Genomic DNA, 57,671 nt, shown 5'->3' with positions numbered 1-57,671 from the left:
GACTCTAAATAATGCTACCGTAAAAAGTAGTAAATCCGAACGGAAATCATGGACTTTATTATCTTATCTGGCCCGTGTGAATTACCGTTACAATAATAAATATTACCTCACCGCATCTATTCGTGCTGACGGTTCCTCCCGCTTTGGAAAAAATAACCGGTACGGCTATTTTCCCTCAGGATCTATTGCCTGGCGTTTATCACAGGAAGATTTCCTGAAAGATATCAAATGGTTATCAGACATGAAAGTACGTGCCAGCTATGGTATCACAGGTAATAATAATATTGGGGACTATGCAGCCATCGGTATTATGGAAAATGCCAACTACGTATTAGGTACAGGTACAGGTAATATCATTAACGGGGCCGCACAAAAAAGCTTCTCCAATGCGGACCTGACTTGGGAAAAAACACGTCAAACAGACTTGGGAATTGAGATATCTGTCCTGGACAGCCGCCTGTCCTTATCATTAGATTTATATTATCGCAAGACTACAGATTTATTAATGAATGTAGATATACCGACAATTACCGGTTTCAGTAACGCGATGCAGAATATAGGTAAGATGCGCAATAAAGGACTTGAAATTACAGTTACCGGCATACCATTCAAAAAGAAAGATTTCTCATGGGAAGCAACAGGCAATATTTCAGTTAACCGCAACAAAGTCCTGGCATTAGGTCCTACAGGCGATCCTATTTTCAGTGATGGAGGTGCAGGTACTACTCATATTACAATGATTGGCGAACCTATCGGTTCTTTCTATGGATACAAAATGAAAGGTATTTTCAAGACAGAAGAAGAACTGAAAAACTACCCACATTTTGCCGATACGCAAGTCGGAGATGTTATGTTTGAAGATGTAAACGGTGATAAAGTAATAGACGCGGATGATCGTACGATCATTGGCAACAATATGCCGGATTTTACCTGGGGGATGACCCATACTTTCACTTTTAAGCATTTCGATGCCAGTTTTTCATTACAAGGTGTTGTTGGAAATGATGTCCTTCACTTAGGCAGACGTTTCTATACGCAAGGTGAAGGTAATCAGAATCAATTGCGGGAAATGCTCGGCCGCTGGCAGTCAGAAGAGAATCCGGGAACAGGATGGATTCCCAGGGCAAACTCACAACCAACAGGACAAAACAACGCCATATCTTCACGTTGGGTGGAAAGTGGATCTTTCTTGCGTGTCAATAATCTGACAGTCGGCTATACGTTGCCTGATACTTTTTCTAAAAAATGTGGTATGCAACGAGCACGTATCTATGTATCGACACAAAATCTCCTGACTATAAGTAGCTACAGTGGTTACAATCCGGAAACTAGCTTCAAAGAAGACAATGTAACAGCAGCCGGTACAGACTATGGGATGTACCCACTCTATCGTACTTGTACATTTGGCATTAACGTAACTTTTTAAACTGCAGATGAATTATGAAACTAAAATATAATATTATTACAATCGCACTGTTCGGTGTCAGTCTTTCTTCCTGCAACGATTTTCTCAATCAGAACCCTCAAACGGATTTGAGTGAAAATGATTTTTATAAAACTGTTGCAGATTTTACTTCAGCAGTAAACGGAGCCTATTCAGCATTACAGGAATCCAATATATATGGTAACTGGTATGTATTTGCAGAAATACCATCTGATAATACACGTAATCAATTATCCGGCTCGGTAACCAGTCAGGATGAATTCGATAAATTCTACATAGACACACAAAACAGTTATATCAAAGACTTCTGGACCGCCGCCTATCTGACTATAAACAGGACCAATACAGTCTTAGGACGTATTGATGGTATAGATATCGACGCAGAGTTGGCTACCCGTTACAAATTGGAATGTAAATTCATTCGTGCCCTGATGTATTTCAACCTGGTGCGGGTTTATGGTGATGTTCCGTTGGTATTGAAGGAAATAACAATCTCTGAAGCATATGATATCCTACGGGAACCCAAAGAGAATATATATAACCTGATCATATCCGACCTGAAAGAGGCAGCAGCCGGACTACCGGACAGTTACCCGACAACAGAAGACGGACGTGCAACGAAAGGAGCAGCTAAAGCGTTATTAGGAGAGATCTATATGACCCTACATAAATATGCCGAAGCCGAATCTATTTTGGGTGAAATTATAAATAGCAACCGCTATTCTCTGTTAGAAAACACACCGGGAACTCTCAATATAGAAGGGTATAAAGAGGTGTTCAGTCCCGTCAACCATAATAGTAAAGAGGGTATTTTTGAAATCCAGTTCCTTAAAGGAGGTTATGGTGAAGGTTCTAACTTTGCCAACAATTTTGCGCCTGAAAATTCAGGGACCAATGTTGTTACTGTCGGTGGTACCGGTGGAAACAATATCCCGGAAATGGATATCTACAATGCCTATGAAGAAGGTGATCTCCGACGGGATTTTTCCATGTCTCTGGGATATTACGACAATCGAAAAAACGGAGAATGGGTAGAATCACGCTATGTTTGCAAATTCATGGATGTTCCGTATCAAAGCAATGATGCCAGCAACAACTATCCTGTTATCCGTTATGCGGATGTAATCCTTATGTATGCCGAAGCTCTAAACCAGAACGGGAAAACCGCAGAAGCCTGCAAGTACCTGAATATGACACGCCGACGCGGCTTCGGTTATCAGACAACAGAAACAACACCTGTCGATCTCCATACCACGGATAAAGCAACATTTGCCCTAATGGTAGAACAGGAACGTAGGGTTGAGCTGGCATTCGAAAATCATCGATGGTTTGATCTGATTCGTACCGGCCGGGCAGTAGAAGTGTTGAAGAGTAAAGGTTTCTCTTTAAATGAAACAAATCTGATTTGTCCGATTCCTCAGAAGCAGATAGATGTGAATCCAGGTCTGACACAAAACCAATATGTCATCGAACCTAAATAAAAATGCTTAAAAGCGGATGTTTCAACAGTTCTCCTACCGTCTGGTTTACCGATTCTTTCGTATGCCTCTCCTTTGGGAAAACATCAGTCCGTCACTGATGTATGATCCCCCAGAAACGACATCGTACAGGGGTAACTGTTGAAACATCCTAACTTATCTAATGTGTAACCATTTATAATTAACTTTGCAATATCACTCAATAAAGTAATACCATATGAAAGCCTGGAATATATTATTAAGTTCGTTGTGCCTGTTATCTTGCAATCAACAGGAAAAGAGTTTTGAAAAATATGTGAATCCCTTGATAGGTACGGACATCCGTATTGTGCAAGGAAAGGATAAAAGCTCAACGGAAGAACGCGGACAGATCATGCCCGCAGTCGGCGTACCTCATGGTATGACTAATTGGGTAGCCCAAAGCCAGGCAACAGAACAGAAATGTCATCCTCCTTACTACTTTTTTCAGGATGCAATTCAAGGATTCCGCGCCAGTCACTGGATGAATGGTTCCTGTACTCAGGATTATGGCAGTGTAACGATCATGCCTTTGAGTAATAAACTGGAAGTAGACCCGCTAAAGCGAGCTTCGGCTTACGACCATACCGAAGAAATCTCCACCCCTTCCTATTACAGCGTATTATTGAAAGATTATGCCATCCTAGCAGAGATCACCGGCCTATCACGAGCCGGGATCATACGACTAGGTTTCCGGCAAGACGGCGATCATTATATTGTAATCGACCCAAACAGTGATGAAGGAGAAGCCATTATCCGAATTGATCCTGAGAAAAAAGAGATCACAGGATATAACCCCGTTCATCGTATCTATCAGGGATATGGAAAAAGTGCAGGTTTCAGCGGGCATTTTGTTATCCAGCTAAACGATGAATTTTCACACTTCGGTATTGATAGTACGAGTTTGAACCATCCGGTTGCATGGCTCAAACTATCATCCGATAAACCGGGTGATAAGCTGATAAAGATAGGAACATCTTTTACCAGCATAGAGAATGCCCGCAAAAATTTACAGGCAGAAATTCCTTCCTGGAATTTTGAAGCTGTACGCAACCAATCCTCTTCTATCTGGGATGAGACACTCGGACAAATTGCAGTAAAAGGGGGAAATGAAGAAGACAAAGTCAAATTCTATTCAGCCCTGTACAATGCTCATTTCCTTCCACGTACATTCAGTGATATAGACGGGTCATACCCCAAATTTGACGGAGGTGAAAAAACAATGAAGATGGAACAAGGCACATATTACTGTGATTTTTCCCAATGGGATACCTACCGTGCCGTTCACCCTCTTTTTACAATTCTCAATCCGTCACGTAATGGTGATATGGCTCACTCGCTTGTATTAAAAGGATTACAAGGAGGTTGGTTACCCATTTTTCCATCCTGGAACAGTTATACAGCAGCTATGATTGGTGATCACTGTATTGCTATGATCGGTGATGCAATAATAAAAGATATACCCGGATTTGATTATGAGGAAGCATATGCACTAATGCGCAAAAATGCATTTGAAATAAACCCGGATTCCACCAGTTACCGGGATGGAAAAGGACGTCGGGCTATGAAATCTTATTTAAAATATAACTATATTCCTTTAGAAGATCCTGTCATGGATGCATTTCATCGCCAAGAGCAGGTATCTCGTACATTGGAATATGCATACGATGATTTTGTCCTTGCACAAGTTGCTAAAAAGCTGAATAAAACAGACGATTACAATGTTTTGATCAAACGTGCCGGGAATTACCGGAATGTAATCGATCCCGAAACAGGATATGCCCGTGGAAGACATGAAGACGGCAGCTGGATAGAACCGTTTGACCCATATGCCTTCACTCCATCCATTTGCGAAGGAACTCCCTACCATTATACCTGGTATGTTCCTCAGGATGTTGCCGGACTGATAGAACAAATCGGAGGAAAAGAGAAGTTCATTTCACGTTTAGACACCTTTTTCGATGGTGATTATTATTGGCACGGCAACGAACCCGGTCATCATATAGCTTATTTGTATGCTTATGCCGGTGAACCCTGGAAAACGCAAAAATGGGTACATAATATTATCGACCGGGAATATTTTACTTCTCCGGACGGACTTTCCGGAAATGACGATGCCGGACAAATGTCCGCATGGCTGGTATTCAGCATGATTGGTTTTTATCCTGTCTGCCCGGGAATGCCCTATTATGTAATCGGTAGTCCGAGTTTTGAAGAAAGTGTTATCACACTTGAAAATGGTAAAAAATTCCATATTGATGCTAAAGGTGTTTCAAAAGATAATATCTACATCCAGTCGGCTAGCCTTAATGGCAAGCCATACGATAAAAATTATATTTTGCATACTGACATTATGAACGGAGGAAAACTATCCTTTGTAATGGGTAATACTCCTAATAAAAAATGGGCCTCTTCCCCAACTTCACTTCCACCATCGTTAGGCATGTAGAGCTACCGAAACGACACAGTAGTTCTACTCTCCCGGAAACAATAGTGCTACCTATAGCGATACACTAGTCCTATAATTTGTAGCACTATTGTGTTAAATAAATGATCGTATTGTATAAATATTATTATATTTACAACTTATTACGCTCAGGGAGAAATGGAGAATACAACAGACTTAAAAGCGTTCAATCAACTATTTACTGATTACCAAGGCAGATTTATCCGCTTTGCTAATACGTATGTAAGGGATATTGCTGTTGCTGAAGATTTTACCATTGAAGCCTTGATGTATTACTGGGAGAATCGCCATTCGCTGGAAGAAAATTCAAATATACCGGCCTATATCCTTACCACCATCAAAAATAAATGCCTAAACTATTTACAGCACTTGCAGGTAAGAGAAGATGTTAGCGAACAATTACTGAATCATGCCGAATGGGAGTTGAATACCCGCATATCCACCCTGGAGGCTTGCGATCCAGGCGAACTATTCACAGCCGAAGCACAGGAAATTGTCAATAAAACCCTGGCCGGTTTACCTGAACAGACCAGGGTCGTATTTATCATGAGCCGTTACGAAAACAAATCTCATAAAGATATTGCAGAAACATTAGGAATAACCACCAAAGGCGTCGAGTACCATATTTCCAAAGCCTTGAAAAAGCTACATACCAGCCTGAAAGATTATTATCCGGTCTTTCTGTTTCTATTTATGTAAAATTAAAAACACACAACTAATTTGCTTTCTTAAATAATTTATCTGCCGGTATAATCTGCTTAGGAATACCCGGACCTTTATAGAATGCATCGATCCAAAAACCGCCTCCGTTATTAAAGAACTCGACAGTCAGGATATGACGTCCCTCAGTTAACTCTATACTACCTTCTTTTTCTATTACACCATGCCCACCATCGTTATCTACAACTTTTTGACCATCAACATATAATTTACTACCATCATCCGATTGAAGATAAAAACTATATTTCCCAGTCTTATCAATCTGTAAATAAGTCGTATAAACCAAACCAAAAGTAGGACGTTCCCCTGGTATCAACAACTTCTGTATCTGTTCTGTATCTGCCTGTATTTCATCAGTGACCCATTGGCTCACGACTTTTTCATTCTTAAAGATCGGCAAAACACTCCAGTTTTTACCCCGGTAGAAAGAGACGTTAATCCCATTATCCGGATTCCTCTTCAATATACGGAAATAACCATCAGAGATCAGACTTTCATTACCACTGTCACTATACGATTTTGCTCTGACCACTGTCGTTTTGTCCAGATTAAAAGGAGTATCATATAAGATGGATTGTTTTGTTGGCATAGAACCGTCCAATGTATAATACACTTTATCACCGGCATTGTAAGGTTCGATAACAACTTCCACATCCTTATCGATAAATAAACCTCCGGCTTGCGAAAACAGATGTCGTCCCCCATTAATTAACGGTCCATAAGACAGTTTTTTTACTATAACCGGATCCGGCTTACTCTCAAAACCTTCGAAAGCAGTCTTCATCGGACGTCCGGTCCATGCATACGGAGCTTCTAAACCTAATGCAAATACAATTGTCGGTCCCACATCGTACATATATGTTTGTTCTTGTATTTCATATCCTTTCTTGATACCCTTTCCATACAAGATAAAAGGAACAGTCATTTCCTCCCAAGATTGTCCGCCATGTCCATAACCGATACCACCATGGTCAGCTACAACCATGACCACAGATTCATTTTCTATCCCAGCGTCTTTCACTGCCTGCAAGACCATCCCGACACATTTATCGGCATTATGGATGCTTTCCAGGTATTTATCTGTCATATGTCCGTATGCATGCCCATAATGATCCACATCATCCAACTGAGTAAATGTAAACGTAGGTTTCTCTGTTCGGATATACTCAGCTAACGCTTCGGCCGTTTTTATTTCTGTTTCATAAGACGTATCAACAGTTGCAACATTCTTCTCAAACAAACGCCCGAAACCACTCCAATGGTAAATCATTCCAATTTTAGCATCCGGCAGTTGTTTATGGACTACATTTACAACTGTCGGGAAAATACCATACTCGGTTATCCCCACTGGTTTTACTGAATAATTATCAGGCTCCCAATCGTTGGAAGTAACTCCATGAACCTCTACACCGGCACCAGCCAACATAGAAGCCCAGTTTGACGAGCTACTCGAGGGAATTACAGTCCGTACACTACGACAAACTGCTCCATTTTTTATCATATAGTCTATATTCGGAGTATTAGCTTTCTCCAAACCTTGTGAACTCATAGCATCGATACCCACCACAAAAAGATGTTTAATACCTGTTGGTTTTCTATCGGCTCCTTGCTGACAAGCAAACAGAAACAGGCATGCACACAATAATATAACTATTTTATTCAATCTATTTTCCATTTTATTTTTGTTTATTTATTCCACCACACCCTTGTTAATAAATTATCCGCTCCTTGACGACCGACAGCTATCTGATATTGATCAACATTATAAACCTGCTCATTCTGAGGATAAGGAATACGACGAGGCCATTCATTTATATTACTCGAAGAGGGTAATCCATTCGGAGGTATCACAGATATTTCTTTTGGGAAACCGGTCCGTCGCCATTCCGACCAGCCTTCAATACCACATAAATACAAAGCAATCCACTTCTGAACTCCAATCTTTTCCAACTTTTCAGCCTGTGTCCCGGTATAAGCCACTTTTTCCTGTTCATAATAAGCGGGATCAGGAATCACATCGGCAGCTTCGAATACCTCCGTCGGAGGATTTGTCATCGACTTCATCTCTATGAAATTTGCAGGAATTCGGCTTGCCCAATAATCAAAACTAGCAATAATACCATTTTTATAATAGGTACCGGCATCTCCCACTGAGATAATTCCTTTCTCGCGAGCTTCTGCCAAATTGAATTGTACTTCTGCATAAGTTAATAAAATTCCCTGAGCCACTGTTGGCGATGCATATTTTACATCGATTTTCTGTGGAACAAAAATATAGCCTTTGCGGGAATTGTAACTGTCCCCACCATTATAGGCAGACTCGTCCGCATCACGGATACAATTAGGTACAGCTGCATAAATGAATTCACCATTCTCCACACCTTTCACCGTCGGACTGAAATATACTTTCATACGCGGATCATTCATTGCCTTGAAGTGCATTTCCATAGTCGTCGACATAAACTCTGTCCCATCATATTTTTCCTGGGATGCCGTATAAAGAGGCGACCAACTGCTCTGCAGATCATCCGAATAAGAGAATAAGGCATTGTCATCATTATTCACCATCAGCGGATATTTATCCGGCTGGTGCAACATTTCCATGACTTTTGGCGATACGTCCGTCTTACCGGATATACGCATCAGCAAACGAAGCCTCAAACTATTTGCAAATTTGCGCCACTTCAAAATATCTCCTCCGTAAAGATTATCATACGAACCGATATCTTCGACACTATTCTGACTCAACAATTCATTCGCTTTTTCCAGTTGAACCTGCAAATCCGCATAAATATCTTCCTGCGTATCATAACGAGGGGTAAATACCTCATCCGTTTTTCCTTTTAAAGCTTCTGTGTAAGGAAAATCCCCAAAAGCATCCGTCATTTGCTGGAACATGAAAGATTTTATGATAAGTCCCATACCTTGAATATGAGGTTGGTTCTGTTCTTCTGCCAGATTAATCATATCCTGCACATCCCGTCCATCATAATAAAATTCCTTAGTCTGTGTATTATTAAATGCATCATTAAACATACTGACATACTGATCCACATAATAATCGCCCAAAACCGCAGCTGTTCCTCTTGATAAAGCCAGATAAGAAATATTCTTTATTACTCCCCCTAGCAATAACTTCGGTTGATCGATCTTATCCGGTCTATCCGGATTTGTATTGATCTCTTCAAAATTATGGGTACAACCAGTAAAAGTCAAAACGATCAAACCTGCTACCCATATTAATTTATTTATTTTCTTCATACGATTCATAGATTTAAAGGTTAGAAATTAACATTTACCTGAAAACCAAGACTCTTTGATGCTGGTACGGAAAAAGCATCAATACCAAGATTCAAGTTATCCATTCCTCCACTCTCAGGATCCACATGAGGATTTTTTGTCCATAAGAACAAATCACGACCTACAAATGCTACATTGATATTCTGTAGATAAATTTTCCTGGCCCATTTAGCCGGCAAAGAGTAACCGATCCGTAATTCACGAAGTTTCACAAAAGAAGCATCTGTCAACTGCGCCTCGGAAATATGATCATATTTAGTTTTTATGAAGCGCCGTGCATCGTTTCCAACTATACCCTGACTGAATGTTCCATCAAATATCTGCAGATTTTGTTGATATTCGCCGTCAACCATAATAGCTCCTTCCCTGTAATAAAGACCTTCATATTCTTTCCCCGGTTCACGGGCACCGCGTCCCTCCAAAGATTCAATTGTCATACCAGCCCCCACAAACTTATTCAATGTTCTGGATATGAAATAACCGCCCTGACGAATATCGAACAACACATTAATACTGAACCCTTTGAATGATAATCCGGTATGTACACCCGCTGTCCAGTCCGGATTTACATTACCCAGATACACATCACTCTCCGCGACATATTGACCGGAGCTGTTCAGAATTGGTTGTCCTTTCAACGGACCTTCTTCTACTCGTTGATAAGCCGTACCATACAACTGCCCCATTCTTTCACCTACACGGGCAACCACTTTGGCATCTTCCAGATTTTGGTTGGTCAGAATCAACTCTTCCATTCCTTCAGCCAAATAGAGTACATTCGTTCTCGAACGGGAGAAATTGAACCCGATATCCCATTTAAAACTGTTAGCTAACTGAATGGGCGTAGCATTCACCATCAGTTCAAAGCCTTTATTTTCCGTCTTGCCGGAGTTGATCTTTCTACTACCGTAACCGGAAGTCAGAGCATTCTGCAAACTGATGATCTGATCTTTTGTTTTTGTATTATAATAGCTGAAATCTATACTCAACCGATTCTTAAAAAAGTTCAGTTCTGCCCCTATTTCCCAAGTATCGGACATTGCTGGTTTTAATCCACTGTTAAGTAAATCAGGGGAATTCTGCAACATTGGTATCCCATTCCAATAACCACCCAACGAATAGGTATTGAGCAAACTATACGGATCCGTATCATTACCCACAGAAGCATAACTACCTCTTAATTTTGCATAACTGATAACAGATGGTAACTTGAATATTTCACTGAATAAGGCACTTAAAGTTACCGATGGATAAAAATAAGAATTCGTAGATGCAGGTAATGTACTCGACCAGTCATTACGACCGGTAAACTCCGCAAACAGCATACGTTTATAATCTAACAACACACTGCCGAATAAACTATTCACAATTTTTTTACTGGTTGAATTAGTAACCGACGGTTTTTCTTTTGCATTAGCGAAAGAGTAAATATTAGGTACTACCAGGCTGTTCGTCTCACCAGTCATCGCTTTACTGGACTGTTCCATCCGATTTCCACCAAAGTTTGCTGTCAGTCCGAATATCTTTCCTAAATTCGGATTATAGCTTACGAGAAAATCGAAGTTATTTTCCTGATAGTTAGTAGTTCCCTGCCTGAAATAACCGTTTCCTCCGTTCTTATAGTAACTCTCATTACGGGTAGATGTCCCCCAACTATTATCGGAACCACCACGTAGCATGACCGTAACCCCTTCAACTGGCTTTATGTTCACTGCCAGCTTTCCAAAAAAGCGGTTCATATCATCCTGCGTAGTCATCTCATGCATGACAAAATAGAGATTGTTATAGGAAGCCATATTCTGGAACTGACGGGTCCCTTCCAATCCTCCCCTTTGCCAGTATTCTTTCAAACTGTTAATATTATGGCTTAAGGGCATCCAACAAAAAAAGTAAATAGGAGAAATACCTCCATACCCTAGATTAGGGACGTTGGAACGTTTGGTTTTCGTATAATTAGCTACGACATCCACACTAATCCATTTATTCAGATCGATCGAATTGTTCAGATTGAACACGTGCCTGTTTATATCATTATTCGGAGTCAGACCTTCCTGCTTCGTATTCGTATAGGAAACACGAAAATTTAATCCGTTCACACTATTACTCAATGCTACATTATTAATACGTGTACTACCATGATCAAAGAAGTCACGCATATTATCCGGATGCCCAACCCATTCGCTAGGAATAGCTTCACCTCGAATTTCAGGAGGTAGATAAGTATCGCCGGCACGATAACCATTTGTTGTCGGAGAATCGAATTGTACCATTTTCTGCCCCATAAAACGAGGTCCCCAACTCTCATCATAATTATCATTCAACCCTGAAGGATAATAACCACTGGAACTACCGAAATTTCCACCTTCATAAATACCATCTTTACCCTGACCGAATTGATCCTGCAGTTGCGGTAAGATCAGCGGAGTTTCCCTGGAGAATGTGCCACTATAAGAAACTCCCAGTCCATTCGCTTTTTTACCTGTCTTTGTTGTAATAATGATAGCACCGTTAGCTGCTCTTGAACCGTATAAAGCAGAAGCAGCCGCCCCTTTCAAGACGTTCAGACTTTCAATATCGTTCGAACTCAGTTCATTGATTCCTGCACTACCTGTCTGTGAACCGGCTCCTGATCCGATAGGAATACCATCTATCACAAATAACGGAGAAGAAGGTCCCGAGCTCAAAGCCCTGTCACCACGAATAGAGATACGACTACCGGCACCGGCCACAGCTCCCGAGTTAATATTCAAACCAGCGACTTTACCACTCAACATGCTGACCAGGTTACTATTCGGATTTTCTAATGCCTCCGACTTGATCTGTTGTGTCGCGTATCCCAATCCTTTTTTTTCACGGGTAATACCCAAAGCTGTAACCACCACTTCATTCAACGCCTCTGCATTTTCCGACAAAACAACCCTGTAATTCAAATCTTTTCCTATTAAAAGCATCTTATCGGCATAACCTATATAAGAGATTTGTAAAGTAGTGCCCTCCGGGACATCAATAATAAAGTTACCTTCGATATCGGTGATTACCCCTTGGGTAGTTCCTCTTATCACAATGTTAGCACCTGCTATCGGCTCTCCTGTTTCATCCAGAATAACACCGGTTATTCTTTTCACCGGACGTAAAATATCTCCTGTTTTCTTCTGACTGTTGCCACGAATCAATACAACTTGGTTATTTCCTTTTATCTGATAGGAAATAGAGGTATTTTCCAATAAATGATCCAATATGTTTTTCAGGGAAGTATTCGTTACTGACAGATCTTTTTTTACATTCAGATCAGGGAGATCATTTCCAAAAAAGAAGTTATATCCACTTGCTTTTTCCAATTGCGGGATAATCTGCCGGATAGTTTGATTTCTAACAGACAAACTGATTTGTGCCGAAATTGTCCCGTAACAAAACAATACGAATAACACTAATAAGAAGCGTGATATTGTTATTATTTTTTTCATGTTCTTAGTATTAAAATGATACAAAGTTTTCGTAACTTCACGCCCGAATATGAGCCAAGACAATGTTTTACATTATTTCCTGTGCAAAGGATATGTAATATGTCTGGTAAATATTTGAACGATCGACTAAAGTTCATAAAATGGGATGGGGTCTCAAACTTATCCCATTTTTTATTAGCTCTTTCTTTTCTTCTTTTTGATTTTTTCTACTCCATAGGCATACCTTTATAATTAGACTTATTTTTCTATATCACTGAAATATAATACATTATTTTTCATTTCATAATGAACCGGAGCTGTCATTGTAATACATTCCAATACATTAATCAAATTAGTATTACTAATAGCACCACAGAAAGTATATTTTTTGGCAGACTCCGATGCAAATACAACATCTACAGAATAAAGCCTCTCTAGAGTCATCCCTATTTCTTCCAATGATTCACAGTCAAAATATAATTCATTATTTTTCCATAAAGCATATTTTGAAGCATCACAGCTTTTTACCTCCAGAAATGATTTAGACCGGATATTAAATTGTATCTGTTGGTCAGGAGACAAGAGCATTTCTTTTTCATTGCTTCTGACATTTACTTTTCCCTTGAGCAATGTTGTAGTTATCATATTACTGCCGCTATAAGCTTGCACATTAAATTTAGTACCTAAAGCTTCTACTTCAAGCCCATTTACTTCTACTATAAAATTCTTCCTTTCGTTCCGGTTTACTTCAAAATACCCTTCACCTTCCAAATGAACTTTTCTGTTCCAGAAATTATAAGTATTACTGTACATCAATCTTGATCCGGAATTAAGCCAAACTTTTGTCCCATCCGGTAATTCGACGGTCGACTTCATTCCCTCTTCTGCCGAAACAACAAAATTCGTTGTAAACAAACCTTTTCCCATAACAATGAAAAGTGACATTCCAATAACAATGAACAGGCAGGCTACAGCAATATAACGGGAAAGACTACTTAATGTAATACGTTTCGTTTTAATTTCCTGATGTAGGTTGGTTTTATTCCTGATCGATTTGTATATTCTATCCTGAACATCAGACGGGATCATATCCGAAGCATTCTCCCACCGTTCATCATAAGATGCATAAATATCTCTTTGTGATTCTTTCGAACCAAACCAATCGAAAAGTATTGCGTCTTCTGCTTCGGTAGTTTCACTTTTCAGAAAACGATCCAGTAAATCTATATTATTATTCTTTTCCATACTATTGGTTATATCAATAAGTCTTGAGTAGTACTTACAAGCAACAAAAATCTTAACACAGATTAACAACTTCAAGACAGAAAGTCCTGTCTGCAATCTTTTTTAGCAAAGAATCTTTATAAAACACCAGTAATTGATAGAAACAAAAGGAATCCTTTCATTTTTTCCTTTAAGAAAAGCAAAGTCCGGTAAATTTGCGTTTCAACAGTTCTTTCAGATAAAGACAACTTATACGCTATCTCTTTATTAGAATAGCCTTGAATACGGCTCATGATAAAAATTTGTCTACGGACTGCGGGTAATTCTTCTATCAAATCATATATTCTATGCAGCATAAACTTAAAATGAACCGAGTTTTCAATCTCATCTGAATGATCGGAATTCAGTTTCTTCATAAAGTCTAAATAGCGGGCGTCCATAACTTGCCGCTCCGATTCACGGTATACCAGATTTCTGGCTATGGTAAACAAATAAGAAGAAAAGTTTTTTGTGGCATCCAACTCCTTTCTTTTTTCCCAAATCTTAGTAAAACAACTCTGCGTTATATCTTCCGCCAATGATTTATTAAATAGTGCAGAACAGACGAAACTATACACACGAGGACTATAAGCACGATATAATTCCTCAAACGCATCTTCCTTCCCATTTTTCAAACGAGAAAGTAAAAGCTTTTCTTTATCACTATCAATTAACAGATGGTTCATTCATTTTTTATCATTCAAGGATACACAAAAATAAAGTCTTTTTCTCAAAAGACTGTTACATTTCTTGTTTTTAAATAGGAGGATCGGGAACTAACTCTTTTTCCAGTATCAACCGATGTCGGCATTGAACACCGTTTTCCCAGATCGGTTCCGGGTAATTCCGAACGAAATAATCGCGGTCCAACTCTTTCAGATCAAAACCTTCCTGTTGGTACAACATCATAGGACCCGGAGCAGAAGTCCCGGTACAGACTGTCAGAAGAGTGATCCGGTTCGGTCGTGCCCATTCATCAAAGACAAAACGAAGTAGACGGCGCGCAATACCCTTCCGCTGAAAAGATTCATCTACAGCCAGGTTCAATACTTCAGCCTGATTTACAGACTGCTTCTGAACAACAATCACTCCTACCATCCGGTCCTCATAAAAAGCGACAAAACAATCGGATGTTTTCAGATAACTATCCACCAACTCGCGGTTCGGATCCGCCAACAAAAGCAGGTCATAAGGATAATCTGTCGCTTGTTCAATACGTATCTCCATATCAAGCAATTATTTCTACAATATTTCCGTCCGGATCAGCAATGGATCCCTCATAAAAACCATCTCCCGTTGTCCGCGGTTCCCCAAGTACCGTATAACCATTTTCACGGAACAGTTCTATCATACTATTCACCTTTTCCTTTGAACCGACAGAAAAAGCAAAATGAGCAAGACCGATAAAAAGGCCATTCTTCTCTTCTGTTACATCTGTCCGTTGCATAATTTCCAGGGAAGCACCTCCTTCGAAAGTTACAAAATAAGAAGCGAATCCTTTCTTGGGATTTACATACTTCTCATTACTTTTTCCATTAAAATACGTCGTATAAAATTCGCGGGAACGTTCTAATTCATTCGTCCAGATTGCGATATGAGTCAACTGCATATGATAATAAATGATTGGTGAAATACAAAGATAAACAAAAAGCCCGGACAGACATAACATCTATCCGGGCCTTTATAAAGATCAGAATAATATCTTATTTACAGATACGGCAATCGGCACAACGTGCCAGCTCTCCGCGGAAACGTTTTTCAACCAACTTATGCAAGCGGTCTTTCAACGCATCCAGACGTACATGATCGATCACATCCGATGTAAAAGCAACACTCAGCATCATACGTGCCTCACTCAATGGAATACCACGGCTACGCATATAGAACAAAGCATTTTCATCCAACTGCCCGGTTGTCATACCGTGCGAACATTTTACATCATCCGCATAGATTTCCAACTGCGGCTTACTGTACATACGCGCTTCACGTGTAGCACAGAGGTTACGGTTTGTCTGGTAAGCAGCCGTTTTCTGAGCATCCTCTTTCACTAGGATACGCCCGCTGAAAGCTCCGACAGCATGATCGTCCAGCACATTCTTGAATAACTCGTTACTTGTACAATTAGGAACGGCATGTGTAATATGGCTATACGTATCCACTTGTTGTTCACGGTCCATTACAGACATACCGCAAAGTGTCGTTTCTGCATACTCACCGTTCAACTCGATATAATAGTTATTACGTGTAAGACCGTTATTTAATGTAATACCGTTTACCAGAACATTACTGGAAGCCTCCTGTTTTACATGAACAGAGGCAAAACGGGATGTGGAAATACTGCTTTCCTCCAGATCGTAATAATCGAAATAAGCACCTTCAGCTGCAAATATCTCGACGACCTGAGTTGCCAGGAACTTCACATCGTCTATACTATGATCGCAGATCAGTAATTTAGCTTCCGAGCGCGGTTCCATAATAATCAGAATACGGCGGTTAGCCATCGCATCCACATCGCTACGGAATATATTGATCAACTGGATAGGACGTTCCACCGCTATACCTTCCGGTACATAAAGCACAAAACCATCCTGGGCCAGCATCGTATTCAGTGCGATTATACCGTCATGGTTGCTTTTGGCTGCTTTTCCATAATAGCGGGCAGCCACTTCCGGATATTTCTCCGCAAAGTTTTTCAAACCACCGGCATATACACCCTCCGGCAAATGAGCTTTCGGCATCATCTTGTCGTAAAAAGTATCATTCACAACAAAATACAGGGATGTACTCAGATTCGGGACATCGCAACGGAACACGTCATAAGGATTGACCGGAATAGCCAGGCGGTTTATATTCACCCCATAATCAGGAGCAAAAGCCTGCGCCACATCTGTATATTTATAATCTTCACTCTTTACCGAAGGAAAACCCAGGCGATCGAAATCGGCCAAAGCCTCGGCACGCGGAGCATTCATCACCGCAGCACTATGCCGGCACACCAGGTCTTCATATTTGGTAAAAAGGTCGATATATTGTTGTTCGGCTCTCATCTTACTCATCTCCCATCTCTTTCTTGATCCAGTCGTAACCTTTTTCTTCCAGTTCGAGGGCTAGTTCCGGACCGGCTGTTTTTACAATACGTCCTTTGTACAACACATGTACCACATCCGGCTTGATATAATCCAACAAACGTTGGTAGTGAGTGATTACGATCGCTGCATTTTCCGGCGTACGCAATTGGTTCACACCGTTTGCTACGATACGGAGGGCATCGATATCCAGACCGCTGTCCGTTTCATCCAGGATAGCCAGTTTAGGTTCCAGCATAGCCATCTGGAATATTTCGTTACGTTTCTTTTCACCACCTGAGAACCCTTCGTTTACACTACGGCTGGCCAACTTATTATCCAGTTCCACAATAGCACGTTTCTCACGCATCAGTTTCAGGAAGTCGGTCGCAGAAACAGGATCCAATCCTTTATATTTACGGTGTTCATTCAGTGCGGCACGCATAAAGTTCACCATACTTACACCCGGAATTTCAACCGGATACTGGAAACTGAGAAAAATACCTTCACGGCTACGGTCTTCCGGTTCCAGTTCCAACAAGTTCTTCCCATTAAAAACAACTTCCCCCTGGGTCACCTCGAAAGCCGGATTACCAACGAGTACACTGCTCAGGGTACTTTTACCCGAACCGTTCGGCCCCATGATGGCATGTACCTCACCAGCCTTTACAGAAAGGTCGATTCCTTTCAATATCTCTTTGCCATTTACATTGGCATGTAAGTTCTTTATATCTAACATAACTTTATTAATTGACAATTTGATTTATCCTACACTTCCTTCCAGAGAAATAGACAACAATTTCTGAGCCTCCACAGCAAACTCCATCGGGAGCTTATTCATTACCTCACGGGCATATCCGTTCACGATCAGACCGACAGCCTCCTCTACGGAAATACCACGTTGCTGGCAATAGAACAACTGTTCTTCACTGATCTTGCTTGTTGTAGCTTCATGCTCTACCACCGCTGTTTCATTCTGAATATCAGCATAAGGGAATGTATGTGCACCACAGGTCGAACTCAACAACAAGCTGTCACACTGGCTATGGTTACGGGCACCCTCGGCACGCGGAGATACTTTTACCAGACCACGATAACTATTCTGGCTATGACCGGCTGAAATACCTTTGGAAACAATCGTACTACGGGTATTCTTTCCTAAATGGATCATCTTCGTTCCGGTATCCGCCTGCTGATAATTATTGGTAACAGCGACTGAATAGAACTCGCCGACCGAATTATCACCTGCCAGAATACAACTCGGATATTTCCAGGTTATTGCAGAACCTGTCTCTACCTGGGTCCAGGATATCTTACTACCTTCCCCTTTACACAAACCACGCTTGGTCACGAAGTTATAGATACCGCCTTTTCCTTCTTTATCGCCCGGATACCAGTTTTGAACAGTCGAATATTTCACTTCGGCACGCTCTTTGGCTACGATCTCGACAATCGCTGCATGCAACTGATTCTCGTCACGCATCGGCGCGGTACATCCTTCCAAATAACTGACATACGCCTCATCGTCAGCTACGATCAATGTACGTTCGAACTGTCCGGTATTTGCCGCATTGATACGGAAATAGGTGGAAAGTTCCATCGGGCAACGTACGCCTTTCGGTATATAAACGAACGAGCCGTCAGAGAAAACCGCCGAGTTCAGAGCTGCAAAGAAATTGTCCCGGTAGCCTACTACACTTCCCAGATACTGTTGTACCAAATCCGGATGATGTAGCACTGCTTCACTGAATGAACAGAAGATAATCCCTTTTTCTGCCAACGTCTCCTTAAAGGTCGTCTTTACTGAAACACTGTCCATTACGGCATCGACCGCCATACCAGCCAATTGGGCACGCTCATGTAAAGGAATCCCCAGTTTGTCGAATGTCTTCAGTAACTCCGGATCCACTTCATCGAGGCTTTTGGGCCCTTCTTTCTTTTTGGGAGCTGCGTAATAGATTATATCCTGATAATCAATCGGTGGAATGTTTAGGTGAGGCCATGTGGGCATCTCCAATGTCTGCCAGTGGCGGAAAGCCTTCAACCGGAACTGCAACAACCAGTCCGGCTCATTCTTCTTAGCAGAAATGATACGGACAGTCTCTTCATCGAGACCACGGTGAATCAATTCCGTATCGATATCGGTAACGAAGCCGTACTTATAGTCACCACTTGTTACCTCATTTAGTATGTCGTTTGACTCCTGCATATCTAATTAATTGAAAGTTAAGAATTGAGAATTGAAAATTAAAGACATCCACCCCGGCAATTCCTAATTTTCAATTCTCAATTCTCAATTATTATACTATTCCTTCCATGAAAACAAATTTCCGGGGTAAATGGTTGGAACTATTTCTTTAACAGAATTATAGAAACGGGATTCAATCTTCGCTTCGCGGGGAATCAATACCGATCCCCGATCGACTGCCTCCAGTATGTTCAACAATAAACTGACGAACAGGATCATCAGGCACAAACCGAACAGGCCACCAGCCAGATGATTCAAAATACTGAGCGGCGTAACCCCGATCACCCTGTGCACAACCTCTCCGGCCAGCATGACCACACCCAGGATCAGGATAAATCCGGCTATATAACTAAGGATGGTCACTCCCTCTTCCGGGAACCAGCCCGATGCCAGTATATATCCTCTCAGCCAGGCTGCAGCTTTGGCACAGAAAAATATCGCAGCCATCAGGGCTATAAGCGAAACAACCTGTTTGATGACTCCATCAAACAGGCCCTTCGCAAATCCAATTCCTGCCAGACATACTAATACAATGTCTAACCAGTTCATGTTTATAAAGTTTTCTTTATTTCAGTTTCTTCGTACGATTCAATTACGTCACCTACCTGAATGTCATTGAAGTTTGTGATATTCAAACCGCAATCCAGTCCGGCCACAACCTCTTTCACATCATCCTTGAAACGCTTCAGAGATCCCAGTTCGCCGGCGTAGATCACAATACCGTCACGGATCAGGCGGATCTTGTTCGTACGTTTGATCTTACCTTCCTTAACCATACAACCGGCAACCGTACCCACTTTCGTGATCTTGAATACCTGCTGTACATCCACATAGGCGGTAATTTCTTCCTTGATCTCCGGTGAAAGCATACCTTCCATAGCACTCTTCACCTCTTCGATCGCATCGTAAATGATAGAGTACAGACGGATTTCAACGCCATCTTTCTCCGCATTACGGCGAGCCTGTACAGACGGACGTACCTGGAATCCGATAATGATCGCATTCGAAGCAGCAGCCAATACTACATCCGATTCGGAAATCTGACCGACAGCCTTGTGGATTACATTCACCTGGATCTCTTCAGTTGACAAACGGATCAGAGAGTCAGATAATGCCTCTACGGAACCGTCCACGTCACCCTTCACGATCACATTCAGTTCCTGGAAGTTACCCACAGCAATACGGCGACCGATATCATCGAGCGTAAGCATCTTCTGCGTACGGATACCCAATTCACGCTGTAACTGTTCACGACGTGTTGCAATTTCACGAGCTTCCTGTTCTGTTTCCAATACATTAAATGTATCGCCAGCCTGCGGAGCACCGTTCAAGCCGAGGATCAGTACCGGTTCGGAAGGACCAGCTTTTTCCACACGTTGGTTACGTTCGTTGAACATTGCTTTGATACGACCGTGATGCGTACCAGCCAATACGATATCTCCCATCTGTAATGTACCGTTCTCTACCAATACGGTAGAAACATATCCACGTCCCTTATCCAGAGAAGATTCGATGATAGAACCGACTGCACGTTTCTTCGGGTTAGCCTTCAGATCCAGCAAGTCAGCTTCAAGCAATACTTTTTCGAGTAACTCTTCAACACCGACACCTTTCTTAGCAGAGATATCCTGGCTCTGATACTTTCCTCCCCAGTCTTCCACCAGATAGTTCATATTAGCCAGCTCTTCCTTGATCTTCTCAGGATTAGCATGCGGCTTATCTACCTTATTAATAGCAAACACGATAGGAACCCCGGCTGCAGAAGCATGGTTGATCGCCTCGATAGTCTGCGGCATGACAGCATCGTCAGCAGCAACAATGATAATAGCAATATCCGTCACTTTGGCACCACGGGCACGCATTGCAGTAAATGCCTCATGACCCGGTGTATCCAGGAAAGTAATACGGCGTCCGCTCGCCAGTTTCACATTATAAGCACCGATATGCTGAGTGATACCACCCGCTTCACCGGCAATTACGTTTGCTTTACGAATATTATCCAGCAAAGAAGTTTTACCGTGGTCGACGTGTCCCATTACAGTTACGATAGGCGGACGTGCTACCCAGTCTTCTTCATTATCATCTTCTTCATCTGCATTGATAGCTTCCACCACCTCTGCACTTACATATTCAGTTTTGAAACCAAACTCGTCGGCAACGATATTGATTGTCTCCGCATCCAAACGCTGGTTGATAGAAACCATGATACCGATACTCATGCAAGTAGCGATAACCTTTGTCACAGGTACATCCATCATGTTGGCAAGGTCGTTTGCCGTAACGAACTCGGTCAGCTTCAATACCTTGCTTTCCTGTTCCTCCAGTTCCATCAATTCATGCTCACGTTTGACGGCGGCATCACGTTTATCACGACGGTACTTGGCACCTTTGTTATTCTTGTTACCTTTATTGGTCAGGCGAGCCAGTGTTTCCTTGATCTGCTTCTGTACATCCTCCTCGCTTACTTCTGCCTTAACCGGCTTTTTCAGGCGCGGTTTACCACGGTCGTCACGCTGATTAGCCGGACGGCTGTAATTCGTACCCGGAGTATTGTTCACATCCACACGATCCTTCTTGATACGGTTGCGTTTCTTTTTCGCATCCGCACCGGCTTCACCCGGCTTAACAGGAGCACCTGGTTTCACAGGAGCGCCCGGCTTTACCGGTGCACCCGGCTTAGCATTCGGATCTTTCGGTCCCTTATGGAATCCCGGTTGTCCCGGTCTGTTGTTGTTATTGAACTTTTCGCGTTTGTCATCGCGTTCTTTTCGTCTCTCTTCCTTTGTTTTCTTTTTAGGACGTGTAGACTGGTTCAAGGCATTCAGGTCAATTTTGCCGGTTACCTTGATATTCGACTCGAACTTCGGAGTGTTCAACCGGAACAAGTTATCATCTTCCGATTCTACAGAAGACTGACCTTCAGCAGCCGTTTTGTCCACTTCTTCAGAAGAGCTTCTTGTCGCTTCCGGCTTCACTGTTACTTCCGGTTTTTTCTCTTCGATTCTTTCTTTTTCCACAACTATCTCTTTTACTTCTTTTTTCTCCACAGGCTTTTCTACAGGTGCAGTCTCCTGTTTTTCCTGTTTAGCAGGGGCTTCTACCTTTTTTTCTTCAGGAGCAGGGGCAGGAGCAGAGACTACAACCGGTTGCGGCTCGGCAACAGGCTGAGGTTTAACTACTGGTTGCGGTTCTGCAACAGGCTGAGGCTTCACAACCGGTTGCGGCTTGGCTACCGGTTCTTCTTTCACATCAGGAACCTCCTGCGATTTTTTATGCTGTCCGTCCAGGTCGATACGGCCTTTCGTTACGATCTTAGGCCTGAACTCTTCCGGGATCACTGTCTTAATTTCCGAAGCCTTCTCTTCTTTCACAGAAGCGACTTCTCTCTCTTTCTCTCTGTGAGGACGTTCTACCCGCGGACGTTCAAAACCACCCTCAGGCAGATCCTTTCCAAACTCTTTTACGAGCAAAGCATACTGTTCATCACTGATCCTCGTGTTGGGATTCGCATTCTCCTCAACAGGATGACCTTTTTTATGTAGAAATTCAACAACCGTGTTGATCCCTACGTTCAATTTTCTTTGTACTTGTATTAATTTTATAGGCATATCTAACTTTGTCGTACTACTTTTTTATTCCTGACTTTCATCTTCAAATTCGGCAGATAAGATAGCAAGCACCTCGTCGACTGTTGTTTCTTCAAGGTCGGCACGTTCAATAATTTCATCACGGCTCAAAGCAAGTACGCTCTTAGCCGTATAGCAACCGATATTCTTCATTGCGTCAATTACCCAGCCGTCTATTTCATCTGTAAATTCATCCAGATAAATATCTTCCTCATCAGCTCCTTCCACATCACGGAATACATCGATTGTGTATTCGGTCAACATACAAGCCAGTTTGATGTTCAAACCACCTTTACCAATAGCCAATGAAACTTCTTCGGGACGAAGATAAACCTCTGCCTTATGTTCTTCTTCGTTCACTCGTATAGAGGAAATTTTAGCCGGGCTTAATGCACGCTGGATAAACAGCGATACATTGGATGTATAATTAATTACATCGATGTTCTCGTTTCTCAACTCACGGACAATACCGTGGATACGGGAACCTTTCATTCCTACGCAGGCACCAACCGGATCGATACGATCATCGTATGACTCAACAGCCACTTTTGCTCTTTCTCCCGGGATACGTGCGATAGCTTTGATCGTGATCAGGCCATCATTGATTTCGGGAACTTCCAGTTCGAACAAACGCTGCAGGAAAATTTTATCTGTACGCGACAGAATAATCTTCGGATTATTATTATAATTATCCACTTTCTGTACAACTGCACGGACAGTTTCACCTTTCCGGTAAAAATCGGAAGGAATCTGTTCTGATTTCGGGAGCAGCAACTCATTACCCTCGTCATCCAGCAGCAAAATCTCTTTCTTCCACACCTGATAGACATCAGCTGCGACAATTGTACCTATTTTATCTTTATATTTAGCATACAAACTATCCTTCTGCAATTCAAGAATCTTCGAAGCCAGTGTCTGACGAAGGTTCAGAATGGCACGACGTCCGAAATCGGCGAAATGAACTTCATCTGTCACTTCTTCACCCACTTCGCAGTCAGCATCGATTTTACGAGCCTCGGTCAACGTAAGTTGCAGATTCGGGTCTTCCAGTTCGTCGTCAGCCACAACCGTACGGTTTCTCCAGATTTCGAAGTCACCTTTTTCAGGGTTGATAATTACGTCATAGTTCTCATCCGTACCGAACATTTTAGCGATTACGTTACGGAAGGAATCTTCCAGCACGCTGATCATCGTATCCTTATCTATATTCTTCAACTCCTTGAACTCCGCAAGTGTGTCAATCATACTGATTGTTTCCTCTTTCTTGGCCATAATCTTTCTTTACTTGAATCTTATTAGGTATTTTGTATATTTTATTTCATCGAATGTATAGGATTGATCTTCCTGGACAGTAACTTTTCGTTTGGAACCTTCGGGTTTCACTTGCTTTTCAACTGTTACTACCACTCCGTTCTCATCTGCCGATTTCAATACTCCGGTCAGTTTCACCCCGCTTTTCAGCAGCATTTCCACTTCGTTCCCTATATTTTTCACGTATTGACGAAGTACTTTAAAAGGAGAAGTGACACCTGCCGAGCCGACTTCCAGTTCGAAGTCTTCCACCTCACGGTCCAGATGTTCTTCCACATACCGGCTCAACTCCGCACAATCATCAATACAAACACCCTCATCATTATCTATCTCAATAATGATAAGGTTTCCAGGTTTAACGACTACGTCAACCAAATAATTATCGGAAGAAGCCAATTTTTCTTCAACCAACTGAGTTATTACTCCCTTTTCAATCATAAACATACTGTTAAGAACAAAAGAAGGGGACTACCCGCCCCCTCCTCATCTTCGCTTAATCGCCCGCAAATATACAAATAATCAGTGAGTTTTCAAACAAATACAATCTTTTTATCAGAAAAGTTCTTTTACATACAAGGCAACAGGTTCTTTTTTTAATTCTGCCAGGGAGATATCAAAACTATTTTGCCATATAAAAGCAGATACAAAATGAAAAGATGAAAAACAAAAGGGGGAAATGAAGAAAAGATAAGAAAAATGACTTAGTTCTAAAAGAACTCTATACTATTGTCACGGTGCAAATATATAGAATAATTGTTTTATTATATTGCATTTATTTAAAAAAAGATGGCCGGCAGACTCTTTTTTAACATTCAATCGGCTATAAGGTTCATGACTAATCGTAAATAATCCTTTCCTGTATTCCAAAGTAAAAAAAACGCGAAGATTTATTTATCATAACATAAAATAAACAATAAGGAGGCACATATTGTTAAAAAAGAAGATACGAGCTCATACCTTTTCATCAGGTAGCATAAATATCTTTGATAATCATCTGTATACATACATTATAACCTTATAACAACAGCTCATTAATTAAGATTTAAGAGCTGTAGAAAAACCAGGCAACAGAATACGACAAATTGCCTGTTCTCTTCTTCTTAATAAACAATTCACTATCAAAAACCGGTATTTTTTCAAAAAAAACAGATCTATATATATAAATTGACCGGATTGGAAATATCTACTAGGATCCTACATCCGGTATATCAAATATACAATACATTTAAACAATAACATAACTCACTGAATATATAGACATTAGTCTTCAATGGTTAATAAAACAAGAATACATTAGTTCTTTTAGAACTATGAACACGCCAGATTTAAACGTCAGAATCTAAAGCATTCTATACACATTTTAAACAAAATAGAGTAAAAAGCCAAAAGAAGGGGACCAAGAGAGAGCCTCATTTATTAATAAAATCAATTATTATGTTGAAAAACTTCAAACCTGTCAGTTTGATTCTTGTCGCAGGAGCGATGACACTTCCCGTAAGTGCATATGCTGACTTAGCGCCAGAGAAACATGAAACCGCAGTTTCCCAGCAGAGTGGGAAAGTCATCGGTACTGTAGAAGATGATTTCGGCCCGATTGCCGGAGCATCTGTAGTTGTGAAAGGAACCACAAATGGAACTATTACCGACAATGATGGTAATTTTACATTGAACGGAGTAAAGAATGGAGATATCATCCAGATATCTTTCATCGGGTATGCCACAAGAGAGATGCCATATACCGGCCAATCTTCTCTTTCTATCAAACTTTCTGAAGATACTCAGAAGCTGGACGAAGTAGTCGTTACCGCCATGGGTATCAGGAAAGATGCCAAAAAGCTGGGGTATGCAGTCAGTACAATCGATGCCGGAGAGTTGATCAAAACCGGAACTCCCGACTTCGCCACATCATTGTATGGTAAGGCTTCCGGTGTGCGCATACAGGCTGCTCCGGGTGGTGGAACCTCTTCTGTATCCATCTCAGTGCGCGGTCTGTCGTCTATCACCGGTACAACACAGCCATTGATTGTAATGGACGGTGTGCCCATTCACAACGGTGACGCCAACAAAGACGGATACTGGACCAACCAGCGTGTAGAATCGAACGGTATGGTCGATATCAACCCCGAAGATATCGAAAGTATCTCCATCCTGAAAGGGGCTGCCGCCTCAGCCCTGTACGGTTCGGAAGCTGCTAACGGTGTTGTAATGATCACCTCCAAAAGTGGTAAAGGACAAAGTGGTCTGGGTGTAGACTTCAGTGCAAACTTAAGCTTTGATAAAGTAGCCTACATGCCCAATATCCAGAAAGAATTCGGGCCGGGCTATGATAATGCCCTATTGTCCACCGCCAGTGATTTTGAGAAACAGACCGGATTCCAGAACACCCGTACCGACCGGAACGGTAACCAGGTGATCAGTCCGCGTAACACCTATTACTCATGGGGACGTCCGTACGACTATACGACACAGTTATACAACTGGAACGGAGTAACCCGTACCCATGCACCTATCGACCACAACCAGTGGAACGATGTTTTCCAGACAGGTATCAACCAGACTTATAACCTGGCTATTACCAACGGTACGGAAAAAGGAAATCTGCGTTTCTCCTACACCTATGTAGACAATACCCCTACGCAGTTGAACTCACATAACAACAAGCACAACTTTGCATTATCTGGTAGCGCCAATATCCTGAAAAACTTAAAAGTAGATTATTCGGCCAACTATATGCGCCAGCATGTAAAGAACCGTGCTTACCGTATCAGCCGACTGCTGACAAACTATCAGGGTATGTTCACCGGTTACGATGATATCGCGGCTTTAAAGAACAGCACAGTGACCAGTCTCGGCTACATGAACACAAACTACAACAGCAACACATTGACCCCAGATGAAGCATGGGATTGGAATCCGGCAGGCTATCAGATGGCAACCGAATATTTCTGGAATATCTTCGGCAAAGAACAGTTGGAAGACAACAACCGTTTCATCGCCAGTGTGACGCCATCATGGGAAATAATTCCGGGTCTGACCGCACGCGGACGTTTGTCAACCGACTTGACATACAACGTGATTGAAAGCAAAAACTCGACAGAAACCCCGAACGTATTCAGACAGCCGGGCAATTACACCGGATACTATGGGTTGAAAAACTCCAAGTATGAAATCTACTACGGCGACCTTATGTTGATGTTTGACCGTACATTTGCCGAAAAATATAATGTCAGCGCAAATGCCGGTTGGTCTGCCCGCCAGGAAAATCAGTACGACACATCCGTGGGTACCCGCGGCGGTCTGAGCGTTGAAAACTGGTTTCACCTGAACTCTTCAGGTTTAACACCGGCAAACCCCGGCATGAAAAAAGCATCCCTGTTAAAACAAGCCTTCTTCGCCACAGCATCATTCGGTTATGACAGCTGGGCTTATGTGGAAGGTACGGTTCGCCAGGAAAAATCATCCACGCTGGCTCCCGGCTCCAACACATTCGTTTATCCTTCAGTCAACGGTAGTATCATTTATTCATCCTTGCTGAAAGACCTCAACCCCAGCTGGCTGGATTATGGTAAAATACGTCTCAGCTACGGTGTGGTAGGTAACGCACCTGAACTTTACAGAGCCGCTACCGGTTACAATCAGAGTGCAGTCGGAAGCTATATTTACAACCAAGTTCCACAATCTCTTGGAAACAACGAGATACAGCCGGAACAAAAGTATGAATTCGAATTAGGTTGGGAAAACAAATTCCTCGGCAACCGTTTAGGTTTCGAACTTTCTTTCTACAGTAATGTGGTGAAAGATCAGATCCTTCAGACTACGACGTCTGCTTCCTCGGGAGGTACTTCCATCCTGATGAACGTCGGCGAGTTGAAAAACCGCGGTGTTGAAATGTCTCTGTACGGTACTCCTATTCAAACCAAAGACTGGACATGGGATGTCCGTGCAAACTGGGCATGGAATAAGAACGAAGTAACCAAACTGATCGACGGCGTCAGCTCTATCGACCATTCTACAGTGGATAACGGAGCAGCAGTGCTTCAATCATCCGTAGGCCGCCCGATGGGTGACTGGTATGTATATGGAACGGTAAAAGATGAAAACGGTAATAAAATCGTTGACGACAACGGTTTGTATATCGTAGACTATACAGAGCGCCAAAAAGCAGGAAATGCCATGCCGAAAGTAGTCGGAGGATTCAGTACATCATTGAACTACAAAGACTTCTATCTGGATGCAACAATCGACTTCCGTATTGGCGGTGATGTAATGAACTTGCCTTACCAGTACATGACAGAACTGGGTATCCTGGATTGTACGCTGGACAACCGTGACGCATCCCGTGGCGGTCTTACCTGGTATGCAGACGGCAACGACTTGTCAGACCCCTCCAAACGTCACCTGACCGATCAGGCTGCCGGAACAACAGTGAACGGCAATATGGTTTACGATAATGGTGTGATCCAGCCGGGTGTTAAACAGGACGGCAGTCAAAACAATACGATTATTACAGCCGGTGAAGTCTATTACAACCAATATGGATGGGGATATTCCGGTAATATCACTTACGAAAATGCGATACAGAAAAACTCTTATGTAAAAATGCGCGAATTGAGCCTTGGTTACAGATTACCTAAAAACATCACCAGCAAATTCGGCTGCAAAAACCTGATGGTTTCCGTATACGGTCGTAACCTCTTCTACTTCTATAAGAGCTTGAAAGAATTCGATGCGGAATGTACTGACGGAACGACCTGGATCAGCCAGGCACAGATTGGCGGTTCTACAGCCACAACACGTTCATTCGGCTTCTCAGTACGTGCAAGCTTCTAATCGACGAAATAAATATAGAATAATAAAATTGAAAGATTTATGAAAAAAATATATGCACTCGCACTCGGATGCGCAGCCTTACTGGCAACGTCTTCCTGCAGTGACGACAAATTTACGGACCAATACCAGGATCCGTCGAAAACGCAAAAGGTGACATGTCCGGCTTTAATGGTCGGTGTCTGGCAAGCCTCCAATACATGGATGAATCCGGTTTATTACAGATACTATGTATCTTCCACCACTTCCGGCCTGTTCTCCGGCGTTATCGGCCATACAAACAGCAAGGACCGCTTTGCCGGTGCCGGACAGGGTTATTTCAACGAACGTTGGAGAAACTTCTACAATACACTGACTCAGTTCAGAGTATTGGAAAGCGAATTCAATAATCTCCCGGAAGAAGAAAAAGAAGATTACCGTATCTTCTTCCTGCTGGGACGTACTGTGATGGAAGAACAATTGTATGAAGTGTGTTCTGCCTGGGGAGGAGTTCCATTCTCTGAAGCCGGTACATTATGGGCAACCGGGAATGTTGCGACCTCCAAACCCAAATACGATTCGGACATCGATTTGTACCGGATGATCCTGACCGACCTGGACGAAGTCAATACATATCTTAACGGCCGTTCGCTTCCATCTAATGCCAGTACTTTCCTGAGCGCAGAAGATTACGTAAACAACGGAGATGTTTCCTTATGGCGGAAATATGTAAACTCATTGCGTTTACGTGTTGCTACCCATCTTGCCTCCAACGGCGATCTGGTCAACGAAGCCCGTACAGCGATCAAGACGATGTTGGAAAACCCGGGAACTTATCCTATGGTAGATGTCAATTCTGATAATATTACTGTACCACAGACCGACGACGATCAGTTCGACTTCGACCGTGACCTGCAGAATGCAATCGAAAACACCCGCTATAACCGCATGTCAGGTGCTATGCAACGTGCCTTAAATGCAAACACAAACAATGAAGACCCCCGTCTGGAAGTGTTATACGACAGTAACTGGAACAACGAGTATATCGGCCTCGACCCGAAAGAAACCATTACGGACCAGGAAACGAACCTGAGTATCTCGACACACGGTACTGCTAAATATTACGCCGCACTGGATACATCGACCTTCACCCGTAACCCGGGATTCCCTGGTCTCTGGATGACAGCTGCCGAAGTTTCTTTTATGAAGGCGGAAGCTTATGCCAACAACTGGGCCAGCGGCAATGCCAAAAGTGAATTCATAAATGCTATGAAACTCTCTACCGAGTTTTATTTCGACCTGAATTCTACAGGAACTTTCCGCGATGCACTGACAGCTCCGTCCGCTTCTGTCGTAGAAGCGTATGCCGAAACACAGTGGGATGCCAGCAATCCTCAGAAGAGTATTCTGACACAACGCTGGATACATCATGGCGCAATCCAGGAATATGAAGCCTGGAACGTCGTTCGTCGTACCGGTTATCCGGAAATTTATTTCAAACGTGATAACCAGTCCGTTGCCACTCCCCTGCCTCTCGACCGCATCCAGTATCCGTCTGACGAAAAAGACTATAACCCGGATAATCTGAATGCCCACCTGGGAGGTAAGGAAGATTCCTGGTACACTCCGCTGAACTGGATGAAGAGTACATGGTATACAACGATTGAATAGCATACAGAAAATATCCACAGTAAATAATTACAACATAATTGATGGTAGATTGTGGAACAGAAACCGCCCCGAAGTGATTCGCGGCGGTTTTACCATTTGTACAATCCCCTAACTTTCCTTACCTTTGCCATCCGAATACAAAGGGGTGCTTGCAGCGTACCGAATATCGTACGTACCGCAGGCTGAGATTATACCCATATTACCTGATACGGATAATGCCGCCGAAGGGAATTGTAAAACATGGTATACTTCTTCACACAACACTCCTCTCCTATTCATTTATCAGTTTTTAAACAATAAGGTAAAAAGGATGAAAAGTGTATTATTATTTATTGCCGGTTCGCTGGCCACATGGGCCACAGCGGAAAATCAACCGGATCCTGTCGATTCTTTAAAAATTTCACGCGATCTGTCGCTGGACGAAGTAGTCGTCACAGCCACCCGGGTAGCCAAAGGGACTCCGGTAGCCTACAGCGAAGTATCCAGAAACGAACTCACCCGCAAAAACGACGGCCAGGGTATTCCCTATCTGATCTCTCAATCTCCGTCTGTCATCATGACTTCAGATGCAGGGACAGGGATCGGTTATTCCGGTTTCCGTATCCGCGGAACAGACGCCAACCGTATCAACATCACAGTAAATGGCGTGCCGGTCAACGACTCCGAATCACATACGGTCTTTTGGGCGAACATGTCCGACTTTGCCTCATCTGTCGACAACATACAGATACAACGCGGAGCCGGAACATCCACTAACGGAGCCGCAGCCTTCGGGGCTACCGTAGCCATGCAGACACAGAAGCCGGACCTGAAATCTTATGCTGAATATTCCCTTTCGGCAGGTTCGTTCGGAACCGTTAAAAACTCAGTGAAGCTGGGAACCGGATTGCTCCATGACCATTTCGTGTTCGATGCCCGTTATTCCAATGTACAAAGTGACGGATATATCGACCGGGCAACAGCCAATATGCATTCTTACTTCGGTTCCAGTACTTATTACGGAGATAACACGCTGGTCCGTTTCCTGACTTTCGGAAATATAGAGAAGACGTATCAGGCATGGAACGGCGTTCCCTCCTCTCTTCTGAACAGCGACCGAACCTACAATCCGTGCGGAGAATACGAAGAAAACGGAATCAAAAAGTTTTACAACAACCAGACTGACAATTACTGGCAACAGAACTATCATCTGATGGCCAGCCAACGCCTGGGTGACTTGTGGAACATGAACCTGACTCTCCATTATACACATGGGGAAGGGTATTACGAAGATTATAAAGCAGATTCAGATTTCGAAAAATACCAATTACCCGAATACATAAACGGAAAAGGCGATACCATCCGCAAATCAGACCTCGTCCGCCGTAAATGGCTGGATAATGATTTCTATGGCGTTGTCTACAGTGCAAACTACCGTTCCGAACGTCTTCAGATGAGTTTCGGTTCGGCTGTAAACAAATATGTAGGCGACCATTTCGGCCGTGTCATGTGGGTAAAGAGCGGAGAAGCACTTCCACAGCCAGACTACGAATATTACCGTAACAGAGGAAACAAATTGGACTATAACTTTTATGTAAAAGGCAACTACCGGTTTCACCCGTATCTGAACGGATATCTCGACCTGCAATACCGCGGTATTTATTATACCATTAAAGGAAGTGACGACAAAGCCCGCGGTGACGTCGATGTAGACAAGCACTGGAATTTTTTCAACCCGAAAGCGGGCATCAATTTCCAGAAAGACGGCCATAATGCTTTCATCTCCTTCTCCGTTGCCAACCGGGAACCCAACCGTGACAATTTCACGGAAGCCAAACCCCATGAACGTCCCGCACACGAAACCCTGTACGATTATGAAGCCGGTTATAGCTTCGGTAACGAGCGTTTCCGGGTCGGTGCCAATCTCTATTTTATGGATTATAACAATCAGTTGATCCTTAGTGGCAAAATCAGCGAAATTGGTGAGGCTTTGACCAGCAATATCAAAGACAGTTATCGTATGGGTATCGAACTGACCGGAGGTGTAAGTATCACCCACTGGCTGGAATGGAATGGAAACGTTACCCTGAGCCGTAACAAAATAAAAGACTATACTCATTTTATGGACGATTATGATAACGGCGGCCAGGCTAGCGAATACCTGGGAACAACAGATATAGCCTTCTCCCCCGGTATCATTGCCAACAGTATGTTCGACTTCAATCTGAAAGGATTCTCCGCGAGTTTCAACTCACAGTTCGTAGGCCGTCAGTACATCGACAACACTTCCACCAAAGACCGTTCGATCGATCCTTACTTTGTGAACAGCCTGCGTGTTGGATATGTCTTCAAACCGAAATTCATCAAAGAGCTTGGAGTAGATGTTACGATCAACAACCTCTTTAACGAACAATATGAAACAAATGCCTGGGTTTCCACCTACACCAGCGGAGGTAAAGTCCACAAATACGACGGCTATTTCACCCAGGCAGGTACAAATGTCATGGCAAGAGTAACATTCAAATTCTGAAAAAATGGAGCAACTACTGGAATATTTTGGTGTCATAACAGGTTTTCTTTACCTGTTACTGGAGATCAGACAGCATAAAGCAATGTGGATTGTCGGTTTTATGACCTCACTGGTCTACGTTTTTGTTTTCTTCTTCTCTAAAATATATGCCGATATGGGACTGAATATCTACTATGTTGCCATCAGCATTTACGGTTTCAGAAAATGGACCTGCGCAGAAAAAAATATTACCGAAGAAAAAGTCCCGGATGACACAATTTTCTACCGTCATATCACCTGGTCATTATTCGCGGGGATAGCATCAGCTATCCTCGCCATATACACTCTGCTTTATTACATACTCCACAATTTCACAGACTCTCCGATCCCTATGGGCGATGCATTCACCACCTCCGTCGGAATCGTTGCCACCTGGATGTTGGCGCGCCGTATTATCGAACACTGGATATTCTGGGTTATCGTCAATTTCGTATCCGTCTATCTTTATTATCTGCGTGGCTTATATCCTACTATGTTTTTGTACATTTGCTACGGCATTTTAGCTATTGTCGGATATTATACGTGGAAAAAGAAAGGAATAAATACAAATGACAACATCTTATGATTGTATAGTGGTTGCTAACGGTAGTTTTCCGCAAACAGCCGGGCCGTTGGAACTTTTAAAATCCGCACCGGCCATCATTGCATGCGACGGGGCAGTGCAGAACCTGCATGAACGGGGACTGATCCCTACAGCTATCGTCGGCGACCTCGACAGCATCCCCCCCGCAATGTTGCAACTATATGACGACCGCATCCATACGGTAGAAGACCAGGAAATAAACGACCTCACTAAAGCCGTACGTTTCGCCCACTCTTCAGGCTTCCGGAACCTACTGATCCTGGGAGCTACCGGGCTGCGCGAAGACCATACACTGGGAAATATATCGTTGCTGACAGATTACGCACCTTTATTCGATCAGGTAGAAATGATTTCCGATTACGGCCGTTTTGTTCCCGTGCTACAAACAGCAACACTGCCATGCACACCCGGCCAACAAATCTCTATCTTTTCCATGTATCCCTGCGGAGAAATAACAACCGAAGGTCTCCGCTGGCCCATCACCCACCGTCGTTTGACATCCTGGTGGCAAGGCAGCCTCAACGAAGCGACCGGAACGGAATTTATCCTCACCCTTTCTCCGGATGCCCGGCTGATCGTTTATTTCCAAACCCCTCTCTAATTTTCAATTCTCAATTAAAAAAAATGCCCCGGAAGGATAACCACTCACTTCCGGGGACTTAATACACCCTCAATTTTACAACTTAGTATACTTAACCAAAGCCTCACGGCTTCACCTTTTATGCTGGTAATTTATTCAATTGACAAGCTTTCCATTCCGGGAAGCCGTCTATCTGATCGTTCAGCTGAAATAATAGTTTATCATCAGCCACTTGTTTCAAAATAGTTTTCGGAGCAAGAGGCAAACGCATGTCGTCCACTTCAAAAAAAGCTTTCAACAAAATCACGTCATATCCGTCACGAACTACTTCCTTCTTTATTACAACCGGCACTTTCAGCTGAGCCAGATAATAAGCGGAACGTTCATAGGCGCACCATTTGTTTCCTTCCAGATAGAGATGTACTCCGTTCCGGTTGTTGATCTCGTTCACTAAAACGTTCTCGACTTGTGCAGCATGTTCCATATTATTACTTTTATGCTTTTTCATAAATCATTCCAATGCAAAAATAGACTCTATTTATAACAATCTCACACGGTGTATGTATCAATTATGTGCGTTGAAACTATCAAACAGAGCATTGTCATCTCTTTTCTTCTGCAATTCTCTCAAATTATTAGCTGCTCCTATCACACCGGCATCATTTGCCTTTTTCAACAACACTTCAGCTCCATCGAGATCACCTTCAATTAATTTCAAAACACCACGGGCATGGATCGCTTCCGCTGAATCACCGGCTTTCGACAGATAATTTTTTGCAGCGGCATAATCGCCTTTTCCTATAGAGATATTAGCAGCATTCAGATTCGCCACCGGATCAGAGCTATACATACGTACAGCTATTTCAAATACATTATTATACTCTTTGCTTCCTGTTTCATAGCTATTGGCTACGGCAAACATTTCGCTCAGGCTCAACTGCTGCGGACGTGTTTTGATAATCTCACGGCCTTCTTCCACTGTGAACTCGCGGACCGTATAGTCGATACGGTATTCCGAACGGCGCAATGACGGGAAAATATTTTTCAATACATAACTGAAAGCCGATCCACCTTTCAAAGCGCGTAATTTGGCCTCTTTCTGGTCAGGCTGCAGATCACTAGCTATAATACCGAGTACCTCATCACGTGCAGGCACCTCCGAATCAGCCACAACCTGTGCCTTGAAACCAGCCCAATCTTCCGGCTCATTTTCTAATGTAAAGAAACTCTGCGGGAAATCATTTTTTGAACGAATATAATCCCGCAACGCTTTCACACGGTTATCAGACAAGCGGTCGTTCGAAGCATAGGAGCCTTCCGGAGAAGCATATCCTTTCAGCATAATACCTTTCGGAGTAATATTTTTATCCGACGTCACCGAACGGATCGTACTATTGATCTTATCCAATTCTGCAGCATTATTCCGGAAATCGGGAAGTATCTGTGACTTGCCCACCTGGAAGTCCAGATAAGCCGTACCCACTTCTGCACGGTGTTTTTCCGTTTCTGCTACCGGTGTTATATACGCCAGCGTAGGTTGTACCTCATAGCGTGCATCCGGACGGCGGCGGATATGATCCGTTACCAACAATTTATTAGCATCTTCCTGTCCGCAACCGCAAAGATCGGCTGCCAGTGAAATCTTCGCATCCTTCATCCAGTCTTCCCAACCGATAGCGGCCTGGTAACGAATCACCTCTTCCGTTTGGTCTTTGTTCACCTTTGCCACACTATAATGCGGTATTTCCACCAGGTTATTCAATTTGATCTCGCGGGTATATACTTTATGACGGATACGGCCGTTACGCAATACGGAGAGAAAACCTTCTTTCTTGTCACCGACTTCCACCACCGGCGTCAATTCGAGCGACTTACATGTTTTAACGGAACTGTTATTCAAAGTAATGACCGCATCCAGGTAAAGCGAATCTCCCCGTTGCACCGCATCATTACAAACTACTTTCACCGCATTCGATAGTACACCGTTCTGTGCCATTGCAGCCGGAGAAAGCACTACCAGTACTGCTGCCAGTATATATATATTTTTCATTTTCTTATTCATCGTCCTGCTTATTTAAAGAAATAGATAAAAGAAAGAGCAGCTTTCGTCACACCGAAGTAGTCTCTGGTTCCACTTTTTTCGATCGTACCACATACTGCACATGGATATTTATCATTATCCAGATGAGCCCAACCCACACCGATCACAGCTTCCATACTCCACCGGCTACTCAACAGCCACTGGTAACCATAAGATAAACCGGCACCGTAGAGATTTCCCTGATAACGATGATTTTCCATATTACTACCCAGAATTTTCATACCGCCTACATTATAATCAGCATAATGTGCGTGCAGTCCGAAGAAATGTCCGTTAAACTTTTCGCATAGCCAGTAGCGCACTTCCGGCTGAACCAACCAATGTTTAAAACGGGCTTCGTCACCGAGCATCCAACCGTTATAATTACCCGACAGGTCTAACGACCATTTCTGAGCCAACCCTACTTCCACTCCCAGGTTTATGGTAGCAGTCGCATCATAAAGTAAATTTGACTTCACCGCAAACTTCTGTCCATAGACATTCGTCATACCTGCCAAAAGCAAAAAGAGGAAAAGTACTTTTTTCATATACATTATTATTATTATTTTTTCTACCCTGCAAATCTACATAAAAAGAAAGATTTTCAACGTTTACAAAAGTAGTTATTCCGATTATCTTCAATAATAGGCAAGTCTTTCAAGTTAATAGGGTAAATCTACCATATTTACCGTTTTTGATAGAAATACCGACTGCGGATAGAAATACCGACTTCCATTCGTCACAAATCCGATAAAAGATATGCTTTTACAGATCACATTCTAATAATGTCGTACTGTTATAAATATAAATCACACATGGTATAGCATCCGTTTCACGAATAATTCATACATTTGTTGCATCGCCATGCTATCAAGGCGATAGCTGGCAAAAACCAATTTAATTTTCTTAGCTATGAATGAAGAGTTTTTCCCTCCGAAGGAGAAGTTTATCAATCCCTTTACAGATGAGGGCTTTAAAAGAATTTTCGGAAATGAGATCAACAAAGACATGATCATCAGGTTCCTGAACATTTTGCTGAACGAAACGATTACCGACATCACTTTCCGAAATGTAGAAGCCCTGGGGATATGCCGGAACGATCGTAAAGCCGTTTTCGACATTTTCTGCGAAACAGACAAACATGAACTGATCATCGTGGAAATGCAGAAAAGTTCCCAGAAATACTTCTCCGACAGAGTTTTGTATTATGCTTCTTTTGCCATCCAGCAACAGGCGACATACGCCAAAGAGCAGCTGGAACAGGAATTGAAGCTGTTGAAAGAAAAGCAGGAAGGAAACGGCAGTAAGCCGAAACGACTTCGCTGGAACTATGCGGTGAACCGTGTATATGTCGTTTGTTTTTTAAACTACATCATGGACCGTAAACATCTGGCGAAATACCGATGGGACATCATTCGGATGGATCGGGAACTGAAGGAGCCTTTCAGCGATACACTGATGGAAATTTATCTGGAGATGCCCAAATTTAAACTGAGACTCTCCGAATGTGATACATTATATAAGAAATTTTTATTTGTACTAAATAACATTGAGATCATGGAACGATTACCCAAGGAACTGAACGAGCAGATTTTCCAGAAGCTGAAAAGCATTGTGGAAATCGAACGCATGACCCCCGACGAACGACTGGCCTACGAACTCAGTTTGTCGACAGAAAGGGATTTATATGCCTGCATGGAGACCAAATATGAAGAAGGGCTGGAAAAAGGAATTGAGAAAGGGAAAGCCGAGGGACTTGCCGAAGGCATCAAAAGCGTAGCCGTCCGTCTCAAACGCCTGGGAATGGACCTGCCATCCATCACCCATGCAACAGGCCTGACCGAAGCCGAGATACAAGCATTGTAAATACTTCACATAAAAAAGAATGTGTCAAAAACCCATTCTCCGGTTTTGACACATTCTTGTTACTTACTCCAACGGAACCTATTCGATTTCCGGGCGATCGGAACCGCCACCACCTTCTGAACCACCACCGGTTTCATCAGTTTTGGGAATTTCGAACTTCTGAATACTTACTTCGTTCAACATACCCTTGAAATAAGCTCCCGGGGTAAAGATAATTTTACGACGGCGCAAAGCTTCCGCATTCACGGCCTCTTCTGTATCCTGGCTCTTGCTACCGAAAGCAGGACGAAATGTCCCGAAATCACCCAGCTTCACCGACAAATGGTTTTCCAGATTCCACATGATCGCATCGATCAGACCATCAGTCACCATTTTCACTACGCCACGCGGCGCCATACCCACTTTGGTTACCTGGTCGCAAAGAGCGGGATAATCTACCGTACCTGCCAACAGAGGGCGGGCTACATACTTCACTGCCTTGGTTTTATCAAACCCGAAAACAGTTTTCTTAACTACATACTTTAAAGCCATACTGATTTGTTATTAAATGATTATTAAAAAAGAGACTACAAATTCATCGTTTTTCGGACTTCCGGACACCTGCATTATCCAGTATCCTTTTGAAATTTCCGCTTGTGGTAAAGATTATTTTGCGACGGCACAAAACATCTGCATTCACATCCTTTTCCTCACTCTGAGGCTTACATCCGAGTCCCGGACGAAACGTCCCGAAATCATCCAACTTCACCGACATGTGATTGAGCAGATTCCATTCCAACACCTCGATCAAATCGTCGATAACCATTCTTATCATACTGTCCGAGACTCCCATACAGCGTTTGGTTACCTGCTCACAAAGTTCGGCATGTTTCACTGTACCGGCCAGCAGAGGCCGGGCTACATATTTCTCTGTCCTGGTTTGATCGAAACCGAAAACAGTTTTCTTGACTACATACTTTAATGCCATACTATTATTGTTTTATGATTACGAAACAAAGGTACGACAGGCTGTTCCGACGAAAACGGGATAGAGCGGTTTAGTGCGGGATAAGAAGGTTTAAATAGGAATAAATCAGTTTACTGCCATATATGTTCCTAATCACAACCGTTTTTTCATCCAAACACTGTCAGACCTTTGTTTCTCGATTATGTTACAAAGATAGGACACCGGTCAGGGGTCAAGGGACCCTGCGGAAGGATACGGGACTATTCAGGAACATTCGGGTACTTTTTGTTGAAAAAAGGTAAAAACCGAATACGTTTTTCTTTATTACATACTTTAATGCCATACTATTTTGTTTTAAATGATTATGAAACAAAGGTACGGCGGGAGGTTACGGCCTTGAAGACCTATGTGTTTTCACGTGACGAAACAGCACTTTTTTTCTTTTAATTGCATTTCTATGTCGTTAATTGGAGGTGACAACTACAAAAAGGACCGCTATCCTAAACCAAAAGAGATGGGATAATTCTGATAAATTTGGACATCTAAATTTTATTCCACATGTTTTTCCATGACACTATCTTCAATTAGCAGAATTATACAAAATTAAAATGATGACCTAGTCAATAAGATATCATACTGAAAATAGAATATCCAAATTGGAAAAATGAAAAATACGGAACTCATATTGAATCCCGTATTTCACATTTACACTATATATTTGATAATACCATTTTATAACTGATATTCAATACATATCATTAGTTCAGAAAATCTACATTCTTATTTTTTATCTTTCACACAACGAACTTCGGCCGACTTAGTATCTTTACTTAAGGTTATATTTTCCTTAGTATTCAAATTATAAACAATACCCAAGTCTTTTTTATAAGATAAAGAGGACTTCGTATTAGAAAATATCATTGAAGTTGAAGAATATCCACTAAAAGCTTGGATCAATGTCAACTCACGCATATTAGGAATACGCCACCCATTTGGACAAGGAGATACAACCGTATTCGCATAAATACTTTCACTGGTTATTTTTTTACTCGTAAGTTGATCCTTAACAATGAAGGACATATAAGGACGATTATACTCACTCAATTCATCTCCAATTACCAATTCTTGTCCTTTATCATCTGTTTTTCTCAAAGCTTTAGGGTTAACATTAGACAAATCAAGAAGTACTCCTCCAGTAGCCGTCTCCTTAGAAACATACTTGATTACTTCATCTGCCTGTGTCGGTTCTTCTTTATGATTATTATAATTAATCCCCAAATTACGGACACAACGATAATTCCAATATCCGTTATTCATTTCATTAGAACCAGTAGCAGCACCTTCTTCTGCCCAAAACTGAATATTATTACTATTGGTAAAATGATAATCACGATAATTATAATTGTTACTATAATTGTCATTTTCATCTCGCGTCACAGTTTCACCATTAGGTAATAATTGAACATCCACAGGGAGCGCATCTTTCCCTAAGAATAAGCCTGTCATTTGATTTATTGCAGGTAAGTACCAGCGTACTTCATCATGCTGAATTTTACCATCTCCGTTTAAGTCACGATTTCGCTGAAGACAAGCTTGCTGCAAAAGAGCTACATTATCTTTCTTCTTCAATTGATTGGTTGCCGATACAATATAATTCCACCAACTCGCATCGGCTTTGTAGCCTATATTCTTGAACATATTATATCGCCCATTATCTTTTGACTCCGACATCAACACGTCCTGTTTTTCAATGGGCAATCTTCCATTCAAATACGTTTTATTATCCACTTTTGCACTAGCATAAGCACATTCATTTACAGACTCAACCCCCCAACCTGTAGAAGCGTTGTCATTATAAAACGTTTTAATAGATTTCTGGCTTATTAAGAAGTTTGATTTAGTCAAACTACTTTCTTCATCTTTACTATATTCCGTATCGCAAAGAATATGCATTTCACGGTTTTCCTTATTTACAAACTTACTCCAATGAGGAGAACCAGTAGTTTTTCCCGTAGGATCAGCATCATAATAATATTCATCGACAAAAACAGTAAATACGGCATTACCATCTGAATCATATATTGAATTTTCATCAACATCTTTGTTCTTGTCATCCTTTAGTTTCTGGATCAATGTTTTAATATCAAGACGCTTACTATTATCCGAAGGAAACTCCGTAAAATCTTTATTGTAAGTATATTTTGTTTGAATTGAAGTCTGAGTTATACCACATTTCTCATAATACCAACCAGACCAAACTCCCCATTTTATAGTGGTTGCATTTACTCTAAAATTAGTTTCTTTTGAGACTGGAACTTTAATTCCCTCATCATAATCATCTAAAGCAGAATAAGATAGATCTAGAACTCTACAAGCAGGATAAACATTTTTTATTTTATCATCGTAAAGTCCCTTGTATTTTTTTTCACTATACGTATACTTATTGACACTTCCGCCACCACTTTTTTCTTTAGAATTCTGCACAAACCAAACCCACTTGTAATCTATTGCTTTATCGCCTCTTCCATCTTTATCAAAAGGTGTTTTTACTCGGAAAGAAGCATCAGCAGAAACATTTCCTTTATTAAAAACAATCGTATGTGTAGTATAGTGCGCATCTACAAAATAGAATTGATCTGATTTTACAACATCGCCTTCAGCACCAGGTTGTTTTTCTATTACATCATCCGGTGTTTCATCATTAGAAGATTCAACTTCTAATTCGATATTATCTACTCCCTTTACTGTTACATTATAGGTATAGGAACAATTTCTTTCGCTCTTGAAATCGTCGGCTTTATCTCCCAGGAAACCCAAATGAATTGTATATTTCACTTCCGCCGTTTTTTCTTTCAAAGTTCCATCATCTCCTAGATATTGTTCGTAATAGGAACCTATCATCTCTACATACGTAGCATATTTATGAGCATTTACATAATCGCCATTCTTTCCACTACCGTCTTTTTGCTGTCTTTCTCTTTCATTGTAATCAGTTATTTTATTCAATGCTCGCTTACGGTTTTCAAACATATAAAAAACAAAGTCTCCGCCAATTATATTATCCTCACCATCTTGCAAGGTCTGATCAAAATTTTCATATGGATCATCTTTGGAAGCTTCTGTATCTGAGTAAAAATCACCAGGACTACTGGTTTCATCTCCTGCACTGTCATGTGTACTCCCTTCATTATCTGAATAATTCCTTTCAAAGACATACGAAGTAACCGGGACATTCAATACACGGTATCCTTTGGGAGTAAATGTTTTCTTCAACCCATCTGCTTCGCTAACTTTTACATTAAACTTAATACGTGAATCCATTCTGGCTAAATAAATTTTACCTTCTGTAGTCGGCCGACCATCCACATCAATAGAAACTGTTCCTCCGGTAAGAGAACCCACATCTTTACCATTTTGAGCAAAAGATCCACTCATCAAAAAACGCCCACTTCCACGATCTACCGGAGCATTTTTATCAGTCAAAGCTGCAGACAACTCCTTTAAATCATCTACCGACTGCAACTCCCCAAATACTTTAGAAGCTTCATAGGCCTTAGCACCAAACAAGTTAGCAATAGCAAATATCTTTTTATTATTCTCCGATATAATCCCGTCTAAAGAGATTGTACCAGTTGTTGCCTGGTTATTATCATCATTTTTCTCTGTTACATTTTGCAAGTCTCCATACGCAAACGAAAATGATTTTTCGAATGTTCCGTCCGAATGAAACACAAATACATACAGATCATAAACTTTATACTCTGCATTGGTAGAAACAGCACCTTTGGTAACTACTTTTTCAGCAACACCTTCAGCAACAAACGATAATTTAGCCGTTACAGGAATACCTTCTATCACTTCCTTACCCTTTTTAACAATCGTTTCATCAACACAAGAGTTTAACAGAAACAATCCGAGTAAAAGCACTAATATATTATTGTATAGTTTCATATTTCGTATATTTTAAGTCTGTTTAATCAAAAGATGGAATATTCACCGTTTTTTCATTCCATGAGACCACCTCATAGTTCAAATTCGTAATAACACTTTGATCCATTTTTAATGTACCTGTTACCTCATAATAATTTCCACGTACAAGGCCTTTTGTTATAGCTGGATTTATATATAAAGTATAAGTATTCTCTACAGAAAATGATCCATCCTGTGCTTTACTCATCTGCCCTGTCATCTGAACGGTTAACCCTGATTTATCATCATCATAATGAGGTTGCTCATAAGTATAAAAAACAATATCATCTACTTTCTGAACGGAAGAACCAGATGCTTTCTTATAATATGCATCAAAAAACGAATCAGAATTACCGACTTTATACTCCCAAATACCTGAATAAAGTTTTATCTTACTAATACTTACTCCGTATTTAGATTTATCCTTTTGTATTCCATCAGTCATTTTAAAATACATTTTATCAGAAACACTTAGGTTTAAACGAACCTTTGCTGCCAATTGTGATAAAGGAACAACCGGAGAAACGCCTTCTTTTACTAGATCGTTTGCATCAATCAAATTCCCGGATGCATTAAATTTCATTTCACATTCTCCTTGCTTTATTAATGATTCAGGATTAAATGTATAATAAGTATGCTCTGTATCAAATCTTTCTTTACTTAAAACAGAAGCTGATTTCCAATCCGAATAACTCCAATTCTTCATATCGGAATCGTTTGATGAAGTCAGGCTTCCATCTGTCGGACAATTAGCAATAGCGATCACCATTAAATCAGTCTTGATTGGAAGCGTTAAACCCGGGATGGTAAAAGAACCACTCTGAGAATTAATACCAGTATGGAGATTTGCACATATTTTTTTACTCCATGCGTCATCGTCTCCTTTTGCAAAAACAGCGATAAAACAGTTATTCACTTTCAATTCTGATTCTGTTGAATAACTATATCCATCTGCATGTCCCGGTACTTCATTTGCACCAGAAATCTCTGCTGTTGCTTTTGTATTCACCCCATCATTCATTGTAAAACGAAGCGTGAATGTGCCAGTTTCATACGGATGTTCGTCTATTGGAGACTCTTCACTACAAGAGGCAACAAATATAAACAGCAAGATTAAGCCTAATATTTCTCTTATATTCATAATATTAAATTTTACCCTTGTTATTATTAATTTTTAGAACCGTTGATTTCACCCAAATCAATTGTATTCGGAATCCAATCATTTACAACATATTCAACATTATCACCGGAGATTTCAGAAACCGTTACATACAGCTTATATAATTTACCAGCTTCTACTTTTTCAGCAAAACCGTCATCTTCTTTCGGAGATTTTATCTTGATAATCTTTGTATATTCTGCTCCACCTTTTTCTAAAGTATAAACAATTTTTAAAGCCGTCTTTTTATCATCATCCGTCGTTTCATTTCTATAAGTATAAAAACGTATCTCTGGAACACTATTGTATTTAGGATTTGTTTTGCCTTCTTCTAAATAATCGGGAAGGACATAAGACCCATCGAAAGTATTATCATCACCAACTTTAAGAGCTCCTACAGAATCAAAATTGTCTTTATCATCATTAACAGATTTTCCTTGGTTCAAATAAGTTTTATTCTTAAGGTTTATCAATTCAACACTTACAATATTTTTTAATGCATCATTTACTTCACCTTTCGGATTTCTAATCTTAAACTCTTGTAACTGAACAGCAGCAGTAACTTGCGATACCGGAATCACAATCTTATTGCACAATTCATCACTATGTGTTAAAGCACTTTCTTTTAATACTAGTTTATGACTATCAAGTAACTTATAAGAGCCCTTCTTCACGAAAATATTGATATGACTTTTTCCTATTAATTTATTTTGTATTTCTGTCAATGATTTACAATCTATAAATCCATCGGCATCCGAAACAACAGGTTGAGTTTGAAGATCTATACCGTCAAGTTTGGCTTGCAAATTTGCGACTGCAAAGAATGTTAATTCAGGGGTTTCACCATTGTGAACTTTAATTGTCATATGTTTTTTCACAATTTGTGCGCCATCTTTTTTATATCCAAAATCATAATCTTTTGAATTTTTGTCAGTATTATAGGTACTATAAAAATCAGAAGCTACCACATTCCCATCTTTATCAAGAACTGCTATATAGCAACTGGAAATTGAACCTTCTGTTGTATTTACATACTTATCGGGGATTTCTTCTCCATCTGCACTTACACTTGATCTTGTTTGAACAGCAGCACTTGTAGTCAATGCAAACTCGAACTCTGCATATGAATAAGCTTCTGTCTTTGTTTCATTATTATCCGAAGTATCTATCCCATCTAACCAATCGTCTTCCATAGAACAAGATGCTGTTATAAACAGAAGACATAAAATTGAAAAAATATTTATTAGTTTCATAACCCTACACTTAAGTTTCTATTTCGTTTGACTTACACTGCAAAAGTATAGGGTATTTGAAGACATGGCGATAGGCGAAACTTTCAAGATTAAGGGGTAAAAATGCCACACCTTCAAATTGATAGGGGCACCTTTTCTATACGAGAGGAATGCCAATATTTACACAGAATCGACCTTTATTGGTGGGTATTTATTTCGAAAAGTGAGAATTTTCAGTATTGAGAGATACACCTGTTATTTTGAAACTTATAACCGCTTTCGTGGTATACAGAATTATATTCCTAAAATAAACCTACTTAAACCAATAAACCGGAGTATATAAAAACATATACTCCAGTTTATCCAGGATGCTAAAAAAGATCCAGTATAATTATATCAATTTATATCATCTTCTTCTTGCTTGATAACATTCCAAGGCAACACTTTAATGCTAAAACTTAAACAAGCATTCAACATATTCTTATCCGGGTTGTCAGTACCTTCACCCGTTAGGGTGGCCGATACTTTATATACATTATTACGCATTACACCTTCTCCCTCAGCCCCATCAGTCGATTTAATAGGAATTCTGAAATTACGGATACCTTTTATTGCACCATTCTCCCATTCACCGGTAATAATCAATGTAGTATAAATCTCTTTTGTACTATTTGTACCTAATTTATCCCCTTCTTTTGCTTCTGAATCCTGACCTATAGCAAATTTTTGAAATTCAAAAACATAAAATCTGGCCATTTCAGGTGCACCTTCACCTGCATTCTCTGCCCCTTTAAATAATACAGAAGTACCTTTTTTTATAACAAGACCATTTTCATATTCTTTCTTCAACACATCTTTTTGTGTCCCAGCAGCCAAATAATAGTCTACACGATCAATAGTTGTCGGGTATCCACGAAAGAAAGCATCTACCTGATCATAGACTCCGGTAACATCAGTTTTACCTAATACATTTTGCAGAGCAAAATTACCTTCTCCGAATAATTTAGAACTATTACTTGCATTTGCAATTGAAACTGTTTTTACAGTAAAAGTTGCATTCTCATAATTACCTGTAAAATTACAATCTAATCCCTCTAACTGGACGCGAGCCACATAACGAGTTAAAGTTATTTTTGCATTCTCACCTATTTTTGAAACTGTTAAATCACTATTAGAAGTAACATCTTTTACTGAGCCATTATTTGGTATCAAAATAGGCAAAGCGTCTGTATTTTTATCCTTCTGTGTAGTATTTATAACTTTAGTTTTACTATTATCCAAAGTTATCCAGTTATCATAGGCAGTTCCTGCAGCCAATGTATTTGCTCCAATCTCTATGACTTTACTACTCATAGGTAAATAACTTAGGCCTGTACTGGCTAAACCTTCAACGCTATATTTATCAATACCAAATATTATTCCCTTTTCCAGATCTGAATAAGAAGCTGGTTCTTCCGCTAAATCTACATTTGCTAATAAAACAACGATCAATGATGTTTTAGAAATTGCTCCAGCCTCAGTTGCATCAACCTTCACAATCACGTCTTCAATACGATCTACTGATTTATTATCCTTAGCCCAAGCCGTTTCTTTTGCAGCTAACTTTTTTTCTCCTTCATTATAAAACACATATGCTGTCAATTTATTTATAAAGGACTCATTCTCTAATAATTGTTTACCATCTTCATCAGGACCTTCATCTACAACGGATTTCATAATTATACCATTATTTGATGTTGCTGAAATCGTCAAATAAGTATCTATTTTTTGGTAGACCGGTTCATTTGGACCGTCATCATCTTTCGAGCAGGAAGCCAATGAACCGACTACTAATGCGGTTAAAAATAAATGTTTGAGTTTCATATCTTTAATTTTTTATTTATTCGTTGGTATATTGCTAATCGATCACTACATCCTGATAGACATTTCCCCAGTCAACCACCTCTACACGGACATTCAAAGTTGTTTCCGGGTCGAAGCTGTTTTCACCGAAGGTAATCCATACACGGTAAACATAGTTACGCTTGATCAGGTTATGACCATATCCCTGATTTACACCATTCAGGTTAATAGGCGAAATAAATGTCTTAGTCTGTGCAACGTTACCGGAAGCATTCACCAGGCTGGCCCGGATCTGAATACTAGTCGGGGTTGTTGCATCTGAATTTTCCATTACATAAGTAACATAACTTGTTCCTGTCAATGAATTGGCATCGTTTATCATAGAATTCAGGGAAACAACCGGAGAATTATCCAGGTTTCCATCCACTTCTACTGCTCCCCATTCGACTTCACTAAAATAATGCGCCTGAGTTTTACGGTTAATAACTGATACCTGTTCTAGTCTTACTGAATTTCCTTCAAGTTTAGTTCCGGCAAACTTAGTATCTACTGTGACCAAATCAATTCGGGAAGCGACACGAGTTAAATAGATCGGAGAAGATATTCCGTTGATATTGTCATCCCCCATAGAAGTATATCCTAGATAGTTGTCACCTGCAATCAGCGGCTTTTCCGTATCGATCACCCGGCTACTCATAGCCAGACTTATCTGTGATTGAGATGCCAGGTCAACCAACACCGATTGGAAATCTGCGTAAGAGGTTATGCCGTCGACTATATTTTTCGGTATATTGGCAACAATCACGATACGCGCATTATTCGATTTAGCAGGTACATCTGCCAAAGTTGCTGTATATTCGGTTTGCACCGGCTCCCATCTTGAACCGTACACCTCTGAACCGTCAGCACTAAACACAATTACTGCCAAATTGTTTATGTTAGCTTCACCTTGCAATTCATTCTTATCGTCCGGATTGTAAGCCTTTGTTTTCACGCTGGCTGCTTTGATAGTAACAGTCAATTTAGCATCGGCCGTTGTATCGATTTTAGAATCATCGTCTTTTGAACAAGCCAGACAAGCCAATAAGCAAGCACCCGTCAACAAAAGAGATTTTAGTTGTTTTATTTTCATGATCTGTCCTGTTAAAATTCAATATGATCGTTTACTTCTCCCCAAGGACGTACCTGTACACGGGCTGATAAAGTTCCATCTTCTGCAAATTCAAGTACGATATGAGTATTTTCACCGGCTTTAGTGGCAATCGGTTTATTATCCTGGTCATGCGTAGCACTACCCAGATTAATACCGTTGATATCAAGAGACACTCCCAGACCGTCACCCGGACAAGCGGTTTGCAGATTCGGAGTTTTCCACTCACCTGTATTTTTATCATTGGGAACACTGGCTGGATTATAATAGACACTATCACCTATCTGTTCTCCCTGGTAATCGAAGCCGTTCAATGTCCGGTTCAGATAAAAGTCGCATTCATTAACCGATGATATACCTTTACTTCTCAAACCATATTTCAGGTTTATAGTTTCAATCGTTACAGAGCCGACTTTCGGATGAACTACAATTTCCTTATTCTCAGTAATTCCCCCACTCGCTTTTGTTTGTACCTGTTGGATTCCAAAATACAAACTATCCGGCAATACGGCCAGGCTATTCTGGCTTTTCAACATCACTTTCAGATCTTCGATTCGTTTACTTTCAGATACTTCCTGCTTATCTCCCAACACATTTACATTACCCCAAGCCACGATATTCAGCTTTTGGGAAGCAGGATAGTTATCAAGCACGATCTCATCATGCGAAATAATAAAATCCTTATCCAGAACACGAGTTTCAAGATAGTTCAAATTCTCATCAAAAATATAGAGTGATGCAGCCGATACATATCCCAATCCGGTAACATCTTCCCCCTTTATATTCTCTGCCTTTAACCGAAGTTTATAACATTCGTCCAAATCATCCTTGATACAACTGGTAGCCAATATTCCCAACAGGCAGAGCGCCGGAAATAAAAGTTGTCTTATTATAGCATTGCATTTCATAACAATTAATTTTACTTGATATAGTTTATTTTATTTACCCTATTACAAATATTAGCTTATTCAACTTCCTCATGGACATTCTTTACATTCCAGGGTTCTACCTTAACGGCAGTACTCAGGTTAGTAGAAATCATCGGATCATAAGGGACTTCAGAACCCGGACCTAAAATGGTCAAGTTTATTTCATATTTACAATTACGTTTCACATAATCATGCTTTCCAACGCCTTCGTAATTGCTCGCATTCATATCTGCCGGATTATTAACGATAACAGCATAAAATCGGTCTTTATCTGTTATATCTCCTCCCCCCTTACTTGTATAGGTATAATCACCTCTTACTACAAACAGAGTATAATTTTTACCTGCGCTGTTTGTTTCTCCATTAACATTTTCATATACGTAAAATGGATAATCAATGGATGCCGGGATTTTGCTCCAACTGTCGGTTAGTAAACAATCCTCTGTTTCTTCTTTTTTCAAATTTTCAGATTCAGTCTGAGTTCCATATTTATATGTCCCCATATCCATCGTTCCCTCAAACATTTCACCTACCCAATATTTTAAATAATCATTATCAGCAGCTATTGTAAACGGAGTTTCTATCTTACCCCATTCTTCCACTGAAGCAACTTTTGACAGGCTTTTCACATTTGCAACGAAAACTTCCTTCAAAAGGAAAGACTTACTATCATAATTTCCTTCAGATGATAAATTAATTGATTTTAAAGATACAGAAGCTACATTACGAACTAATTTAACAGCTCCACCTCCTTTTATTTCAACGCCATCAGTCTGCCCATCTACAGATGGCAAATCACCTTTACTCTCTGCATATCCCAAATAATTGGTCTTATCAGCAATAATTTTAATATCGTCAAAAACCTGGCTACTCATCGTCAGGCCGTTTTCCGAATACTCATCGCTCAATGTTATCGGAGTTGCAATAAATGCTTCCACCGTTTTAGCGCTCTTTAAGGCAGCCTCAACTTCGGCACTCGCATTAGCTACAACTACCACCTGAGCATCACCAGCATAAACCTCCAGAGGACCTATCTGACTAAACTGACCATCTACGGATGTTGTCGGTGTTTGTGTATAAATCGTTCTCCAAGAATCGCCAAATATTCCGACTGTCAGTTTATTAACTGTTTTATCATAATCAGTTTTTCCTGCTTTAGTACGCTTAGCTACCTGATCATTTTTTACGGATACTGCGAATTTTGCTTTCTGAAGAACCGGTTCCTCAGGCCCTGCAGGATCGTCTGACGAACAGGCAGATATTCCGCACAATAATAATCCGAGAAGAAAATAGTTTTTGAAATCCATAGATATATATATTTTTTTTATTTACCCCATTTGCTTCATTTATTTTCACATTACAAAAGTAGCCAAGAAGCCTTGTTTCTCAGATAGGTGCAAGTATCTATATTAATAGACAAAAGTATCAATTTACTCAAACTGATACTTTTCCCTATATTGTGCGAGGTTTACCGACAAAAAAAGAGTCCTTACCTAAAGTAAAGACTCTTCTATATTATAACTTAAATTATTCAATTGTTACTGACTGATTTGCAGTCGCCCAATCTACAACAGTTGTTTTGACAAACATTTCAACTGGATCCGGATTCGGAGTAGTTGGATCTTTATAACCTTTACCTGCCAATGTTGCAGAAACCTGATATACAACATTACGATGGATAGCATTCATGTAAGTATCAGGGGTTACAGTACCATCTACAGCTATAACAAGAGGCCAATAAGCATCTGATTTTTCTACAGCATAGATATTATCACTTCCTGCTTTTTTAGCATCAGCTAAGCTAAAGGATCCTTTTATAACTAATTCTGTAGCAAATTTTCCACTTGTAACAGGATCAGATTCAAATGTTCTTGCAGCTTTTTCCTGAGGATTTTCAAAAACATAGAACTGAATTGGATTACCCTCAAGACTTACCGTCAATGCAGAAGAACTTCCTATTGTATAAGTTTTTTCACTATTATCAGTTATATTTTTTGAATAAGCATCAATTTTAGTACCTATGAAATTTTTAAATGAGTTATCAAATCCTGAAATATAATCTGTTGCGGCATCAGCATATGTTGCAGCAATATTACCCCATACTACATTCGTTTGATTCCACCAAGAACCTGCATCAGCAACTTTCGTTTTTGTTCTTCCATTCAAAATGAATGCACTCGTTATTTCAAATTTAGCAGTTCCTGATACATATTTTTCCTTAGTTGCTGCATCCATATCAATACTCAAATCCGTTAAGTCAACGCGAGCCACATTTCTAATCAATGGCAAGGGTGTAGAACTCAGACTTGTTGAACCTTCCGGTACACTTGAATAACCATAATAGTTATTCCCTTCTACTAAAGTTACAGCAGCAGTCAAACCACTACTCATAGGCAAGTTATCTTCTGTAAAGCCAGTCGCATCTGTCACAAGAACACCTATATTATCACTCGTAGTATTAGCAAAAGAAGTATTAACATTTGCTACAGCTAAAATCTGAACACTAGTACCAGCTAAATTTAATCCTGTAAATTTAATTTCATTGTTGGTAATCTGATCATCTTTATCATCAGGAGCAATCGTAGAACTTTCTGCTAGAAATGCTTTTGTTGTAGCATTATAAAGAACAATTTTCAACGATTGAATATTTTTCTCATTAGCTGTCTGAGTCACTGCTTTAGTTATACCAGAAACGCCATTCTTTACAGACACAACCAAAGAGGCTTCACCTTTAGCTTCCGGAGTCGGTGTAGGATCGTCATCGTTTGAACAAGCAACGAAAGCACATGCGATCATTGTACCGAATAATAAATTTCTTAGTTTCATATTTTTTAAATTTTAGAAGTTATATAATACGTTTAATAAATACTAGTTTTAGCCATAAGAGGATTATCATTTTACCCTATACGATAATTCGTTTCTCGATGACATTGCAAAGGTATAGTAGTCCTAAAAAACTCTAAATAGGTATCAGTCTCAATTATCAGCGGTAAAACTCTAAATGTTTTTCAACGGGTCTTTTGAGGCTTTTTAGCACAATTGCAATACTCTCAAAAAAGGGGTAAAAATATCTTTTGAGGGTGGAAGGAAGAGGAATTTTTAGCAGCCGAAGAAATAAATTGATTTTAAATGAGAAAGACTGGCAACAGTATATGGAAGTTCTGCGTGATCAGCGTAGCGTGATCAAAACCGGCTGGATCGAAGGGAAAGCTGGGAATCTGCATCGAAACGATAGCCCAATGACCAGTCTGTCCATAGAAGAGATAAACGAATTATAATCCATAACTATATAAATCAGCAAAGTTTCGCTTTTCCGGAAAGCTTTGCTGATTTTTTGTTTCATTTCTGAAGTTGACACCTGTCATCTGTCAACGGCTTTCCATTCATGCTAATGTCCATCAGTTGATTCAGGTTACTGAAGACTCCCAACTGTGAGAACTTCGTTACACCGGTGATAAACACAAAACGCAGATAACAGTCGGCATCTTTCAATACCGTATAGAAACCGGTCAGCATTTCTCGGTAAAGATCGTGCAAATCGTCGTTAAATAAGGAGCGTAACAGCATTTTTTCGTATTCGTCGATCAGGACGACCACTTTCTCCCCAGTTTTCTCACAGGCTTGCCGGATGATTTGCATGAAACGTCCGGCATAGCCCACTTCTTTATCTGTTTTACCGTATTGCTTTTCCCATTCAATAAAATGAGCTTCAAACACTTGTTCGAGACTCCGTTTATTCTCATAATACTGGGCATTCAGACTCAGATGAAGCACCGGATATACTTTCCAATCCTTTTCCAACTGCTCGATAGCGAGTCCCTTGAAAACCTCTTTTCGTCCGAGGAAATAAGCTTCGAGCGTCGAAAGCAGCAGGCTTTTGCCAAAACGGCGCGGGTGGCACAGGAATATAGGATTTCCGGAAATAGCCATTCGATAGACCAAAGCCGTTTTATCAACATACAAAAAATTTTCTTCACGCAATTTTGTAAAATCCTGTATCCCTACCAGGAGTTTTCTGATCGGCATTGTTTCCATATTTCCGTCGTTTTTAAGTACCAATACCAAAGATAAGAATAATGAAGGAATATGCCAATGTAAATACAGATAGGTTCGGTATTATCCAACGACTTTAATACCATTTTGCAGTAACAAAAGTACATTTTCCAACTTTATGATAAAGATATAGCAAATTCAGTAACATCCAAATTACCATATCTCTCCCTTTCAGAAAAACAAAATACACATTTATTAACACAATATCCGATAACAACCAACTTTTGAATTCTCTGCAAACAAAAAAAAGTTCATTTAAAACGAATTTCAAATCTGTTTAAAACGAAACAAAATTTGACTGCGGCAAAATTATACTTCGTTTTAAAGTAATTTTTTGTTAATTACAGAAGAATAATCCCATTTTTTGAATTTTCCAAGCGCTATATTACGTGTTATGGAACATATTTTCCTTCCAGAAGCACAAAAATAATTCACCCGCAGTCAACTATCAAAATTCATACGAAAAGACACCAAAACGAGCATTACAACAAGAATTACAGTCTATACGGAAATATTATGATGCTTATCACGCGATATACGGTACACACCGGATATACAAAACCTTATTACAATCGCCTGCAAGCAATCAATATCGTGCTACACTCCGTACAATCCACCTACAAGACACACTAAATATCATTTTGTCAAAAACATCTATAATTTTTTTTACCGGAACTATTTAATTATACGGCTTGTTTTCATTAGCTTTGCAGAATTATTAATCATTAAAACAAAATACCCATGAACAGAGCAGAGCTCATTGTAGCATTAGCGGAGAAATCCGGATTGAACAAGCAAAAAACGAAGAAAGTGCTGGAATCCTACATGGAGATCGTTACAGAAAAGATGTGCCAAAAGGAAGAAATCGTCATTGTCGGTTTCGGAACATTGACTCCCAGAGCACAATCAACCAGAATGGCACGTAACCCCAAAACCGGTGATCCGGTTGAGATCAAGGCAAGGACAACCGTTAAATTCAAACCCGGAAAATATTTGCTGGAAGCCATAAATGGTAAAAAACAAAAATAATACGGACATCTGAATGTCATTTACATAAGCTACCGGTTACCGTCGCCCTCCGGTAAACGGCAGCTCATACCGATCGGCTATATCAAACAACCAAGTGATTTGCCGATTATCAAAATGCTATTTGAAATGTATTACCCCCCTACTCTATTAACTATTGTAACAAAAAATCTTCCAAAACAAAAGTCCCAGAAGATTCAATGGTCACCGGAATATTATTATTTCCGGTTTTTTATCACTAGTATCAAATAGAACAGATCATTTTAACTAATACAGTATTATTTATGATCTATAAAATTATGGTTGCCCATACTGAGAAGGCGTTGTTCCATATTGCTCCGTGAAACGTTTACGGAATGTGGCGGTATCATTGAAGCCTACCATTTCGGCCACTTCCTGTACCGAATACTGCTGTGTTTGGATCAATTCGGCAGCCTTTTTCAGACGAATCGTACGGGTCAGTTCCAGGATACTACAATCGGAGAACTGCTTGATTTTACGATACAACGTCGGCAAACTCATATTCAGTGAGTCTGCAAGCACTTTCGCCTCAAAAGTAGAATCGTCCAAATGCATTTCGATATTCTTCACTACCAGATCCATGAACGGATTGCTCGGTATGTTCGATTCATTTTCATCCGTTTCCTGCGAAACTGTTCCGGCAAGCGTCTTGGTAAAGTATTGCTTCAATTGCTCACGACGCTTTACCAGGTTGTTCAATTTGCTACGCAAAATTTCAATATCGAACGGCTTGGTGATATAATCGTCCGCACCCGCTTCGAGACCGACAATAATATCTTCGCTCTCCACCTTTGCTGTCAGCATAACGACCGGAGTCTGGGATGTTCGCGGATCAGCCTTCAATTCCTTACAGGTCTCGAAACCGTCTTTGACCGGCATCATCACATCGCAAAGGATCAGGTCGGGATTGGTTGCAAAAGCGACATTCAGACCTTCCTCGCCATTACGTGCCTCCAGTATTTCATATTCCTTTGCAAAGACATGCTTCAGGAACCAACGGATCTGGTCACTATCGTCGATGACCAAGATTTTCTTGCCGGTTGTCCTTTTTTGCGGAACGATCTGGATAAATTCTGCAATTTCTTCCTTCTGACGATCATTCAGCTTGACAAGGTCGGCTTCCGGTTCTACAAATTCCACACGACGCTCCAACAAGTGCTGTTTGCCTAGCGGTATTAATAATGTATAGGTAGTACCCGATGTTGTCGTTTCATTACTATAGAATCCGCCAATATCGTCCGTCATATCATGTACCTGTCGCAAACCACGGCGGGTACTTTCGTTTTCATTCAACCCTTCATCCTGTACCGATATGGCACAATAGGCTTTGCCGTCTTTCCTGACTACCGAAATATCCAGCGTAACCTTGCCGTAAACAAATGTATTTTTGAATGCATTAGATAATAATGTACGTAATGCATATTCCATTTTGCGACGATCCAGCCAGATCCATAACATAGAGGTCTGGGTATTCACCTGGAAATCGACATTGTTCATGGCCACCCAGTCGACGAACAGGTCGCAAATCTGACGGGATATCTCTATCAGGTCATAACGGGCTATACGCAAATAGTTGGCGACATCGTTGGCGCGGCGTGTCCCGATCAGCTGGTCGGCAAGGTCCTGCAAAGCTAATGTGTTACGATAGGCCGAAAGTAACTGGGTAGACATGTCACGGCTATCGTCTTTATTCTGTACGACTAATGACAGCGAACCTAATACAAGGGAAAGAGGAGTACGCATCTCATGGATTGTCTCGATAAAGAAATTATCATGGATCAATTCGGCATCTTTCAATCGGGATTCGGCTTCTGAAAGTTTATCGGCAACCTCACGCTGCAAGGCATCACTTTCTTTTATCTTGGTAACGAGCAATTGCTCCAGATCCTTTTTATTACTGTTCAGAGTGGAAATAGCCGTTTCCTGGGTAGCACATTTCTTAGCTAATTCCTCATTGGCCGCCGCCAGTGCATCATATTGGGATTCTAACTCATTCTTTTGGGATTCGAGCTCGATGGCTTTTGACTCTACAGCTTCTTTTTGCTCTTCCAATTCTCTCTTCGCGGCTTCCAACTCATTATATTTCCGGTCCGCCTCATTTTGTTTGAGTGCCAGCAACTCATTTTCCTTTACGATTTTCTGAGACTGACCTGTAAATCCGGTATACATCTTTCTTAAATAGAAAGCAGCAGGAACGAATAGTAGAACAAGAATAAGGACAACAATAAGAACGGTTATTTCCAAAGGATTGACAGAATCCCCTGCAGCAAAAGCCTGTCGACCGCAAAAAACAAAGCAAACAAGAAAGATGAACCATTTCCTGAACAGAGCTCTAGTACACATAATGATATATATTTTAGTTCTTAAGATAATTTTTCTCCCGAATATACTGTCAATCAACAATCAAGTGTTCTCCCATAATTGCACATAATCATCTATGCAAAGATGCTAATAAATTTTCGTTTGGAGAACATTGGAAACAGTTTATTTACGAAATAAGACATGATTATCATATTTTTTTCGCATCTTTTACGCAAATCGCCACTACACCTGAACCTCCATACATAAAATTTCACACAGGCGTATTCATATCACAAAAACTATGTATTTCTATCAAATAAGAACATAAAGAGATTTCATCCCTGTTGTTTCCACAGGTATAATATGAGAGACATACACACGTTTTGAGAGAATCACATTGTATTATTTGATATTTTCAGCAACTATTTTGATCGTTTTAACTTTTATTATCGCTTTATTTGATACTCACATTATTTTTGTATCTATATTTGCAATGTCAGCAAGAGACAAAAGGTTTTGATGAGGG

At 40.7% G+C, this 57,671-nt stretch carries 40 protein-coding genes, 1 pseudogene and 1 riboswitch (1 of these 42 running past the window's edge); of the genes and pseudogenes, 12 read left to right on the top strand and 29 right to left on the bottom strand.

The window, feature by feature from the left end:
* The 4 genes from DWW23_RS23785 to DWW23_RS23770 form a co-directional block, all read left to right on the top strand.
* On the top strand, positions 1–1,426 hold the end of the coding sequence (locus DWW23_RS23785; RefSeq protein WP_122356900.1) for a TonB-dependent receptor. The gene continues 1,982 nt to the left of window position 1, outside the view; the window shows 1,426 of its 3,408 coding nt (coding positions 1,983–3,408); the start codon falls outside the window, past its left edge; the stop codon is at positions 1,424–1,426.
* Positions 1,427–1,440: 14 nt separating this feature from the next.
* Complete coding sequence (locus tag DWW23_RS23780; protein WP_122356898.1) at positions 1,441–2,925, top strand: RagB/SusD family nutrient uptake outer membrane protein; 1,485 nt, start codon at positions 1,441–1,443, stop codon at positions 2,923–2,925.
* A gap of 214 nt (positions 2,926–3,139) precedes the next feature.
* A complete protein-coding gene (locus DWW23_RS23775; protein WP_122356896.1) occupies positions 3,140–5,389 on the top strand; it encodes a GH92 family glycosyl hydrolase in 2,250 nt (749 codons plus the stop codon).
* A 156-nt stretch (positions 5,390–5,545) separates the two neighbouring features.
* Positions 5,546–6,106, top strand: a complete 561-nt coding sequence (locus DWW23_RS23770; protein WP_122356894.1) for an RNA polymerase sigma-70 factor — start codon at positions 5,546–5,548, stop codon at positions 6,104–6,106.
* A 16-nt stretch (positions 6,107–6,122) separates the two neighbouring features.
* Here DWW23_RS23770 and DWW23_RS23765 read toward each other — a convergent pair whose 3' ends face one another.
* From DWW23_RS23765 to rimP, 14 genes are all read right to left on the bottom strand, one after another.
* On the bottom strand, positions 6,123–7,802 hold the full coding sequence (locus DWW23_RS23765; protein ID WP_122356892.1) for an alkaline phosphatase family protein: 1,680 nt from the start codon (positions 7,800–7,802) through the stop codon (positions 6,123–6,125).
* Positions 7,803–7,813: 11 nt separating this feature from the next.
* On the bottom strand, positions 7,814–9,388 hold the full coding sequence (locus DWW23_RS23760) for a SusD/RagB family nutrient-binding outer membrane lipoprotein (RefSeq protein ID WP_158583240.1): 1,575 nt from the start codon (positions 9,386–9,388) through the stop codon (positions 7,814–7,816).
* 20 nt (positions 9,389–9,408) lie between these two features.
* Positions 9,409–12,891, bottom strand: coding sequence for a SusC/RagA family TonB-linked outer membrane protein (locus DWW23_RS23755; protein ID WP_147382647.1), 3,483 nt, complete (start codon positions 12,889–12,891; stop codon positions 9,409–9,411).
* A gap of 237 nt (positions 12,892–13,128) precedes the next feature.
* The gene (locus tag DWW23_RS23750; RefSeq protein WP_158583239.1) at positions 13,129–14,211 is read right to left on the bottom strand and encodes a FecR family protein; all 1,083 of its coding nucleotides are present in this window, start codon (positions 14,209–14,211) and stop codon (positions 13,129–13,131) included.
* A 20-nt stretch (positions 14,212–14,231) separates the two neighbouring features.
* Positions 14,232–14,819, bottom strand: coding sequence for an RNA polymerase sigma factor (locus DWW23_RS23745; protein ID WP_122356884.1), 588 nt, complete (start codon positions 14,817–14,819; stop codon positions 14,232–14,234).
* Positions 14,820–14,889: 70 nt separating this feature from the next.
* A complete protein-coding gene (locus DWW23_RS23740; RefSeq protein WP_122356882.1) occupies positions 14,890–15,360 on the bottom strand; it encodes a GNAT family N-acetyltransferase in 471 nt (156 codons plus the stop codon).
* A 1-nt stretch (position 15,361) separates the two neighbouring features.
* Positions 15,362–15,742 (bottom strand): VOC family protein, encoded by a 381-nt coding sequence (locus DWW23_RS23735; protein WP_122356919.1) that lies wholly within the window; start codon positions 15,740–15,742, stop codon positions 15,362–15,364.
* A gap of 94 nt (positions 15,743–15,836) precedes the next feature.
* Positions 15,837–17,189 carry a Fe-S cluster assembly protein SufD gene (gene sufD / locus DWW23_RS23730; RefSeq protein WP_122356880.1) on the bottom strand — a complete coding sequence of 451 codons (1,353 nt, stop codon included), beginning with the start codon at positions 17,187–17,189 and terminating at the stop codon, positions 15,837–15,839.
* On the bottom strand, positions 17,182–17,937 hold the full coding sequence (gene sufC, locus DWW23_RS23725; protein WP_122356878.1) for a Fe-S cluster assembly ATPase SufC: 756 nt from the start codon (positions 17,935–17,937) through the stop codon (positions 17,182–17,184). Before sufC ends, sufD begins: the two co-directional genes overlap by 8 nt.
* Positions 17,938–17,961: 24 nt before the next feature.
* On the bottom strand, positions 17,962–19,407 hold the full coding sequence (gene sufB, locus DWW23_RS23720) for a Fe-S cluster assembly protein SufB (protein ID WP_122356876.1): 1,446 nt from the start codon (positions 19,405–19,407) through the stop codon (positions 17,962–17,964).
* 96 nt (positions 19,408–19,503) lie between these two features.
* The gene (locus DWW23_RS23715; RefSeq protein WP_122356874.1) at positions 19,504–19,995 is read right to left on the bottom strand and encodes a CvpA family protein; all 492 of its coding nucleotides are present in this window, start codon (positions 19,993–19,995) and stop codon (positions 19,504–19,506) included.
* A 2-nt stretch (positions 19,996–19,997) separates the two neighbouring features.
* Positions 19,998–23,054 (bottom strand): translation initiation factor IF-2, encoded by a 3,057-nt coding sequence (gene infB, locus DWW23_RS23710; RefSeq protein ID WP_122356872.1) that lies wholly within the window; start codon positions 23,052–23,054, stop codon positions 19,998–20,000.
* A gap of 24 nt (positions 23,055–23,078) precedes the next feature.
* Positions 23,079–24,344, bottom strand: coding sequence for a transcription termination factor NusA (gene nusA / locus DWW23_RS23705; protein ID WP_122356870.1), 1,266 nt, complete (start codon positions 24,342–24,344; stop codon positions 23,079–23,081).
* A 9-nt stretch (positions 24,345–24,353) separates the two neighbouring features.
* A complete protein-coding gene (gene rimP / locus DWW23_RS23700) occupies positions 24,354–24,821 on the bottom strand; it encodes a ribosome assembly cofactor RimP (RefSeq protein ID WP_183668546.1) in 468 nt (155 codons plus the stop codon).
* Between the two features lie 996 nt (positions 24,822–25,817).
* Between rimP and DWW23_RS23695 the strand changes: the two genes are divergently transcribed.
* The 5 genes from DWW23_RS23695 (at position 25,818) to DWW23_RS23675 (ending at position 34,592) form a co-directional block, all read left to right on the top strand.
* Entirely contained in the window at positions 25,818–29,213 is a 3,396-nt protein-coding gene (locus DWW23_RS23695) for a SusC/RagA family TonB-linked outer membrane protein (protein WP_122356867.1), read from the top strand.
* A 39-nt stretch (positions 29,214–29,252) separates the two neighbouring features.
* Positions 29,253–30,860, top strand: coding sequence for a SusD/RagB family nutrient-binding outer membrane lipoprotein (locus tag DWW23_RS23690; protein WP_122356865.1), 1,608 nt, complete (start codon positions 29,253–29,255; stop codon positions 30,858–30,860).
* A gap of 131 nt (positions 30,861–30,991) precedes the next feature.
* Positions 30,992–31,108, top strand: a riboswitch (TPP riboswitch).
* 62 nt (positions 31,109–31,170) lie between these two features.
* Entirely contained in the window at positions 31,171–33,369 is a 2,199-nt protein-coding gene (locus DWW23_RS23685) for a TonB-dependent receptor (RefSeq protein WP_122356863.1), read from the top strand.
* A 4-nt stretch (positions 33,370–33,373) separates the two neighbouring features.
* Positions 33,374–33,973, top strand: coding sequence for a nicotinamide riboside transporter PnuC (pnuC, locus tag DWW23_RS23680; RefSeq protein ID WP_122356861.1), 600 nt, complete (start codon positions 33,374–33,376; stop codon positions 33,971–33,973).
* Positions 33,957–34,592, top strand: coding sequence for a thiamine diphosphokinase (locus DWW23_RS23675; protein ID WP_122356859.1), 636 nt, complete (start codon positions 33,957–33,959; stop codon positions 34,590–34,592). The genes pnuC and DWW23_RS23675 overlap by 17 nt, the downstream gene beginning before the upstream one ends.
* A gap of 118 nt (positions 34,593–34,710) precedes the next feature.
* Here the strand turns inward: DWW23_RS23675 and DWW23_RS23670 are convergent, their stop codons facing one another.
* From DWW23_RS23670 to DWW23_RS23660, 3 genes are read right to left on the bottom strand one after another with little or no spacing between them, the layout of a single operon-like run.
* Positions 34,711–35,079: a hypothetical protein gene (locus DWW23_RS23670; protein WP_229801087.1), complete on the bottom strand. Its 369-nt coding sequence runs from the start codon at positions 35,077–35,079 to the stop codon at positions 34,711–34,713.
* Between the two features lie 57 nt (positions 35,080–35,136).
* Positions 35,137–36,633 (bottom strand): DUF3868 domain-containing protein, encoded by a 1,497-nt coding sequence (locus DWW23_RS23665; RefSeq protein ID WP_122356857.1) that lies wholly within the window; start codon positions 36,631–36,633, stop codon positions 35,137–35,139.
* Between the two features lie 8 nt (positions 36,634–36,641).
* Positions 36,642–37,199, bottom strand: coding sequence for a DUF3575 domain-containing protein (locus DWW23_RS23660; protein ID WP_122356914.1), 558 nt, complete (start codon positions 37,197–37,199; stop codon positions 36,642–36,644).
* 364 nt (positions 37,200–37,563) lie between these two features.
* Between DWW23_RS23660 and DWW23_RS23655 the strand changes: the two genes are divergently transcribed.
* The gene (locus tag DWW23_RS23655) at positions 37,564–38,517 is read left to right on the top strand and encodes an Rpn family recombination-promoting nuclease/putative transposase (RefSeq protein WP_122356854.1); all 954 of its coding nucleotides are present in this window, start codon (positions 37,564–37,566) and stop codon (positions 38,515–38,517) included.
* Between the two features lie 78 nt (positions 38,518–38,595).
* Here the strand turns inward: DWW23_RS23655 and DWW23_RS23650 are convergent, their stop codons facing one another.
* The 10 genes from DWW23_RS23650 to DWW23_RS23605 all read right to left on the bottom strand — a co-directional run bounded on the left by DWW23_RS23650 (position 38,596) and on the right by DWW23_RS23605 (position 52,570).
* Positions 38,596–39,048: a DsbA family protein gene (locus DWW23_RS23650; RefSeq protein ID WP_122356852.1), complete on the bottom strand. Its 453-nt coding sequence runs from the start codon at positions 39,046–39,048 to the stop codon at positions 38,596–38,598.
* Between the two features lie 43 nt (positions 39,049–39,091).
* The gene (locus tag DWW23_RS23645) at positions 39,092–39,484 is read right to left on the bottom strand and encodes an HU family DNA-binding protein (protein WP_122356851.1); all 393 of its coding nucleotides are present in this window, start codon (positions 39,482–39,484) and stop codon (positions 39,092–39,094) included.
* A gap of 759 nt (positions 39,485–40,243) precedes the next feature.
* Complete coding sequence (locus DWW23_RS23640; protein WP_122356849.1) at positions 40,244–43,414, bottom strand: DUF4906 domain-containing protein; 3,171 nt, start codon at positions 43,412–43,414, stop codon at positions 40,244–40,246.
* A gap of 22 nt (positions 43,415–43,436) precedes the next feature.
* Complete coding sequence (locus tag DWW23_RS23635; RefSeq protein ID WP_122356847.1) at positions 43,437–44,573, bottom strand: hypothetical protein; 1,137 nt, start codon at positions 44,571–44,573, stop codon at positions 43,437–43,439.
* Between the two features lie 26 nt (positions 44,574–44,599).
* A complete protein-coding gene (locus DWW23_RS23630; RefSeq protein WP_122356845.1) occupies positions 44,600–45,784 on the bottom strand; it encodes a hypothetical protein in 1,185 nt (394 codons plus the stop codon).
* Between the two features lie 435 nt (positions 45,785–46,219).
* Positions 46,220–47,686, bottom strand: a complete 1,467-nt coding sequence (locus tag DWW23_RS23625; protein ID WP_122356843.1) for a fimbrial protein — start codon at positions 47,684–47,686, stop codon at positions 46,220–46,222.
* 34 nt (positions 47,687–47,720) lie between these two features.
* Positions 47,721–48,797, bottom strand: a complete 1,077-nt coding sequence (locus DWW23_RS23620) for a fimbrial protein (protein ID WP_122356841.1) — start codon at positions 48,795–48,797, stop codon at positions 47,721–47,723.
* Between the two features lie 11 nt (positions 48,798–48,808).
* Entirely contained in the window at positions 48,809–49,723 is a 915-nt protein-coding gene (locus tag DWW23_RS23615) for a FimB/Mfa2 family fimbrial subunit (protein ID WP_122356839.1), read from the bottom strand.
* Positions 49,724–49,779: 56 nt separating this feature from the next.
* On the bottom strand, positions 49,780–51,051 hold the full coding sequence (locus DWW23_RS23610) for a fimbrial protein (protein ID WP_122356837.1): 1,272 nt from the start codon (positions 51,049–51,051) through the stop codon (positions 49,780–49,782).
* 220 nt (positions 51,052–51,271) lie between these two features.
* Entirely contained in the window at positions 51,272–52,570 is a 1,299-nt protein-coding gene (locus tag DWW23_RS23605) for a fimbrial protein (RefSeq protein WP_122356835.1), read from the bottom strand.
* A gap of 293 nt (positions 52,571–52,863) precedes the next feature.
* Here DWW23_RS23605 and DWW23_RS26475 point away from each other — a divergent pair, with 293 nt between their 5' ends.
* Entirely contained in the window at positions 52,864–53,022 is a 159-nt protein-coding gene (locus DWW23_RS26475; protein ID WP_158583238.1) for a hypothetical protein, read from the top strand.
* 106 nt (positions 53,023–53,128) lie between these two features.
* Here the strand turns inward: DWW23_RS26475 and DWW23_RS23595 are convergent.
* A pseudogene (locus tag DWW23_RS23595) lies at positions 53,129–53,779 on the bottom strand (AAA family ATPase); the annotation flags it as partial.
* 759 nt (positions 53,780–54,538) lie between these two features.
* Between DWW23_RS23595 and DWW23_RS23590 the strand changes: the two are divergent.
* The gene (locus tag DWW23_RS23590; protein WP_122356831.1) at positions 54,539–54,826 is read left to right on the top strand and encodes an HU family DNA-binding protein; all 288 of its coding nucleotides are present in this window, start codon (positions 54,539–54,541) and stop codon (positions 54,824–54,826) included.
* 294 nt (positions 54,827–55,120) lie between these two features.
* Here DWW23_RS23590 and DWW23_RS23585 read toward each other — a convergent pair whose 3' ends face one another.
* Positions 55,121–57,187 (bottom strand): response regulator, encoded by a 2,067-nt coding sequence (locus tag DWW23_RS23585; RefSeq protein ID WP_122356829.1) that lies wholly within the window; start codon positions 57,185–57,187, stop codon positions 55,121–55,123.
* Positions 57,188–57,671 lie beyond the last annotated feature (484 nt).

It is taken from the genome of Parabacteroides sp. AF14-59 (assembly GCF_003479515.1).
GTDB lineage: Bacteria > Bacteroidota > Bacteroidia > Bacteroidales > Tannerellaceae > Parabacteroides > Parabacteroides faecis.
Note: the sequence above shows the minus strand (reverse complement) of the source record. Positions and strands in the feature narration are given on the sequence as shown.

What these genes read in the sequence shown, in the direction of transcription:
- DWW23_RS23780 (WP_122356898.1), top strand. Translation starts at nt 1,441, where the DNA reads ATGAAACTAAAATATAATATTATTACAATCGCACTGTTCGGTGTCAGT.
- DWW23_RS23775 (WP_122356896.1), top strand. Translation starts at nt 3,140, where the DNA reads ATGAAAGCCTGGAATATATTATTAAGTTCGTTGTGCCTGTTATCTTGC.
- DWW23_RS23770 (WP_122356894.1), top strand. Translation starts at nt 5,546, where the DNA reads ATGGAGAATACAACAGACTTAAAAGCGTTCAATCAACTATTTACTGAT.
- DWW23_RS23765 (WP_122356892.1), bottom strand. Translation starts at nt 7,802, where the DNA reads ATGGAAAATAGATTGAATAAAATAGTTATATTATTGTGTGCATGCCTG.
- DWW23_RS23760 (WP_158583240.1), bottom strand. Translation starts at nt 9,388, where the DNA reads ATGAAGAAAATAAATAAATTAATATGGGTAGCAGGTTTGATCGTTTTG.
- DWW23_RS23755 (WP_147382647.1), bottom strand. Translation starts at nt 12,891, where the DNA reads ATGAAAAAAATAATAACAATATCACGCTTCTTATTAGTGTTATTCGTA.
- DWW23_RS23745 (WP_122356884.1), bottom strand. Translation starts at nt 14,819, where the DNA reads ATGAACCATCTGTTAATTGATAGTGATAAAGAAAAGCTTTTACTTTCT.
- DWW23_RS23740 (WP_122356882.1), bottom strand. Translation starts at nt 15,360, where the DNA reads ATGGAGATACGTATTGAACAAGCGACAGATTATCCTTATGACCTGCTT.
- DWW23_RS23735 (WP_122356919.1), bottom strand. Translation starts at nt 15,742, where the DNA reads ATGCAGTTGACTCATATCGCAATCTGGACGAATGAATTAGAACGTTCC.
- sufD (WP_122356880.1), bottom strand. Translation starts at nt 17,189, where the DNA reads ATGAGTAAGATGAGAGCCGAACAACAATATATCGACCTTTTTACCAAA.
- sufC (WP_122356878.1), bottom strand. Translation starts at nt 17,937, where the DNA reads ATGTTAGATATAAAGAACTTACATGCCAATGTAAATGGCAAAGAGATA.
- sufB (WP_122356876.1), bottom strand. Translation starts at nt 19,407, where the DNA reads ATGCAGGAGTCAAACGACATACTAAATGAGGTAACAAGTGGTGACTAT.
- DWW23_RS23715 (WP_122356874.1), bottom strand. Translation starts at nt 19,995, where the DNA reads ATGAACTGGTTAGACATTGTATTAGTATGTCTGGCAGGAATTGGATTT.
- infB (WP_122356872.1), bottom strand. Translation starts at nt 23,054, where the DNA reads ATGCCTATAAAATTAATACAAGTACAAAGAAAATTGAACGTAGGGATC.
- nusA (WP_122356870.1), bottom strand. Translation starts at nt 24,344, where the DNA reads ATGGCCAAGAAAGAGGAAACAATCAGTATGATTGACACACTTGCGGAG.
- rimP (WP_183668546.1), bottom strand. Translation starts at nt 24,821, where the DNA reads ATGATTGAAAAGGGAGTAATAACTCAGTTGGTTGAAGAAAAATTGGCT.
- DWW23_RS23695 (WP_122356867.1), top strand. Translation starts at nt 25,818, where the DNA reads ATGTTGAAAAACTTCAAACCTGTCAGTTTGATTCTTGTCGCAGGAGCG.
- DWW23_RS23690 (WP_122356865.1), top strand. Translation starts at nt 29,253, where the DNA reads ATGAAAAAAATATATGCACTCGCACTCGGATGCGCAGCCTTACTGGCA.
- DWW23_RS23685 (WP_122356863.1), top strand. Translation starts at nt 31,171, where the DNA reads ATGAAAAGTGTATTATTATTTATTGCCGGTTCGCTGGCCACATGGGCC.
- pnuC (WP_122356861.1), top strand. Translation starts at nt 33,374, where the DNA reads ATGGAGCAACTACTGGAATATTTTGGTGTCATAACAGGTTTTCTTTAC.
- DWW23_RS23675 (WP_122356859.1), top strand. Translation starts at nt 33,957, where the DNA reads ATGACAACATCTTATGATTGTATAGTGGTTGCTAACGGTAGTTTTCCG.
- DWW23_RS23670 (WP_229801087.1), bottom strand. Translation starts at nt 35,079, where the DNA reads ATGAAAAAGCATAAAAGTAATAATATGGAACATGCTGCACAAGTCGAG.
- DWW23_RS23665 (WP_122356857.1), bottom strand. Translation starts at nt 36,633, where the DNA reads ATGAATAAGAAAATGAAAAATATATATATACTGGCAGCAGTACTGGTA.
- DWW23_RS23660 (WP_122356914.1), bottom strand. Translation starts at nt 37,199, where the DNA reads ATGAAAAAAGTACTTTTCCTCTTTTTGCTTTTGGCAGGTATGACGAAT.
- DWW23_RS23655 (WP_122356854.1), top strand. Translation starts at nt 37,564, where the DNA reads ATGAATGAAGAGTTTTTCCCTCCGAAGGAGAAGTTTATCAATCCCTTT.
- DWW23_RS23650 (WP_122356852.1), bottom strand. Translation starts at nt 39,048, where the DNA reads ATGGCTTTAAAGTATGTAGTTAAGAAAACTGTTTTCGGGTTTGATAAA.
- DWW23_RS23645 (WP_122356851.1), bottom strand. Translation starts at nt 39,484, where the DNA reads ATGGCATTAAAGTATGTAGTCAAGAAAACTGTTTTCGGTTTCGATCAA.
- DWW23_RS23640 (WP_122356849.1), bottom strand. Translation starts at nt 43,414, where the DNA reads ATGAAACTATACAATAATATATTAGTGCTTTTACTCGGATTGTTTCTG.
- DWW23_RS23635 (WP_122356847.1), bottom strand. Translation starts at nt 44,573, where the DNA reads ATGAATATAAGAGAAATATTAGGCTTAATCTTGCTGTTTATATTTGTT.
- DWW23_RS23630 (WP_122356845.1), bottom strand. Translation starts at nt 45,784, where the DNA reads ATGGAAGACGATTGGTTAGATGGGATAGATACTTCGGATAATAATGAA.
- DWW23_RS23625 (WP_122356843.1), bottom strand. Translation starts at nt 47,686, where the DNA reads ATGAAACTCAAACATTTATTTTTAACCGCATTAGTAGTCGGTTCATTG.
- DWW23_RS23620 (WP_122356841.1), bottom strand. Translation starts at nt 48,797, where the DNA reads ATGAAAATAAAACAACTAAAATCTCTTTTGTTGACGGGTGCTTGCTTA.
- DWW23_RS23615 (WP_122356839.1), bottom strand. Translation starts at nt 49,723, where the DNA reads ATGAAATGCAATGCTATAATAAGACAACTTTTATTTCCGGCGCTCTGC.
- DWW23_RS23610 (WP_122356837.1), bottom strand. Translation starts at nt 51,051, where the DNA reads ATGGATTTCAAAAACTATTTTCTTCTCGGATTATTATTGTGCGGAATA.
- DWW23_RS23605 (WP_122356835.1), bottom strand. Translation starts at nt 52,570, where the DNA reads ATGAAACTAAGAAATTTATTATTCGGTACAATGATCGCATGTGCTTTC.
- DWW23_RS23590 (WP_122356831.1), top strand. Translation starts at nt 54,539, where the DNA reads ATGAACAGAGCAGAGCTCATTGTAGCATTAGCGGAGAAATCCGGATTG.
- DWW23_RS23585 (WP_122356829.1), bottom strand. Translation starts at nt 57,187, where the DNA reads ATGTGTACTAGAGCTCTGTTCAGGAAATGGTTCATCTTTCTTGTTTGC.